Annotated in this window: 26 protein-coding genes and 3 pseudogenes; 17 read left to right on the forward strand and 12 right to left on the reverse strand. The window is 45.7% G+C overall.

Translation table 11 applies throughout. From position 1 onward, the window contains the following. Positions 1-51: 51 nt before the first annotated feature. Complete coding sequence (locus IM753_RS05715) at positions 52-1,323, reverse strand: NRAMP family divalent metal transporter (RefSeq protein ID WP_065256983.1); 1,272 nt, start codon at positions 1,321-1,323, stop codon at positions 52-54. A gap of 324 nt (positions 1,324-1,647) precedes the next feature. Here IM753_RS05715 and accB point away from each other — a divergent pair, with 324 nt between their 5' ends. From accB to IM753_RS05740, 5 genes and pseudogenes are all read left to right on the forward strand, one after another. Then, complete coding sequence (gene accB / locus IM753_RS05720) at positions 1,648-2,100, forward strand: acetyl-CoA carboxylase biotin carboxyl carrier protein (protein WP_062499750.1); 453 nt, start codon at positions 1,648-1,650, stop codon at positions 2,098-2,100. Positions 2,101-2,116: 16 nt separating this feature from the next. Next, a pseudogene (locus IM753_RS05725) lies at positions 2,117-2,939 on the forward strand (biotin carboxylase N-terminal domain-containing protein); the annotation flags it as partial. Continuing rightward, entirely contained in the window at positions 2,878-3,648 is a 771-nt protein-coding gene (locus IM753_RS05730; protein WP_227713083.1) for a hypothetical protein, read from the forward strand. The pseudogene IM753_RS05725 and the gene IM753_RS05730, both read left to right, overlap by 62 nt. Positions 3,649-3,900: 252 nt before the next feature. Beyond that, the gene (locus IM753_RS05735; RefSeq protein WP_194108865.1) at positions 3,901-5,133 is read left to right on the forward strand and encodes a virulence factor TspB C-terminal domain-related protein; all 1,233 of its coding nucleotides are present in this window, start codon (positions 3,901-3,903) and stop codon (positions 5,131-5,133) included. Further along, on the forward strand, positions 5,126-5,419 hold the full coding sequence (locus IM753_RS05740) for a DUF2523 family protein (protein ID WP_065256986.1): 294 nt from the start codon (positions 5,126-5,128) through the stop codon (positions 5,417-5,419). Before IM753_RS05735 ends, IM753_RS05740 begins: the two co-directional genes overlap by 8 nt. 142 nt (positions 5,420-5,561) lie before the next feature. Here the strand turns inward: IM753_RS05740 and IM753_RS05745 are convergent. Beyond that, positions 5,562-6,851 (reverse strand): annotated as a pseudogene (locus IM753_RS05745) (FAD-binding oxidoreductase); the annotation flags it as partial. Next, positions 6,820-6,954 carry a hypothetical protein gene (locus IM753_RS13295; protein WP_255518646.1) on the reverse strand — a complete coding sequence of 45 codons (135 nt, stop codon included), beginning with the start codon at positions 6,952-6,954 and terminating at the stop codon, positions 6,820-6,822. The pseudogene IM753_RS05745 and the gene IM753_RS13295, both read right to left, overlap by 32 nt. Between IM753_RS13295 and IM753_RS05750 the strand changes: the two genes are divergently transcribed. The 3 genes and pseudogenes from IM753_RS05750 to IM753_RS05765 all read left to right on the forward strand — a co-directional run bounded on the left by IM753_RS05750 (position 6,953) and on the right by IM753_RS05765 (position 13,106). Further along, positions 6,953-8,575, forward strand: a complete 1,623-nt coding sequence (locus IM753_RS05750; protein ID WP_194108867.1) for a transferrin-binding protein-like solute binding protein — start codon at positions 6,953-6,955, stop codon at positions 8,573-8,575. The genes IM753_RS13295 and IM753_RS05750 overlap by 2 nt on opposite strands. 177 nt (positions 8,576-8,752) lie before the next feature. After that, positions 8,753-11,508, forward strand: a pseudogene (locus IM753_RS12970) (lactoferrin/transferrin family TonB-dependent receptor). Between the two features lie 104 nt (positions 11,509-11,612). Further along, the gene (locus IM753_RS05765; protein WP_172823664.1) at positions 11,613-13,106 is read left to right on the forward strand and encodes a surface lipoprotein assembly modifier; all 1,494 of its coding nucleotides are present in this window, start codon (positions 11,613-11,615) and stop codon (positions 13,104-13,106) included. Positions 13,107-13,254: 148 nt separating this feature from the next. Here IM753_RS05765 and IM753_RS05770 read toward each other — a convergent pair whose 3' ends face one another. The 4 genes from IM753_RS05770 to hutH all read right to left on the reverse strand — a co-directional run bounded on the left by IM753_RS05770 (position 13,255) and on the right by hutH (position 18,451). After that, positions 13,255-14,058, reverse strand: coding sequence for a transferrin-binding protein-like solute binding protein (locus IM753_RS05770; protein ID WP_194108868.1), 804 nt, complete (start codon positions 14,056-14,058; stop codon positions 13,255-13,257). Between the two features lie 231 nt (positions 14,059-14,289). Continuing rightward, a complete protein-coding gene (hutI, locus tag IM753_RS05775; protein ID WP_194108869.1) occupies positions 14,290-15,522 on the reverse strand; it encodes an imidazolonepropionase in 1,233 nt (410 codons plus the stop codon). Positions 15,523-15,585: 63 nt separating this feature from the next. Further along, the gene (gene hutG / locus IM753_RS05780) at positions 15,586-16,593 is read right to left on the reverse strand and encodes a formimidoylglutamase (RefSeq protein WP_194108870.1); all 1,008 of its coding nucleotides are present in this window, start codon (positions 16,591-16,593) and stop codon (positions 15,586-15,588) included. Between the two features lie 298 nt (positions 16,594-16,891). Continuing rightward, complete coding sequence (gene hutH, locus IM753_RS05785) at positions 16,892-18,451, reverse strand: histidine ammonia-lyase (protein WP_194108871.1); 1,560 nt, start codon at positions 18,449-18,451, stop codon at positions 16,892-16,894. A 203-nt stretch (positions 18,452-18,654) separates the two neighbouring features. Between hutH and IM753_RS05790 the strand changes: the two genes are divergently transcribed. The 6 genes from IM753_RS05790 (at position 18,655) to IM753_RS05815 (ending at position 30,140) form a co-directional block, all read left to right on the forward strand. Continuing rightward, positions 18,655-18,960, forward strand: coding sequence for a hypothetical protein (locus IM753_RS05790; protein ID WP_065256995.1), 306 nt, complete (start codon positions 18,655-18,657; stop codon positions 18,958-18,960). Positions 18,961-19,024: 64 nt separating this feature from the next. Beyond that, positions 19,025-20,137: an AAA family ATPase gene (locus IM753_RS05795; RefSeq protein WP_065256996.1), complete on the forward strand. Its 1,113-nt coding sequence runs from the start codon at positions 19,025-19,027 to the stop codon at positions 20,135-20,137. A gap of 88 nt (positions 20,138-20,225) precedes the next feature. Next, entirely contained in the window at positions 20,226-22,751 is a 2,526-nt protein-coding gene (locus IM753_RS05800; protein ID WP_194108872.1) for a DUF5682 family protein, read from the forward strand. A 12-nt stretch (positions 22,752-22,763) separates the two neighbouring features. Beyond that, positions 22,764-23,957 (forward strand): VWA domain-containing protein, encoded by a 1,194-nt coding sequence (locus IM753_RS05805; RefSeq protein WP_194108873.1) that lies wholly within the window; start codon positions 22,764-22,766, stop codon positions 23,955-23,957. A 21-nt stretch (positions 23,958-23,978) separates the two neighbouring features. Next, a complete protein-coding gene (locus IM753_RS05810; protein WP_065256998.1) occupies positions 23,979-26,138 on the forward strand; it encodes an SWIM zinc finger family protein in 2,160 nt (719 codons plus the stop codon). 234 nt (positions 26,139-26,372) lie between these two features. Next, a complete protein-coding gene (locus IM753_RS05815; protein ID WP_065257000.1) occupies positions 26,373-30,140 on the forward strand; it encodes a DUF4132 domain-containing protein in 3,768 nt (1,255 codons plus the stop codon). 66 nt (positions 30,141-30,206) lie between these two features. Here the strand turns inward: IM753_RS05815 and IM753_RS05820 are convergent, their stop codons facing one another. After that, positions 30,207-31,511 carry a YjiH family protein gene (locus IM753_RS05820; protein WP_065257001.1) on the reverse strand — a complete coding sequence of 435 codons (1,305 nt, stop codon included), beginning with the start codon at positions 31,509-31,511 and terminating at the stop codon, positions 30,207-30,209. A gap of 98 nt (positions 31,512-31,609) precedes the next feature. Further along, the gene (gene hutU / locus IM753_RS05825) at positions 31,610-33,322 is read right to left on the reverse strand and encodes a urocanate hydratase (RefSeq protein ID WP_194108874.1); all 1,713 of its coding nucleotides are present in this window, start codon (positions 33,320-33,322) and stop codon (positions 31,610-31,612) included. A 191-nt stretch (positions 33,323-33,513) separates the two neighbouring features. Between hutU and IM753_RS05830 the strand changes: the two genes are divergently transcribed. Next, a complete protein-coding gene (locus IM753_RS05830; RefSeq protein WP_065257003.1) occupies positions 33,514-34,218 on the forward strand; it encodes a GntR family transcriptional regulator in 705 nt (234 codons plus the stop codon). Positions 34,219-34,360: 142 nt separating this feature from the next. Here IM753_RS05830 and IM753_RS05835 read toward each other — a convergent pair whose 3' ends face one another. The 3 genes from IM753_RS05835 to betB form a co-directional block, all read right to left on the reverse strand. Beyond that, on the reverse strand, positions 34,361-39,169 hold the full coding sequence (locus IM753_RS05835; RefSeq protein ID WP_194108875.1) for an NAD-glutamate dehydrogenase: 4,809 nt from the start codon (positions 39,167-39,169) through the stop codon (positions 34,361-34,363). Between the two features lie 258 nt (positions 39,170-39,427). Then, on the reverse strand, positions 39,428-41,140 hold the full coding sequence (gene betA / locus IM753_RS05840; RefSeq protein WP_065257005.1) for a choline dehydrogenase: 1,713 nt from the start codon (positions 41,138-41,140) through the stop codon (positions 39,428-39,430). Positions 41,141-41,325: 185 nt separating this feature from the next. Continuing rightward, the gene (gene betB, locus IM753_RS05845; RefSeq protein WP_194108876.1) at positions 41,326-42,843 is read right to left on the reverse strand and encodes a betaine-aldehyde dehydrogenase; all 1,518 of its coding nucleotides are present in this window, start codon (positions 42,841-42,843) and stop codon (positions 41,326-41,328) included. A 464-nt stretch (positions 42,844-43,307) separates the two neighbouring features. Between betB and betT the strand changes: the two genes are divergently transcribed. Next, positions 43,308-45,335, forward strand: a complete 2,028-nt coding sequence (betT, locus tag IM753_RS05850; protein ID WP_065257007.1) for a choline BCCT transporter BetT — start codon at positions 43,308-43,310, stop codon at positions 45,333-45,335. Positions 45,336-45,462: 127 nt separating this feature from the next. Then, on the forward strand, positions 45,463-46,221 hold the full coding sequence (locus IM753_RS05855) for a MipA/OmpV family protein (protein ID WP_065257008.1): 759 nt from the start codon (positions 45,463-45,465) through the stop codon (positions 46,219-46,221). The last annotated feature ends 32 nt before the right edge of the window (positions 46,222-46,253 follow it).

Consider the following 46,253-nt stretch of genomic DNA (forward strand, 5'->3'; position numbering starts at 1 on the left):
CACCCAAAAATAAAGGGCGATTGATGTCGCCCTTTTTGATGTGTTTTTGTTTTAACCAATAATCCCAAAAAACTGCAATAAAAACAATCCTGCAAATCCCGCCAAAAAGGCAATGCCAAGCAGGGCGTAGATGTTCATCTTTGGGGTAAGTAGGTTTTCAGATTTTGCCAAAGAGTAGTTCAGATAAGCAAAAATCGGAGCGGAGACAAATGAGCTAATCATCGCAAATTTGAGCAGACTTGCCATTTGTCCTGCAAACACGTTAATCAAGATGAATCCACCGATAACCATGGCAGTCGTCCAGCGTATGACGTATTTTTCGGTAAGCTCGGTTGTGCCTGTTTTGATGAGCGACAGACTCTCGGCATTGGTACGCCCATAGCCGTCTGCACTCGTGATGACCGTGCCAAACATACACAAAAAAGCGATGAATGCCACGAGAATTTTTGACCAGTTGCCAATGGTCTCTGTGTACATATGTACAAGCTGACCGATGTAAGCTCCGCCTTTGGTGGCAATCTCTTCGCCTGTGCCGTACTGTACAAACACGCCAAGCGTCAAGAAAAACAACGCCAAAATCGCCGATGTAAAGTAGCCCACGTTAAAATCCACCACGCCTTGAAAATGGCTTGTGTGGTCGGTGCGAATTTTTTTGGATGTCCAGACGGATGTGATGACCGAGAATTCAAGCGGAGCAGGCATCCAGCCCATCAGAGCGATGATAAAGCCCAAAGACGCCAAATTCCAAGGCGACATCGGCACAAAATCAGAGGTGACTTCTTTGGGCGACATACCTGCGATAATAACCGCTGCAATGGTGGCAACCGTCAATGCTAGGATAATCCACTTTGAGATGTTATCCAAAACCTTATAATGCCCTGCAATGAGTAGCCCCCATGAGACCGTCATCACGATGATGGATAGAACAAGTGGATTTAGCTCAAAGGGCAAAATAAAGCCCAAAATGGTCGCACAGAGCAGGGCGACTGCCCCTGTGGTTATCACACCTGACACAACAGATAAGCCAAAAAATGCCCAAAGATAGGCTTTGGATTTTTTGGCATAACCTACCACAAGGCTGTCGCCTGTTTTGTAGGCGTATTCTGTACCAAAGCGGTAAAAGGGGTATTTAAAAAAGTTGGCAAGCACAATCATAATGGCAAGTTGCCAACCGTATAATGCCCCAGCTTGGGTGGACGATACAAGGTGCGAACCACCAATGGCGGCGGACGCCATAAGAATGCCTGGTCCGAAGGCCCTCCAAGTGAGTTTTTGTGTTTGTGTGTTGGTCTGTGGCGATATGCTTTGTTCGGCTGTTGTCATGTTTATTCTCAAATAAAAAAACTATCAATCAACAAAGATATAAAATATAGATAAATAAGATAACATAGTTTATACAGAATAAAAAGTGAAATATTTTTGAGATAGGTTGAATAAAATGGTGTTGTTTAGGCACTCTTCCCGATAGGTCAGGGGTGAAAAGTTTGCCCATCTACCATCAGTCAAAAACTTGCCCCATTTAGCGAGATATTTATAAAAATCAAATACTTGTATTTATAACACATGCATGACCTATCAAAATGTCTAGACAAATTTGCAAAACTTTTTTATAATCACAGTCCCACCCACACATTTTTAGGGACAATAATGAACATCGATTTTGACAACTTAGCCCGCCTTATCAAGCTGACCGAGACCGCCCAAATTCACTCGCTAGAAATCCAAGACGGCACACAAACCATCAAACTTACCAAATACCCATCTGATACGCCACCTGCTCCTGTTGGACACATCGCTCCTGTGCCAACAGCCGACACAGCCCCCACCAGAGCCACTCAAACACCCGACAATCCAAGTGCCAAACACACCATCACATCGCCCATGCTGGGGACATTTTATCGCAAATCCGCCCCCGATAGCCCAAATTTTGTGGAAGTGGGCGACACCATCAAGGCAGGCGACACCTTGTGTATTGTAGAAGCGATGAAAATCATGCACGAAGTCAAGGCGGACACCGATGGCGTGGTGGCTGAGATTTTGGTAGAAGAAGGTGACATGGTGGAATATGATGCACCATTGTTTGTCATCGATAACAAATAGACAACAAGGACAGTCCATGAACCCAACTCCCTTCAAAAAAATTCTCATCGCCAACCGTGGCGAGATTGCCCTAAGAATTATCCGTGCTTGCCGTGAGCTTGGCATTACATCGGTGCTTGTGCATTCTACTGCCGACAAGGACAGCTTGCCTGCCCGTCTTGCTGATGAGACGGTGTGTATTGGCAGTCATCTGCCCAAAGATAGCTATCTAAACCAGCGTGCCATCGTATCGGCAGCCGAGCTTTTGGGGGTGGACGCCATTCATCCTGGTTATGGGTTTTTGAGCGAAAATGCCGATTTTGCCGAATTTGTCAGCGAGCAGGGGTTTGTGTTTATTGGCCCTACCGCCCAAAATATCCGCATGATGGGCGATAAAGTCGCCGCCAAAAACACCATGATAGCCTCAGGCGTACCGTGCGTGCCAGGCTCTGATGGGGCGTTGCCTGATGATGACGAACAAATCATCAAAATCGCCCAAGATGTGGGACTACCTGTCATCATCAAAGCCGCTGGCGGTGGCGGTGGTCGTGGCATGAGAGTCGTTGAGAGTATGGACGAGCTATTGTCTGCGGTCGCCATGACCAAAAAAGAAGCAATGAGTGCCTTTGGTAATCCTGTGGTTTATATGGAGCGATACCTAAAAAACCCACGCCACATTGAAATTCAAGTCATCTCAGACACGCACGGCAACGCCATTCATCTGGGCGAGCGAGACTGCTCCATGCAACGCCGTCATCAGAAAGTCATCGAAGAAGCCCCTGCTCCCTTATATCAGCGATGACGAGCGTGCCAAAATCGGACAAGCGTGTGTCAAGGCGTGCCTTGATATGGGCTATCGTGCCCACCATCATCACCATCCAATCTGCCATCTGGGAATACATCAGAAAAGACAAAGACGGCCAAGACCTAAAAGTCACGCAAGACCGCCTAAAAATCAACTTTACAACCGAAAAAACAGAAAACCTAGAAACAGTGGATGTCATTTACAACATGAATGATGAACCTGTCAAAGAGGGGGCTGTGCTTTCAAACTTTGTGCCTATTTTGAACCTGATGGACAGCAACGGCAACCAAGGTTTTTCCTCAAAACGTGGGGTTGTGCCTAACAAAATTTGGAATGCTGAAAAAAAATCATGGGAAACAGTCAATGAGGAATATGACCATGATGAAAACATGATTAATAAACGCATCGGCGTGATTTTTTTCCAAAACTGGTATGTGAACGCAGAGAACGAACTCAAATCGAACACAAAAATCTATACAGTATATAGCGAAAAAGGTCGTCAAACAGGGGGCGACATCGCCATTGATAAGACCTATGAGCCTGATGACAACAAACACTTAAAAGAGCTGTGCCAAGAGGCTTTACAGGTTTCCTTGTCTCGTAAAGAAAAGGCTTTGGCCAAGCAAAAAGCCCAGTTCAAAGAACTGGAAAAGGCTAAAAAACCCCTGCCTAATGTACAATTAGGGTCGTACGACAACGCCAAAGAAGTGGATGAGGTAACGCCTAAGGCGGAAAAGTACGCCAAACCTGCATCTCATGATTGAAGTGGATTTAAGTGATGCGGACATTGAGCGAGAACTCAGTGGGGACAGCGACAGCTAATTAGGGTTCTCGCCTGCCAAAATCTACCAAAAAATAAGCCCATGAAACATCATGGGCTTATTTTTATTGGGCTATTTATCATCGTCATCCGTGGATGCGTTCGGTGCGTTGTTTTTGGTTAAAGGATTAGAGATGTCGGGCGTGCCTTTGTTATCAAAATAACGAGGGCAATCTTTACCTGTATCACAAGACCATTGAATATAAGGTTTGGGGTTGCTGTTAAAGTTGGTAAAGTCGGCAGGGCTTTAACGCCTGCTGGTGCTTTGGCTTGGTGTATTTCAAACAAAAAGAAATGCGATGATATCATTGATGATACTGTTGAAATTGTCTGCGATGTCTCAGGGGTTTGTACTGCTGAACGCAAAGACGACGATTACAATAACGACTCAAATTTATCAGACGAAAAATGTCTAATGTATTCAACTGATGGCGATTATTACTATGACTCATCTAAAGTGTTAAATGATGCCAAAGAACGAGTTCAAAAATCATCTGGCAAAACATTGATAATGTCACAGCGTGATATTATTGAACTCCAAAATAAATCTAAGTCTTTATTTAATTCTTCAAACTCTGGTGCTGGCTCTGACTACGTCAGATTATATTATAAGCAGGGTGATGAATATAAACAGCATACTGTATCAATCAAAGTTTCTTATAAGACGTTATCAAATGATAATTGCAATCCTGGCTCCGACAATGTCAATTCTGAAAAAAACCACAAACAGTTATCAAAAGATGAGCTAACAGCACTCGCTAAAAAAATCGCTGAAAAAATGGACGATGACGATATCAAAAACTACTACAACACAAAGTATGACGATATCATCATCAATAACAATCACTACTACGGCGATGAAATTAACAGAGAAACAAACATTGACAAGTATTGTGAGTCTAACGCTTGCAATGAAATATCAAAAGAAATTGAGCAAGACATCAAAGATAAAAAATATGACATTGACGACGTTAATGAAAAAAATTGCACTATGGAAGAAAACACAGGCAAATACATAGCTTGTAACATGACAATCAATAACGAAGAAGAAAACACCCAGACACCGCCCAAAGACGATACAGACACACCCAAAAAAGAAGATGATGACCCTTTAAGCTGTGATAGTTCCAAATTTCATAAAAAAATTTGTGAATGGATGGACTGGACACAAGATGACTTAGAAGTACCAGATGAAGACAAACCAAAGATTAAAGATTTATCAGATGATTTACAAATAGATAAAAATCGTGTTAATTTCGGTCGTGCTTGTCCCGTGGGCGATAATCTAGCTTTATCACTGCATGGGATTAGCATATCGCACCAAATTAGCTATCAGGGGCTTTGTGATGCGTTTACTACCATGCGTCCGTTCATCATTGGCATTGGTGGCATTATTTCTGTGATGATTATTGGGGGTCGCCGTGTCTAGTCTAGCCAATCTTATTTATAATGTCGGTGATAAACTCCTACAAGTTGGCATAAAAAAAGCCCTTGCCGGTGCCGGTCTTGGTCTTGCTACTTATGCCGGCGTATCAGAGATGTTAGATAAGATGATATCAGAAGCCAATGCCATGCTTGCAAGCGGTGACGGCAAAATTTTATCACTTATCGGCTTAACTGGCATTGATGTCGCTTTAAGCATGATTTTATCTGCGTGCGTGATTCGTGCAACGATTTCTACTTCATCAGTCTTTGTTACAAAACTTGACAAATAACCATTGGGACTACTTCGCATAATATATATTATGTTAAATAGTAAATATCGCACCACATTCAGTCAGCCCCATTTAAACACAGACATCCCCTGTCTGTCCCCTGTCTGTGTTTGGATTTTCCATAATAATTCATCATAATCCATCATTCCCAAATCTTATCAGGATTCATGATGTTTTTGGGGTCGATGGCAGATTTGATGGCTTTCATGACTGCCAAAGCACCACCATGCTCTTTTGCCATGTATTTACGTTTGCCTTGCCCCACGCCATGCTCGCCTGTACAGGTGCCATCCATATCAATGGCACGCTCGGCAAGACGTGATAGGATTTCTTTGGCGTGTATCACTTCACGCTCATCATCCATGTCCACCAATAACAGCACATGAAAATTGCCATCGCCCACATGACCCACCACAGGCCCTAACATGCCACGCATCTCTATGTCCTTGACCGTCTCAGTTACACACTCAGCAAGGCGTGAAATCGGCACGCACGCATCGGTAGATAGCCCGCTGGCAGTCGGGCGTAAAGCACGGCTGGCATGATAGGCGTTGTGGCGTGCCGTCCAAAGCTGTTTACGCTTACTCTCATCCGTATCCCACGCAAAATCCTGACCGTCAAAGTCAGCAATAATATCCCCGAACAGCTGTGCCTGTTCTGCCACGCCTGCATTAGTGCCGTGAAATTCCACCAGTAGCGTGGCGGTCTCTTTGAGCGACAGCCCAGAATAAGCGTTGCACGCCTTGATTTGTGTGGCGTCCAGCAGTTCGATACGAGCAATCGGCAAGCACATCTGTATCGTCGCCATCACCGCCTGACACGCCCTATCCACATCGGGAAAATGACAAATGCCACTGCCGATACACTCAGGCAAACCAAACAGCTTCACCGTAATCTCAGTCACTATCCCAAGCGTGCCTTCGGAGCCGATGATGAGCCGTGTCAAATCATAGCCTGCCGATGATTTTTTGGCACGACTGGCGGTGCGGATAATCTCACCATCAGGCATGACTACTTCAAGCGACAGCACCACATCTTTCATCGTGCCATAACGCACGGCATTGGTGCCACTGGCACGAGTCGCCACCATTCCACCAAGCGTGGCATTCGCCCCAGGGTCGATGGGGAAAAACAGCCCCGTGTCTTTTAGGTGTTGATTAAGAGCTTCTCGGGTCACGCCTGCCTGCACAGTGGCGGTCAAATCTTCACTATTGACCTGCAAAATCGCATCCATCTGACTCATGTCAATGCACAGCCCGCCATGCGGAGCATTTAACTGCCCTTCTAGTGACGAACCTATCCCAAAGGCGATAACAGGCATGCCGTGAGCATGGCAAATTTTGACTGCATCGGCAACGTCTTCTTTGGATGTGGCGGTCAGCACCGCATCGGCAGGTTCGTTATCTAACCATGTCATGGTAAGGCGATGTCGCACTGACTGCCATCGAACCGATAAAGCCGCCCAGTACCAACACCCCTATCCATGAAGATGTCCCCACGCCACCTAGAACCGCAGAAGAGCTTGATGCACTCATGGAGCCATCACTGGGCTTTCATATGGCAACCGTCAGACGTAACTTGCACGCAGACAGCACAGAAGAACATGTACCCCTGTCTGCTGACATGATTAAGCCCATTAATGACAGGCTTAGCAGAGTGGTTGACAGACACAAAAAAGACTTGAACAACCTAAACGGTGCGTCCAGTCTTTATTCGGATAATTACGAAGACTCACACAGTCCCGTGCCAACATCCGCAGGTGCATGGTATGGCAGTCGTGACCGAGACTACATGAAATTTGTCAAATCAGGCTGGGTGGCTGATTTGCAGCCCAGACCGAACTTTGCCACAAATACCATCCATAATGGCATGAACGGCTTTGTGTTTTATCAAGGCACCAATCCCGCCACCGCCCTACCCACCCAAACCATCACCTACAAAGGCACTTGGGATTTTATGACGGATGCCAAAAAAGGACGTAGCTCTGATGAGTTTCACAGCGAATACAAGAAAAATGCAGGGGCGGATTATAGTGCGTTTTCTTTTCATGAATCCACCAAAGATGATGCCAAATGGCGTGATGAAGGCAGAACAGGCGATGTAAGTCACACCAGCGTCTTTACCGTGGACTTTGCCAACAAAACCCTGACAGGCGAACTCTCTCGCCACAAAAGCAAGTCTGAGAAAGTCAAACGCTATGACATCAAAGCTGACATCAAAGACAATCGCTTTCGGGGCAGTGCCACAGCAAGCAACCCTAACGACCCATTTTTTAAATCCAACTCTAAAAGCTTAGAAGGCGGTTTTTTTGGGGAGCATGCCGAAGAACTTGCAGGCAAATTCTTAGCCGATGACAATTCTTTGTTTGCCGTGTTTGGGGCAAGACAACATAAAGACGGCAAATGGGATGACATCGACCCTACCGAAAAAGCCTTTGATGCGGTCAAGTTTGGCATTGATGAGCTTGACAAAAGCAGTCTTGATACCTTTGGCGATGCCACAAAATTGGTGATTAACGGCAGAAGTTTCTCACTACTGCCTGCTACAGGCACTGCTGACTTTATCCAAACCAACAAATACGACGTCAATGGCAAGAATTTGGTCATCAGTGCTTGCTGTGGCAACCTAAACCACGTCAAATTTGGCACTTACTTTTATGATGACAATGGCTCAAAATCAGACGCTTATCTATTCTTGACGGGCGAGCGGACGGCATTGTCAGAGATGCCAAAGGCAGGCGAGCTAGAATATCACGGCACATGGCAGGCTTATATCTTGACCAAAGATTCTTTGACGGGTGCGATTGATGCTGGCAAGGGTCAAAACGCCAGTCGGGCAGAATTTGGCGTTAATTTTGACAACAAAACGCTCAAAGGCACGCTATACGCTGGGGGTAGTGTCGCCCCTAGCATCATCATTGACAACGGGGTCATCAGTGGCAATGGCTTTACCGCCGATTTTAGAACTGGCGAGAAAGGTCTAAGCCTAGATAAAAGCTCAATGAGTGGTGCTGTGGCTCATCTGTCAGGTAAGGTTGATGGTGGTTTTTATGGTAAAAATGCCACAGAGCTTGGCGGGTCGTTTTATAGTGAACGTACCAGTAAAAAAGACGGGGTTGCTGGCGTTTTTGGTGCCAAACAACAGGTTAAAAAGTAACCGTTAGCATTTTTAAAATATATGATGAAATCTTGGCATGTCAGGCATTGGTGTGCCAAGATTTGGTTTTGATTTATTTAAAAATTATTAGGAAATATCATGTTATCATCTTATGTTATCTCACGTCCGACCACGCTACATTTGACGGTGCTGTCTGTCTTTTTGGGAATGGGCAACATGGCTTATGCCAACACCACAGAAAACCCAAGCACGCCCCACTCCGATGATGAGCCACACGTCGTCTTAGAGTCAGAAACCATTAAAATCGTACGCAAATTAGGACGTAAAAGCACCGAAGTGACAGGGCTGGGCAAAATCGTCAAATCTACAGATGACATCAACAAAGAACAAATCATGGGCATTCGTGACTTGACACGCTATGACCCTGGTATTGCCGTGGTTGAGCAAGGACGTGGGGCAAGTAGTGGCTACTCCATCCGTGGCGTGGATAAGAACCGTGTGGGTTTGCAAGTTGATGGGATTGTGCAGGTGCAATCCTACATCAACGATCTAAGCAACAAAGCCAATGGCGGTGCCATCAATGAGATAGAATATGAAAACGTCCGCTCCATTGAGCTCTCCAAAGGCTCAGCGTCATCTGAGTTCGGCTCTGGGGCATTGGGTGGGGCGGTGAGTTTTCGCACCAAAGACGTGGGCGACATCATCAAAGATGGCAAAGATTGGGGTGTCTCTACCAAGAGTGCATACAGCAGCAAAAACAACCAATTTGCCAATACCGTTGGACTGGCAGGACGTGCTGGCGGTTTTGAAGCACTTATCCAGTACACGCACCGCACAGGCGAAGAAACCAAGGTACACAAGGACGTGGCAGACCTGCCCCAAAGCCTTACCCGTGTGGGGGCTTTTACCGATTTGTACGAACTGCGGGGGTCGCCGTGGAACAACACAGGCAACACTGAGATTGTGAATAATCACAACTGGTTTATCCTACAAAATGAATGCCCGACACGAGACTGCACCCCAAAAATGCTCGCCAAACACACGCTGGACAACCCCTATACCATGCGTACCGACCCGCCCTACACGCCTGCCGAACAAGAAGCCTACGACAAGATGAAGCACATCACCGAAACCGTGAGTGCCAGCGACTACACAGGGGCGAATCGTATCATGGCAAACCCCATGGATTATAAATCCAAATCCTACCTTGCCAAAGTCGGCTATCGTTTTGATGATACGCATTATGTTGGCGGCGTATTTGAGAACACCAAGCAAGAGTCCGACATCCAAGACATGAGCCAAGAAGCCTACATCACGCCTGCGTTTCTTAAAAAATACATGAGTGGCACGCCTGCCATCCGTGGGGTGTATTATGGTGACAATCTACTATCAGGCTTGGTTGTGCCGATAGCCCCACATAACCTAAGTCTGGGCTATACCCGTGGTTTTTATTTTGATGAACATCACGACAAAAACCGCCATGGCATCAACTATCACTACACACCAAAGGCTCATGCGTGGATTGATGACTTGCGTCTTAGCTATGACCGTCAGAGCATCAAACTTGACACGCTAAGACGAGAGACCAGTTGTGCTGTTTATCCGACATTTGATGAAAATTGCCGAGCAGACATCACCAAGCCACTGTCAGGCTATCTGTCTGAGCGTAACACCTATAAAGAACAGCAGACGTGTTACAACTGTCCGCCCAAAAGAGCTTTAAATTTGCCAATACCGAGCATAGGGTTAATGTCTTGATGGGCATGGATAAGTTTGATTCTGCTCTAAGACGTGGCGATTGGTACTCCGAACAAGCCCAAACTAAGGTGACTAATCTGGGCGGTAAGGGCAAACAGGATGACCCTTATGTTTATCAGTTTGAGCCCACAACCATCCACACCGAGCATTTTTGTAAAGATGGGTTTAGCACCCAAGACTGTACCGACCGCAACATTACAGGGTACAACCATTTCTTTGCCATACGAGACCACATCCAACTGGGCGACAAAGTGGACTTGGGACTGGGCGTGCGTTATGACAGACACAAATTTGACTCCGATGATGATTTTGCTGCCACAGGCAAATACAGCAACTGGTCGTGGAACACGGGTCTGACCTTTCATGCCACAGACAACATCGCCCTATCCTATCGTCGCTCCAATGGGTTTAGGGTGCCAGCATTTTATGAGTTGTACGGCACTCGTGGAGCTTATGATGGCAGTAACGCTGTTAGTGTGGCAAGACAATACATCTCACAGCTTGACCCTGAAACATCATCCAATCAAGAATTTGGCATTGGTCTGACGGGCAATTTTGGATATCTTGAAGTAAGTCATTTTGATAACAAATATCGCAATCTCATCACTGTCGGCGAGAAAATCGGCAATGGCAGTGAACGCAATGACGGCTATCATAACCTACAAGACATCAGACTCTCAGGCATTAACGTGCTTGGCAAAATCGACTGGTATGGCGTTTGGGACAAACTGCCCGATGGTCTGTACACCACGTTGGCTTATAACAAAATCACTCCCAAAGAGCTAAGTATCAAAGAAGGCTACACCAAAGTGCGTACACCCATACTGGACACGCTCCAACCTGCTCGCTATGTGGCAGGGCTTGGCTATGATTCCCCTGATGATAAATGGGGCATCAATCTCATGGCAACTTACTCAAAAGCCAAAAATGCGGATGAATTACAAGGGGTAAGCACCTTTGGTATTGACCGAGCCATCGTGGCAACCCAAGGGGCAACAAAACGTTGGTACACCTATGATTTATCAGGTCATTATCATGTCAATGACAGCATGACTTTGCGGGCAGGCGTGTATAATCTGTTTAATCGCAAATACAGTACATGGGAGTCTGTCCGCCAATCTTCTATCAATGCTGTCAATCCAACCACAGGCAACACCGCCCGTTATGCCGCCCCAGGGCGTAACTTTAACGTAGCGTTAGAATTTAAATTCTAAATTCTAGCTTGTAGATATGCTTAATTTTTGTTAAAGTGTGCGATTAGTCGCACACTTGCCGTTTATGGGCATTTAATAAACCTTTGTGGACTTTCATGTATTTTATGCAAAAATTTCATCTCCCATCACGTTTAGCTCTCCTGCCTTTTATTGGCTTTTTTGGCATGGGCTTTGGCGTGAACATCGCCCACGCTGACGCTCTGACCAAACAAGACGACAGACGTATCCAAGACAGTCATCTACAAAGACAGGTAGAACAGCAGAATCTGCCCCCATTCTTGCCATCCATGGATGTCCCCATCATAGAATCTTCTGATGACAGCACCGTCTCGCTAAGTGCCGATGAGCTAAAAGAACATCCCCAGCTTATCGTGCGAGCCTTGATGGGCAGTCTCATCCAAAACCAAGCGGACAACGTGGCGTTTTTATTGCCCTATTATCAAGACCTGCCTAAGCATCAACGTGAGCCGATGATAGAGTATTGGGCAACAGGACTGGTTGCCGAACAAGTAGGCAAAAACAGCCAAGCCATCCATGCGTATGAACAAGCCCTAACTTATAATGAGCATGCTAGCCTGATTCGTCTGCGACTTGCCATGGTGCTGTTTTATGATAAACGCTTTGTCAATGCCGAGCAAAATTTTCATCAGCTTTTAGGCGAACCTGACATGCCCGATGAGCTAGCCACACTCATCAATGCACACCTACAAGCCATCCACGCCCAAGAGAAAATCCCCATCCAAGGCGGGGGTAACTTTTTGAATGATAAAAACATCAACAACGCCCCTGCCAGTCGTGATTTGGGTAGGGGCTGGGTGGCACCCGAGCCAGAGTCCGCCCAAGGCATTGGTCTTTATCTCAATGCCCACAAAAAATGGCTAAGACCCGATGGCTTTTATCATGAAGCCCGACTGGATAATAACGGCAAATATTATTGGGACAATAAACCCTACAACGAACTCACCAGTCGCTTATCCTTAGGCATGGGACATGCCAACGCCCATCATGACATCACGCTTTTGCCATTTAGTGAACATACGTTTTATGCAGGTGGAAGTAAAGACTCGGATGACTTAAAGCATTTTTCACAAAATAAGGGGCTGGCAGTCGAGTGGCAATATCGGTTTAACCCCCAATGGCAGAGCAGTATTTATGGCGAAGTTGCCAAACAGACCTACCACACACGCCCCCATCTAAACGGTATCGCTCGCAGTCTAAGTGCCAGTGCCATCTACTCGCCAAATGCCAAGCGGTATTGGCTGGTTGGTGTGGACGCTCATCGCACAGACGCTCGTGATGCCGATGATTCGTTCATCAGACGGGGTGTGCGGGCAGGCGTAGGACAGGAGTTTGACAATGGTTTTGGTGCTCGTCTTAATGTCGGCATGGCACATAAAGACTACCGTGGGGCAGGTTTTTTTGGTGAGATTCAGCACAACAAAGAATACACGCTTAGCACGTCTGTGTGGAACAACCATTGGCAAATGTTTGGTATCATGCCACGCTTGACATGGAGTTATCAAAAAGTGGACAGCAATCTACCCTTATACAAATACGATAAAAATCGTGTGTTTATCGAAGCAACAAAACGGTTTTAAGATTTTTTAAAGTGCATTTGAGATATTTTAAAAATAAGTCTAACTTTAAAACCAAAGTCATCCACACCAAAAAAATCCCTAACAAAACGGCAGGGATTTTTATCATGATTTAGCTCTTAAAATGAATTGCAAATGAGCATTGTGGCTTTTACTGCTTTTTCGCCCCATACGCCCCTTTGACTGCACCATCATCACTGGCAAAGACACCGCTAAGCTCTCTGGCGTTTTTGCCATAAAAAGCTCCTTCGGTGCGGATGTTGATTTTATCGTTTTGCTGAGTGCCCGAGAAGGTGTTGCCTTTGATGGTTGCTGATAGTTTTATCAATTCATTTGGCAAATCCACGCCTGCCACTGTACCCGTCAGAGTTTTTTGGTCAAAATTAACAGAGAACTTAGAGCCCGCACCGACCCTGATGCCATTGTCATGCACATAAAGTGATGAGCCATCATAGCTGACCACCCCTTTGGGCAGATCATCAACGCCAGTCTTAGTGCCTTGATGGAACAGATGCGTGGCTTTTGTTTCTTTGTCAAAGACATAGCCGTATTTGGCATTGCCCAGATGAGTGCCACTGACCATCAAGGTGTGGTTCTCATCGCTGGTATTTTGGATAAAGTTTTCGCTCGTCCCTGTGCTGGGTGCTAAGTTGTAACGCTTGCCATCTATAACCAACGTATTAATGTCGGCAAAGGTTAGCTGACTTAGCACAGGCTTGTTATCTTTGAAAGTGTAGCCTTGGGAGATGTTAGTGTCATCAACAGTATTGCTTGGGTTGCTTGGTGTGTCATCACCTGATTTTTTATCATTGCTATTGGTTGGCGGTGTGACAGGCTTGGGTGTGACTGATGGTGTGGTGTGGTTAGCGTGGTTACTGTGACCACCGCCACTACTACATGCACTGATGGTTAGGGTAGAAAGTAAAGCAAGTGTTAATAATGTCGTTTTTTTCATAAAATTACCGTTAAGGTTATGAGTGCAAAATACAAAAAGTCAAGAAAATAATCAAGACCTAGATGTCGGCACAATAAGGGCAGGTACGCCCAAATGATTCTTATAAAATATAAAATAATGCACTCTTGTTAAAAATACCCCACCCGATTGGGCGGGGCGGCATTATAACACATCTGTTCTTATAATTCAAAAAATTAATACCAATATTTTAAAAAAACAATGATTTTAAATTCATGTTTTTGGAACCTGCCGACCTGCCACCCAAAACCCTTGCAATCGGTTTTGCCCGATAAGATAAGACAAATCGGCAGGTCGGTCAATCTGCCACAACGCCACATCAGCATCCATACCTACCGCAATTTGCCCTTTGGTGTCTTGTAGCCCCAAGGCTTGGGATGCGTGAATGGTTGTTCCTGCCAGAGCTTCTTCGGGCGTTAAGCCAAACAGCGTACACGCCATGTTCATGGCAAGCAGTAGGCTTGTTGATGGCGATGTGCCAGGGTTGCAGTCGGTAGATACTGCCATCTTTACGCCATGTTGTCGCATGGCATCGATGGGGGGCAGTTTGGTTTCTTTTAGGACATAAAAGGCAGTCGGCAACAGCACGCCCACCGTACCATGTTTTGCCATCTTGACAATACTGTCGGTGGACAGATATTCAATGTGGTCAGCAGACAAGCCATCAAACTCTGCCACCAGTCCCGCTCCGCCCATATCGCTCATCTGCTCGGCATGAAGTTTGACAGGCAATCCTAGCGATTTGGCAACTTCAAAGAGCCTGCCCACTTGATGAGTGTCAAAGGCGATGGATTCACAAAACGCATCCACCGCATCCACCAAATTCTCATCATGCAACACTTTTAGCCACTCGCACGCCTGCTTGACATACTCGTCTGCTTGCCCTTGATATTCTGGCGGTAGGGCGTGTAGGGCAAGGTAGGTTTTTTTGACGGTAATGCCAAAGTCATCGCCCAATTTTTTGGCAACTTTGAGCATTTTGCGTTCGTTATCCAAGTCAAGCCCATAGCCCGACTTAATCTCAATCGTCCCCACGCCTTGACTTACAAGACTTCTAAAACGTGGCAAACTAAGCTCATACAAATCATCAAAATCCGCTTGTCTCGTGGCTTTCACAGTGGACAAAATCCCGCCACCTTGTTTGGCGATGTCTTTGTAATCCACGCCATTTAGACGCATCTCAAATTCATTACTGCGATTACCGCCATAGACCACATGGGTGTGGCAGTCCATCAAAGCAGGGGTTAGCCAGCCTTGTTTGGCATCAATTATCTTGTCAGCAGTTGCCGTGCCAATCTCGTCCATTGTGCCGACAAAGGCAATTTTGCCATCTTTGATGCCAACCGCACCGCCATGTATCGCCCCATATGGGGCGTCTTTGGTAAAGCCAAATGTATCGCTCATGGTGGCGATGTTGGCGTTGGTGATTAGGGTGTCAAATTGCATGGTTTTTTCCTTAGATATTGGGTTGATATTTATCAATAAGCTTTAAGTTTAATGTAATCCCAATCACACGCCATCAAGCAATGCCCGCTCCACACACACCGCAAGCAGTCGTGCCACGGTTTTTGCCCCACGGCTGTCAATGTCGTAAGTTGGGTTAAATTCAGCAAAATCCAAGACGTTGACTTTGCCTGTTTGAATGAGTTTTTCAAGCAAAAATTCCACCAAATCAAGCTCAATGCCCTTGGCATTTACCGCACTGACCGCAGGCATGACACCACTTGGCAGACAGTCCAAATCCACCGTAACATACAGCACATCAACACCCCGAGCAAAGCCATCAAGCCTTGCCCAAATCTCATCATAAGTCAAGCGATGGCAGTCGTCATCACTAACAACACCAACGCCCAAGGCACGGGCTTTGTCAAATAGACTTGCTGTATTACCAAAACGGCTAATGCCCACACAAAAATAATAAAACTCATCGCCCATCATATCAGCAATTTGCAAAAATGGCGTACCTGATGTGGCGTACTCGTCCGTTCGCAAGTCAAAATGGGCATCAAAATTGATAATACCAATCTTGGGTAAGTCCTTACTATTTGATTTTAGATACTCATACAACCCCAAAAAACTGCCATAAGCAATCTCATGCCCACCGCCAAGTCCCACCGCTAGGGCGTTGTTTTGTAGGGCGTGAGTGATGTGCGTGGCATAATGTTTTTGGGCGGATTCCAAACTGTCCTTAACGATGGTATCATTGTCATGACACACCACATCGCCACAGTCGCCCACCAAGTCGGACAAATTGGCGTATTTGTCCTGCACGTCTTTTGTGATGGGCAATTTGGCAAAAAACTCCCTAATGACAGGCGGAGCGGACTTTGCCCCCACTCTGCCCAAGTTTCGCCTTACCCCTTGATGGCAAGCAAAACCCACCAAGGCGATAGGCTGTCGGTCAAAGGCTTGCACGGCATTGTGCCAATACATCGCCCTATCGCTCTCAAAAGGGTCGGTGCGTCCTGTATAATGGGCAGGGTCAAAGGGGATATGGGTGGTGTGGATGTCGGTCATGGCTTTTAATTGGCTTAAAATGGTTAATTGGCTTAAAATGGATGGATAAAAATTAGGATATATCCAGCGAACTTGATATACTTGCTTAACTTCAAAATGTAGATTGGTGCAAAATGGGGTTAATTTGCTATATTTACCACAGCAAGATTTGTAAGGTGTGCCTTTTTATAAGGGCGAATTGCAATTCGCCCCTACGGGACAATCACGGATTTTGTATCATTTTTTAAAGCTCTTTGGGTGGATAGTTTACCTCTACAAAAATTGGCTAGATGCCTATGGAGCAAACACACCCCAACCATTACACATTGCTAAACCAGTTTTGGCGTAGCTCGTCCCAACCGTCAAGCAATTCGCCCGACAAGACAAGCTGTTTGGCACTTTCAATATCAGGGGCAAAGTAGCGGTCTTTGTCATAATGAGCAATGCTCGCATGCACTTTGGCATGAACGTCCGTTAGCACCTTATCGCTCTTGTAGCCCAAGTCCTCGCTGTGAATGTCCACGCCTTGGGCAGCAGCAAGCAGTTCAATGCCAACCACGACAGCGGTATTGTGTGCCATCTCAAACAATCTTCGCCCTGCATAGGTCGCCATTGAGACGTGGTCTTCTTGGTTGGCAGACGTTGGAATGCTGTCCACCGATGCAGGGTGGGCGTGTGATTTGTTTTCGCTAACCAAAGCGGCGGCGGTAACATGAGCAATCATAAAGCCAGAATTCACGCCTGCATTACGCACCAAAAACGCAGGCAGTCCTGACAAACTACTGTCAATAAGCAGAGCAATACGGCGTTCGCTCATTGAGCCAATCTCGCTGATGGCAAGTGCCAAGGTGTCGGCAGCAAAGGCGACAGGCTCGGCATGAAAATTACCGCCCGAGATGGCAACAGGCTCATCATCGCCAAAGATAAGCGGATTGTCGGTTACGGCATTGGCTTCGATGAGCAGTGTCTTACCTGCTTGATTGATAAGGTCAAGGCACGCTCCCATCACTTGGGGCTGACAGCGTAAGCAGTAGGGGTCTTGTACACGCAAATCCGCCTCGCCACGGTTTTTGCCCCTAAATCCGCTATGTTCAAGCAATGCCTTATAGGTCTTGCCAAGCTCAATCTGCCCATGATGTCCACGCACCTCGTGAATGCGTGGGTCAAAGGGCGAATCATTTCCACGAGCTGCCTCTACCGACAACGCCCCCGTTACGGTCGCACTTGCCAATAGGTCGCACGCCATAAAATAGCCACGAATGGCAAGGGCGGTGGACGTTTGGGTGCCGTTGATAAGTGCCAAACCCTCTTTGGCAGCAAGCGTGATGGGCGACAGTCCTGCCTTGGCAAGGGCATCTTTGGCGGACACACGCTCACCATGAACCAACACATCGCCCTCGCCCAAAATCGCAAGTGTCATGTGCGACAACGGGGCAAGGTCGCCTGATGCTCCCACCGAACCTTTGGCGGGAATGATGGGCGTGATGTCATGATTGATAAGGTTGATAAGTGCGTCCACCACTTCACGGCGAACACCCGACACCCCTTGCGATAGGCTTGACACTTTCATGGCAATGATAAGGCGAACCACGTCCGCAGGTAACGCCTCGCCTGTGCCAACCGAATGGCTTAGGATAAGATTTCTTTGCAAAAGTTCAAGCTCATCGTCGGGGATACGAGTCTTGGCAAGCAGTCCAAAGCCTGTATTGATGCCATAGGCAGGCTTATCACGAGCGATAATCGCTTGCACGGCTTGGTGCGACTTTTCGATGGCATCATAAGCCGATGAGTCAAGGCTGATGGTAACGGGGCTGTTGTAAATGGTACGCAACTGCCCAAAGGTGAGATGGCGTGGGGTTAGGGTAATGGTGGGTTTCATGAACTGTCCTTATTTAAATAAAATGAATAAACAAAAGATAAATTTGTCTATACAAATATAACAAGAAATTCCATCAAGTGCAAGCCCCAAAACAAAAAATTATCCCACAAAGTGTCTGCATTTATCGCTAGTCAAAAAATTTAAATTATGATATAAATACTTACAAAAATTAGGTAATTATAGTGAAAAAAAAGGGGCTTATCATGATTTATCTGTTTTCGTTTTTGATTTATGCCGTGGTTTTTGGGGCGGGGTTTTATTTGGTTAGAAAAAACCCTACCAAAGTCGAGCGATTAGTTGGGCGGATTTGCTTTATTGGGCTTATCCTGCAACTGTTTGTCAATTATCTGTTTTGGGGCAGTATGGCAAGTGCTTTCAACCCTTTGGCAGTCATGATAAGCCCTGAGCGGAGTGCGGTAAACTTGATGTTTTTGGCACTCATTAGCATTTTTTGTTATGCCAGTTTGCTTGTGGTTTTGTTTAAAGCGAACGATTTTTATAACGAATAAGTCATTTGCAATCGTCCCTTAAAATAAGTACAATGGCAATCATTTGCTTTTTTAAGGGACGCTCATGCCACGCAAAAAAACCACCGCCACCGACACACTCACCATTCTTCGCCAAAGTGCCGAACAAAAATACGCCCACGAACTTGACCGCCTAAAAGAATCCGACAAAGCCCCAAAACCCCAAGGCTGGCAACTGTCCGCCCATGCGGTACGCAAGTTTATTTTGGGCGATGATGAGCTTGGCATTAGCCAAAAATTCTATGGCGATGATGCCCTTGTGGACAGAAGTTTGGTAACGCTCATGGGCAAGCAAGGACTTATGCTCGTAGGCGAACCTGGCACTGCCAAATCCATGCTCTCTGAGCTTTTGAGTGCTGGCATCTCAGGCAACTCCAATCACACCGTACAAGGCACAGCAGGCACGACCGAAGACCACATCAAATATTCGTGGAATTATGCCCTGCTGCTGTCGCAAGGACCAAGCGAGAGTTCGCTTATCCCATCGCCCATCTATCACGCCATGAAACACGGCAAAATCGCCCGCTTTGAAGAGATTACCCGTTGCCCTGCCGAGATTCAAGACGTGATGATTTCTCTGTTGTCCGAAAAACGCATGATGATACCAGAAATGGGGCAAGATTATGCCCTAGAAGCCCAGATTGGCTTTAATGTCATCGCCACTGCCAACCTAAGAGACAGGGGCGTGCATGATATGTCGTCCGCCCTAAAAAGACGTTTTAATTTTGAAACTGTCAAAGCCATCAAAGACCGCCAATTTGAAATAGAACTTATCAACACCCAATTAAAACAAGAACTAAAAGACTTATATAAAGAAGTCAAAATTCATCAAAACGTCATTGAAATTTTGGTAACGGTATTTAATGAATTACGCACAGGACAAAGCCATGAGGGGGCAAGCCTAAAAACCCCCAATGCCGTAATGAGTAGTGCCGAAGCGGTAAATATCGCCCATAGTGCGTGTTTGCAGGCGATTTATTTGGGCAATGGCGAATTAAGTGCCAATCATATCGCCGAGCAATTGGCAGGCGTGGTATTTAAGGACAATAAAGACGATGCCAAAAAATTATCCTATTACTTAGACACGGTTGTCAAGGAGCGTGGCAAAAAAGACAAAGATTGGCAAGCGTTTTATCAAGGCAGTAAAGGATTTGAATAATTTATCCATTTAAATCTGTTTATTTAATTTATTAGGGCAATTATTTGCCCTAACCTTTATTTTTTATCCGCCAATCATTTGTCACGCCATGAAAAATACCCACTCTGCTTTATTACCAAAAACCACCCCAAAAAGACTGGTTCACGCCTTTGATTCGCTTGATTTTTTGGCAAACCAGAATATCCATTTTGCTCCCATTCGTCATCACAGCCCCATGTGCAGTTTTGCATTGATGGCATATATCAAAGCCCTTGCTCCCACGCATATTTTAATTGAAGCTCCTTATACTTTTGATGTACTAATTGATGATTTAACCACCCATCACACCAAACCTCCTGTTGCCATATTCGCCCAAGCGGTCGCCAAACAAAAAACAACAAACAAAAATAATCAAGAAGATGATGAACATACCGCCCCTACCATTCACTCTGCCTTTTTTCCTTTTTGTGAATATTCGCCCGAATGGATAGCCTTACAAGAAGGCAAAAAAATAAATAGCCAATGTCAATTTATTGATTTGGACTGGGCAAGCCAAAGTGAATTTGACAGCCAAGCCGACAAACAAACCCATCAAAAAAGCCTAATGCAAGAGCGGTATTTGGCACACAGCACCTATATCAAAACCCTTGCCAAAAAATTGCATTGCAAAGACCACGATGATTTATGGGAGCATTTATTTGAATTAAGACAGCCCAATACCCTATCGCCCAAAGATTTTTTTAATGATGTATTTACATGGTGTGCTCTTGCCAGATTGGATTATGAAGAAGAAGTGCTATATCAAGAAGGCTCACTTCACCGTGAATACTGCATGATTCAAAAGATATTGCCCCATATCAAAAATGATAACAAACTTTTGATTATTACAGGCGGATTTCATACCCTAAGTCTTATTGAAAACTTGCATAAGCATTTTAATAATACGCCCATTACCCCCTATGCCATAAATAGCACTTATGAAGAAAATTCATGGCTTATTCGTTATAGTTTTGATAGATTAAATGCCCTAAATGGCTATGCTTCTGGTATGCCATCGCCTGCCTATTATCAGTATTATTGGCAGTATTTATTATCCCATGCGGACGATAATAAAAACCAAGATACTTCTGATAATAACGATTTGGCGATACAGTATTTTTATGATTATGTGTCTTTATTATGCCACCATCTAAATGACAAACAAGCCTTGGAAATCAATCCCTTTATCGCCACAAAACATACGTTGGAGATTGCCACGGGATTATCCCTACTAAGGGGGCATTATTATCCAAGCCGTTATGATTTGATTGATGGCATAACAACTGCTCTTATCAAAGGCGACTTAGATGACGGTCAGGCGTATTTATGGCAAGTGGTTTTTGATTATCTAAGTGGCAATCAATTAGGACAAGTCGCCAAAACCCAAAAAAGCCCTGCTTTATTACAAAACACCCATGCAACCGCCCAAGCATTTCGTTTTAAACTAGACGATACACTAACCAAAACTCGCAAATTAGACACATATAGAAAACCCCTACATAGAAAGATTAGCCAGTTTTTGCATTTGTTGTTATTTTTGGAGGTTGGATTTGGGCAATTTGTCTCGGGGGCGGATTTTATTCGTGGGGTCAATTTGGATTTATTGTTTGAAGAATGGCAATATGCGTGGACACCCAGCGTTGAAGCACGATTGATTGAATTATCTGAAATGGGCAATGATTTATCCCAATTAGCAATCAATAAACTGCTCATTCAAAAACAAGCCTTACAAAAAGACGGGCAGTTACCATCAGCTCATCATACCGCCGAACTATTCGCCCAAGCGTGCAAAATGGGCTTGCATAAAGCCATCAATGAATTAACACACGAATTAACAACGCACCTAAATAACGACAGTAATTTGTCATCGCTCATTGGAGCAACTGGGCAGTTATTTTATTTATATCAAGCAAGACAACTGATTGACATAAATGGCGATGAATTAAAGGCAAATATCTTATTGGGCATTCGCCAAAGCTGTTATTATCTGCATACGCTGTATGATACCACGCCTGAGCATATGGATGATAATCTTGGTCGTATGATTGCCCTAAATAAACTTATCAAAAATACCGCCATTTATTTTGATATGCCTGATGATTATTTGCAACTGTTTTATCATAAATTATCACACGATGAATTTATGAAACTTGAACTGCATTCATTGGCAGGGGCATTACAAACGCTGGCGTATTTGGATAATAAAATTGATGACACGCAATTACAAAATGCCATTAACAAAGCCTTTGCCATTGGCACATTGCCTGCTGATTCTGTGGCGTATTTACAAGGGATGTTTCAAGTCGCTCCTGAATACTTTATCGGCTCGCCTGTGGCTATTGGGGCGTTGTATGAGCTTATCAAAAGCTGGGATAATGAGCTGTTTTTGAGCATATTGCCCGATTTGCGTTTTATATTTAGCACATTAACCCCACGCCAAAGCAAAGAGATTGCCAATATCATTGCCAAAAAGACTTTAATTGACGACAGTGATGAGCTTATTGCCGTGGATTTATCCATTAACCAAAATGATATGCTCTATGGCATTTCTCTTAATGAAAAAATGCGTTGCTTATTAAAAAATGACTTTTTATAATTAGGAAAAATAATGACAGACACCCCACACACCATATCAGACGACACCATCAACACAAGCGATTGTGATACTGCCGATTATGATAATGCCAGACGTTGGCGATTGATTCTTGGGCGATATGCCGATGACGCTTTGAATAATGCCAATTTATCCGCCGGTGAATTAAAATTGGAGCGGTGCTTGGATTATCTGTATCGCCACGAATATCAAAGACGAGGCATAAAACAAGGCAATCGCCAAAATGGTATTGGAGGCGGTTTGGAATCATCGCAACTGTCCGCCATCAATTGGCTCAACCAAAGTCGCAAGCTCTTTCCAAAATCAACCTTTGAGCGTATGCAAAATCACGCCCTAGAACGCTATCAGATGACGGATATTCTAAAAAAAGCAGAAAACATCAAAGCACTAGAACCCAATCCTGCCACTGCCAAAGCCTTATTATCACTTCGGGGTCATCTTAATCAAGAAACCAAAGAAGCCATTAAAGAGCTAATTGGCAAAGTCGTGCAAGAGATTATGCAAAAAATACGCCCAAACTTTATTCAAGAGTTATCAGGCAGACGTAACCGTTTTTCTTATTCGCTTATCAAACACTCCCAAAATTTTGATTATAAAAAAACCATTCGTCATAATCTAAAAAACTACAATCCCGATAGTGGACAGCTCATTATAGAACGCACTTTTTTTAATAGCCGTGTACAAAAACACCTTGAATGGGAAGTGATATTATGCGTTGACCAAAGTGGCTCGATGTCTGATTCTATCATGTATGCGTCTGTTTGTGCCAGCATATTGGCAAGTCTGCCATCTGTGGCAACGCATTTGGTGGTATTTGATACCCAAGTTGTGGATTTGTCGCATATGGCACACGACCCTGTGGAGGTGCTATTAACCATTCAATTGGGCGGGGGTACGCTTATTGGACAAGCCATTGATTATTGTGCCAAAAAAATAACCAACCCACGCCGAAGTATTTTGATTGTGATTAGTGATTTTGAAGAAGGTGGTTCATTGGCTCATCTTTATAAATCCATCTCAAAACTCAATGAACAAGGCACAAAATTATTAGGGCTTGCCGCTTTGGATAATAATGCCAATCCCTGCTATGACCCTTATGTGGCAAATGAATTATCAAGTCGTGGTATGAATATTGGGGCAATGACACCTGAGCATTTGGCAACATGGCTTGGCGATGTGATGAATTGATTGTTAGAATAAGGAAACCCCATGAGCATTTATTTAAGTTATGATGATGACACCTTAGCCACATTTGCCAATATGGGGCTTGTCAGACGTGCCAAAAAAACCATTGATGATGTGGTATGTGTTGATATAGATACCATGACTTTTGAGACAGAAAGTTTTGTGGTGCAACTGTCCAATGACGGCATTCAAAAAGCCACTTGCACCTGTCCAAGTCATGAGTGTTGTAAGCATATTTTGGCAAGTATTTTATTTTTTCAAAAAAATTACGCCAATCTTGATACCAAAGACAATAACAAAGATAACGACAAAGACAACAATAACACCAAAAAAGATAATACTGACAATAATACCAAAAATAGCAAACCTAAGCAAAAAACCACCGATAAAAAAACCCCAACAGAGTCATTATCCGCCTTACAAGACTTATTAACGCTTGACCCTATTTTATTACAAAAATCCGTCAAAAAATCTGAGCGAATACTAGCCCATACGCTTTATGATGATTTAATAAAAGACAATGTCGTATCCGTTATAGAGACAAATAACAAACTTACCATCACATTAACCCATCTTGATACGTCCGTTTATTATTTTAATGGATTGTCATTGTCAGGTATGGTATCACAATTACCCGACAAACAAAAAACCGCCTATCATCTGGCAATCATTGCAAGTTTGTTTACCATGAATAACGCCCCTTGGCAATGGACAGATGATGTCAATATCGTGATACAAGCCAGTTTTGAATTAAGCGATGATGAATTGGCATTTATCAAAGAATTAAAACAGCTTTGTATCAATTTTTTGAAACAAGGCATATCACACATAGCCAAAGAATCTGTGCTGTCTTTGCATTTATTTAACCTACAAGCACGCACTCATCAAATGCCACGCCTTGCTGGTATCATTCGCCGAGTATATGGAGCGATGATGGATTTATTAACTGATGACATTCATATCAAAGAAAGCATGATATTCGATGAACTTGCTTTTTTATATCATTATCTACAAAGTTTTATTAACAGCCATCACGCCAAAAATCAAGAACAGATTGACAAACTTCGTGGCAAAGTCATCAAAGACTATGACGAGATTGGCATTAACAAACTTATTCCTTTGGGCGGTACATGGTGGCAAAACAAAACAGGGGCTAGGGGGGTGGATTTTTGTTTTTGGGATTGCGACAACAATGAATTAAAAAGCGTTACCAATGGACGTGCCAATGCCCTAGATACCACTTTTACCAGTCATTCTGCCTATCAAACGGGCATTTGGGGAGCGTCCATTGACTATCTAAGTCGGCATATCATCAGCCTAACTCATGCCAAAATAGCCGATAATGGCACACTTAGTCCAAGTGAGCTGACCCGTTATCGTGAACTTGGCGAATTAAAATCCTTATCCGTTCAAGCCTTTTTGGATAATGCCAAAGGTATAGATGATTGGCAAGAGATAATTGGGCTAATTCGTCCTGATTCACGGCTTTTTTTGACTTATCCCAATTATCTGTTATTGCACCCCAGCGATGTTAGCGAGATAGAACTTGATGAGATTAACCAGCAGTTTTTTTGTCAAATCAGCGATAAAAACAACCGCCAATTAACCCTAACGTTGCCTGTATCGCCTTTGTTTGAAAAAAGACTAAAAAACTTTGGCTTTTGGGCAAAGTTTCATCAGATTGTGTCGATATTAACCAAAGTACAAATACAAGACAATGAAGCAAGTTTTTTGCCTGTGGCATTAATCATCAGCGAGCCGTCTGGTATTTATGTGTTTAATTTGGATTTTGATTATGTGCCTTATGCCAAACAAAAACAAAAATACCTAGATAATTTATCAGGCAGAATTGCCAATCTATTAGCACAAAAACAAAAATCTCGTCATACGCCCATTAACAGCGACAATTTGACAATCGCTGTTAATCAGACCTTATCCATCATCAATTTTTATGCCAATACAGGTCGCCATATTAGTCAAGATGACAAAGACACCTTAACATCGCTTGGGGTGTATTTTTACAATATGGGCATAGATATTATCCATCACGCCATAAAAGATATGTGCCAGCATGATGGCAATAAGGACAAATTATTAAGACTTCGGTATTTGATTGGACTGTTGCAATTACAACGTTTGGCATTACCGATTGTTGATGGCGAGAGTGATTACGAGAGCGATTAAAGATATTGTTAATGAGTCATATCTATGGATAAATTTGTAAAGAAAAATTACAATTTGTCCTTTGTAAAAAATATTGATTTTTGAGAGAATGTAATTCGCCCCCTACACGCCCTTATTATAAAAATTGCTTTTTTAACCAATGTCCATTTGTACCACAACCAATCCCAAAAAACACCTATACATTTCCCTTTATTTGTTATATGATAATCCCTATCATTTTTGTAAGGACATACCATGACCACACTTAGACATCATCTACCAGCCCATGAATTACAGGATAAGACCTATACCCTACTGACCCAATACGCTCGCCCCATCTCTCATATTGACGAGACACACGAGAATGAGTTGCTTGGTTATATTTTGACAGGAGAAAAGCCTGAACTGTTATTGACATTGCACGGATACAATAACGACAAAGGCACACAACTTTATGGCAATATGGCAAAGTATGGCTATCACTCTTCTCATAACAGTTTTAAAAAAGATGTAAAAAAAGACGTGCGAGTGGGTGTAACTGCTCGTGGTATACTCTACAACCATCTGTTTGAGCGACTGACAGGCGAGCAGATTATCCGCTACGCCAAAAGCATGGTTGCCATCACCTGCGAGCAAACCAATCCTAAGTTTCATGATGATGTGCCACTGTGGTTTAGTTATCTTATCTCAGATGCGTTTCGCACCACAAATTCGTCTGGCTCACTAGCAAGCCGTAAATCGTGGACACTTGCCAATCTCATCAACTTACTCATCTTGGACGGGCATGAGCATGAGCAGGCGGTTAGGATAATTTTGGGGGCGTTTTTTGAGCGTAAGGGCGATTATAGCTACTGGTACGATGATGATATGCTTCACGTCTGCCAACTGCCTGATTTTGATGAGTTTATCGCTGACAATGCCAGTATTGCTACCGCATTTATTCCCACATTGTCAGTGCGTGGGCAGACGGTGTTTTTGGCTTATCTCAAACCTGCCAAAGCCACAGCGCCCCTTGCCATGCTCATCACCGCCCTTGCCCTGTCTGGCTCTAAGAGTATCAAAGAGCTTGCCACGCCTTTGCTTGCCACGTTGCCCGATGACCTACTGGGCGAACATCTGTCGCATTATCTTATCAATGGCGACAGCAAACAGCGAGCCAACTCTGCCGACTATTTGGCACGAATGGGCGAGACGGCTCGCCCCATCTTGGAGCAAGCCCTAACAAATGAAAAAACCAAATCCGTACAATCCGCCATCACGTCCGCCTTGTCTCGCCTTGATACGGTGCAATCCGTGGATGATGATGACATTCCGCTTGAAACCATGGTAGAGCCTGTGATTGGCACATTACCCGACCAGATAGCCACGCTCATCGCCACAAACTTCGACATCGTTAAAAAACTATACGAACAGTTTGCCGAAGAAGAAATCGCCTACAACGAAGCCCACAAAGGCGATAAGAATTTTTATAAAAGCACATGGCGACAAGACGACTTAAAAAGATTTAACAAAACCAACAAAGACAATTTTGTCAAAAAAGCTGCCGCCTACCTACAAGGCACAGGCTCAGACAAGGGCTTTAATCGCCAGTATTTGTCTGAGATATTAAACACAGATAAATCCTTTATGGCTTATCCTGAGTATGGGTTATATCATGCCATTTTGATTAGCATACACCCACATTATTCTTGGATAAATTGGTATGAGGTTTTTAATACCCACTCAAAGCCTGAGTATTGGCAGGACGTGGAGCTAAGACAGCTTGCTTATCTCTTGGGTAAAGCAGGCATAGAAGACCCCAAACGTGTGATTGCTGATGGCTATCTTAGTCATTCGCTGTCTGAATACATCAACGAGCCTGCCAAGGTCTATCCGTTTTTTGTTGAAAATATCGAGTATGTGCAAGAAGCCTTTGGACTGCTACCAAGCCAAGCCGATAGCCATTACTACGCCTTTACGCCACAGCAGGCGATAACTCTGCTCAAACAATTCCCACGCCTGCCCAAGATGTTCATCGCTCCCTTGTTGGAGCTGGCTTTGGGCGAGCAAAAAACCTTACGTCATGATGCCCAAGACCTGCTGGCAAGCCATTTGCCCAACACCGTTTCGCTTGCCATAGAAGCGTTGGAGAGTGGCAAGCAAGACATTCGTATCACTGCCATTCGCTGGCTGACTCGCTTGGACGACAAATCTGCCATCAAGCCTTTGTACGATTTACTCAAAAAAGAGAAAAAAGAGGTCGTCATCGCTGAGATTTTGACCGCTCTTGAAGCCTTGGGCGAGGACATCAGCAAATACCTTGACCCAAAAGCTCTCTTAAAAGACGCTCAAAAAGGACTGACCGCCAAGCTGTCATCGTCTTTGGCGTGGTTTGATTTTGATACCTTGCCCACGGTTTATTGGCAAAATGGCAAAGAAGTCCATGCCGACATCATCAAATGGTGGGTTGTCCTTGCCGAAAAACTAAAAGACCCCAAGCCTAATGCCTTGTTTGTCCGCTATTTGGAACTGCTTGATGACAAAAGCCAAAAAGCGTTGTCGCTCCATCTGCTCCAAGCCTTTATTGCCGAGGACACCAAGCACCCAAGCCTAGACGAGGCGACCGCCCTTGCCGACAAAGAAGGAGAGAGCCGTCTTAAAAATTATCAGTATTGGTACAAGCAACATCCTGAATATTATACCAGTTACGCCAATGCAACGTTGGAGAGTGTCAAAGCCGAGATAATCCGTGAACACATGGCGATATATCTGGGCAGTGCCATCAAGTCCAAAGGCATATTGGCCCTAAGTGCCAAAACCCAAGGGGCAACGGCGGTAAAAATCGCCCAAGACTTCATGAAAAACCACTACACTCGCCGTAGCCAAGTGGAGGCGATGCTAAGTAGCTTTGCTACAAGTGATGACCCGCTTGTCATTCAGCTACTGCTTGGCATATCCAGACGCTATAAGATGGCGAGCATTCAAGAGCTTGCCAAACGCTTGGTAAATGAGATTGCCGAACGCAACGGCTGGACGGCAGACGAGCTAGCTGACCGCACGATACCGACTGCAGGGTTTGACGATGATGGGATTTTGCGTATTGACTATGGCAGTCGCAATCTTATGGCGTATATTGACGACAAAGACAAATTCGTCCTAAAAAATGAGGACGGCAAAGTCATCAAAGCCCTGCCCACCGCCAAAGCCGACGATGACAAAACTGCCATCAAAGAAGCCAAAGCCCTGTTTAGCACCGCCAAAAAAGAGTATAAGCAAGTGCTAGACCTACAAAGCGTTCGCTTATATGAGGCGATGTGTGCCGAGCGTTCGTGGACAAGTGGCGACTGGCAAGAATATCTGGCAACCCACCCCTTAATGAAAAGGCTCATTGCACGGCTGGTATGGCTTGAAGTGGATAATGATGGCAACGTCATTCAGTCGTTTCGCCCTGCCGAGGATGGGGCATTACTCAACCTAGATGATGATGAAATCACGCTACAAGAGAACAGCCACATCAAAGTCGCTCACCGTGTCTTGCTTGATGACGAGACAGCGATGGCATGGCGTGAGCATTTTGAGGATTATAAAGTGGCGTTCTTGTTTGAACAGATGACGCGCGCCCTGCCTGACTTGTTATCGGCTCCCGACCACCCAGAACAAGCCTGCACCGATGCCGAGATTAACACCTACAAAGGCTATCTGACAGATACCTATACCTTGCGTGGGGTGGTTACCAAGATGGGCTATGTGCGAGCGAGCATTGAGGACGGTGGGTCGTTTGATAGCTATTATAAGCCATTTGATAGCGTGGGTTTGTCGGCGGTTATCTCATTTAGTGGCAGTTATGTACCTGAGGAGAACCTGCCTGCGGTGGTGTATGGGCTGTATTTTGAGGATACTACCGTCCGCTCATGGAACAAACCTAGTAAGTCCCTAAGCGAAGTACCGCCTGTACTATTGGCGGAGTGCTTTGCCGATTATCACGCCCTAGCCCAAAAAACCCAAGGCTATGACAAAGAGTGGGAGAAAAAGACACCGTGGTAAGGGTGGGCTAGGCGATAAATAGGCTATCTGATAGCCTATTTTTATTAACACCATCGCCAAAACGTGCTAGCCAAGCCAGCCCATCATCATGGCAAATTGCCCAAACCACCCTGCCAGCACAATCGACAACGCCACACGAATCAGCCATACAAGCACCATTTTGCCAATGCTAAGCGGAATTTTGGTGGCAAGCACACAAGGTATCATTGCCGAAAAGAAGATAATGCCCGACACCGACACCACCGCTGTTACATAACGAGTCAAAATATCAGTGTTGGCAAGCAGTAAGGCAGGCAAGAACATCTCTGCCAGCCCTGACGAGATGCCTTTTGCTGATGTCATCGGCTCAGGCAGTCCACCAATGAGCGTAAAGGGATACAGCACCACACCCAAAATATCAAAAACAGGTGTGTACTTTTCTAATAACAGTCCAATCAAACCAATGGCGATGATGGATGACACGATGGCAGATGCCATATTGATACCATCTTTAAAATTTTGCCAAAGCAATGTGGGCAGGCTTGGGGCATTTTTGGCAGTGTGAATGCCTGTATCAATGGCGACTTTTAGGCGTGGGGCGGTTAATTTGTCATCATCGGCAATGCGTTTTTCATCGTTAAATCGGCTAATGGGCGGAATGCGTGCCGTGATTGCCGTTACCAAAAATGTGATAAAAAGACACGACCAAAAATACACACCCCAAAACGGCATAAGCTCCAATGTCTTGGCGACAATCACCATAAAGGCGGTGGATACGGTCGAAAATCCTGTGGCGATGATAACCGCTTCTTTGGCAGAATACGCCCCTTGCTGATAGACCCTATCAGTAATCAAAAGCCCCACCGAATAACTACCCACAAAAGACGCCACCGCATCAATGGCGGATTTGCCCGATGTTTTAAATATCGGTTTCATGACAGGTTGCATGAGTACGCCAACCATTTCAAGCAAACCAAATCCCAACAAAAACGACAGCATGACCGCCCCAATCGGCACAATCATACCCACAGGCAAGGCAAGTTTGTCAAACAAAAAAGGCAACATATCTTTTGCCATCAGACTGGCAGGGGCGGTATTGGTAACATAAAGGCACGCCAGCACAAACCCTACCACCTTTAAGACGGTTAAGATTTTATTGGTTAGATTGGCGTTAAATGATTTATCCCTAATAGGCTTGATAATGCCATATATCATCAAGCCAAATAATAAGACAATGGCAAAACTTCTTTGCTCTTTGACTAAATAACTTGCCATGTGGTCAAAAGCGATGGTGTTTTTGCCACCGATGTCAATCGGCACAAAAAACAAAAATATCCCAAGCAAGCTAAAACCGATAAGTTTGGCAAGTGCCATGCGATTTTGTGTTGTCATACATTATCCTTAATTCATCTTACAACCTAAAAACAAAACAAGCCATCGACTATTGCCAATGACTTGTTTTTTAATTATAGCTTTTAAATCACCAAAAGCTATTTAACCATCGGCAAATTTAGCCCATAATTTTTGGCGGTTTCGATGGCAAGTTCATAGCCTGCATCAGCGTGTCTCATAACCCCACTGCCACAGTCATTGACAAGCACATTGGCAAGGCGTTCACCAGCTTCGTCTGTGCCATCCGCCACAATCACCATGCCCGAGTGCTGACTGTAGCCCATGCCAACACCGCCACCGTGGTGCAAACTTACCCACGTTGCCCCGCCTGCGACATTGAGCATACCATTTAACAACGCCCAGTCGGACACCGCATCGGTGCCGTCTTTCATGGATTCGGTTTCACGGTTGGGACTTGCCACAGAGCCTGTGTCTAGGTGGTCTCGCCCGATGACGATGGGAGCTTTTAGTTCGCCATTTTTGACCATTTCATTAAAGGCAAGCCCTGCCTTATCACGCTCGCCCAAGCCAAGCCAGCAGATACGAGCAGGTAAGCCCTGAAAGTGAATGCGGTCTTTTGCCATATCAAGCCAGTTGTGAACGTGGGTGTTATCGGGGAACAGCTCTTTGATTTTTTGGTCGGTTTTGTAGATGTCTTCTGGGTCGCCAGACAGTGCCACCCAGCGAAAAGGCCCTTTACCTTGACAAAATAAGGGGCGAATATAGGCAGGAACAAAGCCGGGGAAATCAAAGGCGTTTTTTACCCCTTCATCAAAGGCAACTTGGCGAATGTTGTTGCCATAGTCGGTAGCAGGCACGCCCATCGCTTGCAAATCAAGCATGGCTTGCACATGAACAGCACAGGACTTGGCAGCATCTTTGGTGAGCTTGTCGTGCTGGCTTGGGTCTTGTTGGGCGGATTTCCACTCATCCACCGTCCAGCCCATCGGCAAATAGCCGTTAATCAAGTCATGAGCGGACGTTTGGTCGGTAACAAAATCAGGCTTGATGTCGCCATTTTTGGCACGCTCAACAATCTGTGGCAAAATCTCAGCAGCATTGCCCAAAAGTGCAATCGACACCGCCTCACCCTTGGCGGTATGTTCTTTGATAAGCTCATAAGCGTGGTCTAAATCACGAGCCTGCTTATCCACATAGCCTGTCCGCAGACGAAAATCAATGCTTGACTGCTGGCACTCGATGTTGAGACTCACCGCCCCTGCAAAAGTGGCAGCCAGTGGCTGGGCTCCACCCATACCGCCAAGTCCTGCGGTCAAAATCCAGCGACCCCTCCAGTTGTCGGTGGATTTGTCCTTGTCATTGCCAAAGTGCTGACGACCCGCTTCGGCAAAGGTTTCATAAGTCCCCTGCACGATGCCTTGCGTGCCAATATAAATCCAGCTCCCTGCGGTCATCTGTCCGTACATGAACAAATCTTTGCGGTCAAGCTCATTAAAATGCTCCCACGTTGCCCATTTTGGCACAAGGTTTGAGTTGGCAATCAGCACTCGGGGGGCGTTTTTGTGGGTGTTGAACACGCCAACGGGTTTGCCTGATTGGATTAGCAAGGTTTGATTGACTTCAAGCTCTTTTAGGCTTGCCAAAATTTGGTCATAGCACTCCCAGTTGCGAGCAGCACGCCCAATACCGCCATAGACCACAAGGCTTTGGGGGTTTTCGGCTACATCGGGGTGTAGGTTATTTTGAATCATGCGGTAAGGGGCTTCGGTCAGCCAGCTTTTGCAGGTAAGCTCTGTACCTGTAGGGGCTTTGATGACACGGCTTGTGTCGGTGCGAGTAAAGTTGCTCATATGCGTTCCTTATTTTTTTGGGGTGTCTTGTGAATGACTGAGTCAAATTCAAATTTGTCTATACAAATTTAAGACTAATTTATCAAAAATTTTGGGGGAATGCAAGGGGTTTTTAGGTGTTTTTTGCCAAAAATCATCGTCTTTAATTTTGGTTTAAAATACGCTATACTATCTATTTTTCCTATCAAACCATGCCAAAAACACCCGCCTACCAACGCATCAAATCCGCCATCTTAGCCAAAATCCACGCAGGACAATGGGCGGTTGGCTCTGCCATTCCTACTGAGATGGCGTTGTCTCGTGAATTTGGCGTGGCTCGCATGACTGTCAATCGTGCCCTAAAAGAGCTGACAGATGAGCAGGTATTAGAACGCCGTCAAGGGTCGGGGACGTTTGTTGCTCAGCAACAATTCAACCAGACCTTTATCACCGTTCGCAACATCGCCCACGACATAGAAAGCACAGGCAAACGCTACCACGCCAAAGTCGTAAGCCAGCTTGCCTTGCCCCATAGCGACCTACCGCCATCGGCTCGGGCGGTATTTCACGACACTCAGCGTCTATATAAGGTGGAAATTGTGCATTTTGGCGATGATAAGCCTTTGCAATTTGAACGGCGTTTTGTGGATTTGGCAATTATCCCTGCCTTTGAACATCAAGATTTTAACAAAATCAACACAAGCGACTACCTTATCAGCCAAGTACCGCTTGTGCGTGGACACTATTTTATTGAAGCCAAGCCCTGCCCGTCTGATGTGGCGACTTGTTTGGGTTGTCCGCCAAACTCGCCCGCCCTGCGTTTGTCTCGCTACACTTATTCAGGCGATAAGGTTGTTACCTTTGTGCAGATGTGGCACGATGGGGCGACTTTTCGGTTTGATGGGGAATTGGGATAAGGCTGGGTTTGTCATAGATTTGTCGCATGGTGTGATACATGCTTTTTAAAAATAAGTTTTATGAACAAAACCCCAATCTAACCTTAGATTGGGGTTTTTGATGGCTTAAATTTTTAAAAATATTTATAAATTTAAAGCTGTTTTAAACCATTTTTAAACCATTAACTTCGCTCAGCAGTACCGACAGCTCCGCCAGTCCCACTTTGTCCGATAAGCCATCTATCTGCTCTGACAGTACCGCCAGTCGCTCACGGTGCTTATCCTGCCATGCTGACAGACCACCCACCGCCAGTACATCGGTGATGAGTGCCATGAGCGTGCGGTTAAACTCACCGGTGAGTGCATAAGACGCTTTTCTATCCCAATAACTCTCAGCAGGCAAGTCCGCCACCGCTGATGTTAGCTTGTCCATGTGTAGCTGTGAGAATACGCCAAAATATGCCTGTGCCACGTCAGTCACTGCCACGCCTTTTTGGTCGGCAAGTGCCACGACATCTAGGGCATGCACATAGATGGGCAGGCGGGCAAAGGCATGGGCATCATCATCGCTAAGCCCTTTGGCAGTCAAATCAGCGACATCTTTGGCGATATACGCCCCAAAATGCTCATCAATGACATCATAAGAGAACAAGTCCGCCACCAAGTTTTTAAAGGTTAGTGCCGTCTGTGCCACACTCTCGTCTGTCAGCTGACGGTTTAGGAACCATGTCATGCCTTGTTTTAGCACATCTTGGATGGTAAGTTCAAGCTCGATTTGGGTGTTGCCAGCGACGGCATTGTCAAGGCCTGACAATCTGTCCCACACCGCTTGCACATCAAAGACATCACGCACGATGGCATAGCTTCGGGTAATGTCCGCCACGCTATGACCTGTCTCATCACTCATGGCAAACACATTTTCTATGCCCAGACGGTTCACCAGTCCGTTAGTCAGATAAGTACAGATAATCTCACGGTGCAGGCGGTGGCGGGTCATCTCATCAAAGAACTGCTCGCCCAAGGTATTTGGGAAATACTTTTTAAGCTCATGCAAGAAGTAGGCATCTTCGGTCAGACCACTGCCAAGCAATTCATCATACACCCACATTTTACCATAAGACAACAGTACCGCCAGCTCAGGGTTGGTTAGTCCACGCCCATCTTTTGCCTTGCGTTTGGTTAGCGTGTCATCGCTTGGCAGATATTCGATGGCACGGTCAAGGCGACCTGCTTTTTCTAAGAAATTCATAAAGCGAATATGCTCGCCTGCACGCTCAGGGGCTTGATAAGCTGACAGCTCAATGGTCTGTGGCTGTAAGTAGTTTTGGCGTAGCACCAGATTTGCCACCGTATCGGTCATGCTCGCCAGCAAGTCATTACGCTGTTTGATGGTCATATCCCCACGTTCGGTGACTGAGCCCAACAGGATTTTGATGTTGACTTCATGGTCTGAGCAGTTCACACCGCCTGAGTTGTCAATGGCATCGGTGTAGATACGTCCACCATTTAGGGCGTACTCGATACGTCCACGCTGAGTACAGCCTAAGTTACCGCCTTCACCCACGACTTTGGCACGCACTTCACGCCCATCCACACGAATGGCATCGTTGGCACGGTCACCCACATCGCTGTGGTCTTCATCAGATGACTTGATGTAAGTGCCAATACCACCATTCCAAATCAAGTCCACAGGGGCTTTTAAAAGCTTATTTAGTAGCTCATTGGGCGTAAGGCTATCTTCAGCGATGTCAAAACGCTCTTTCATCTGTGGGGTGATGGCGATGGCTTTGTCGGTGCGGTTAAATACCCCACCACCTTCGCTGATAAGCTCTGCCTTATAATCCGTCCATGCCGAACGTGGCAAATTGAACAGACGCTCACGCTCTTCAAAACTTGCTTTGGCATCAGGATTTGGGTCAATAAAGATGTGCAAGTGATTGAAGGCTGCCACAAGGCGGATATTTTTGGATAATAACATACCATTACCAAACACGTCTCCGCTCATGTCGCCAATGCCCACCACGGTAAATTCATTACGGGCTTGAATGTCCTTGCCCATCAAGCGAAAATGACGTTTGACACTCTCCCACGCCCCACGAGCGGTAATGCCCATGCCTTTGTGGTCATAGCCTGCCGAGCCACCTGAAGCAAAGGCATCTTGTAACCAAAAATTGTATTCGGCGGACAGGGCGTTGGCGATGTCTGAGAAAGTCGCTGTGCCTTTGTCGGCTGCCACCACCAAATACGGGTCATCTTCGTCATGGCGGACAGTATTGGCAGGCGGAACAACGTTGCCATCAACCAAATTGTCCGTCAAGTCCAACAAGCCACGGATGTAGGTCTGATAGCACGCCACGCCTTCGGCTTGCCACGCCTCACGGCTTGTCTGCTTGGATTTGTCTTTGCAGACAAAACCGCCTTTTGAGCCCACAGGCACGATGACTGAGTTTTTGACCATTTGGGCTTTGACAAGTCCCAACACTTCGGTGCGGTAATCTTCCATGCGGTCAGACCATCTAAGTCCACCACGAGCCACCTTGCCACCACGCAAATGCACCCCTTCAACCCTTGGCGAGTACACATAAATCTCAAACATGGGCTTGGACTTGGGCAAATTGGGAATATCGCTTGCTTTGAATTTAAAAGACAAACGGTCTTTTCTTGCTCCATCTTTATCGGTTTGATAAAAGTTGGTGCGTAGCATGGCGTTTAACAAATCCAAGAACCAACGCACAATGCGGTCTTCATCAAGGCTGGTTACCAAGCTAAGCTCACTGTCAATCTGTGCTAAAATCGGTGCGGTGTCCGTCTGCTCAGTAGGCGACATCTTGGCATGGAACAGCTTGACAAGCAAACTGGCAATGGCAGGATTGCCCACCAACGTACTGTGAATGTAATCGGTTGAAAATGGGGCTCGGGCTTGGACGATATAGCGAGACAAGGCACGCAGTACCACCACATCATAGGTGTCAATGTCTGTGGTCAAAATCAGCTGATTTAGGCGGTCGGACTCAACCCGTCCTTGCCAAATCTCATCTAAGGCATGCTCTACCTGCATTTTGACTGCGGTCAAATCCACCGTCAATCCTGCTTTTAGGGTGAGTTTATACTCTTGTAGCCACAAATCATCGCTGACATCAGGGGTATCTTGCCCACCAAAGTCATAAGTGGACGCTGAGATGACTGCCACCCCAAAATGCTCCAATATCGGTAAGACGTGCGATAACGTCAAAATCTCGCCCCTGCCGTAGAGTTTTAGGGTCAGACTGTCCACACGCTCGCCCGCCGACTGATACAAATGCCAAATCTTAGGTTTATCATCATCAAGCGACAGCAGTTTGGTGGTATCCGCCACTGCCGTATGCACATCAAACCGCTCACGATACGTCAAAGGAATGCTCGCCCCCAATGTCGCCAGTATTTCTCTGGCACGACTCTCGCCTGTCTGGGCGGTTAGGGCTTTGGCGTATTCATCCGTCCAGTCATGCATGAGTGCCGACAGTTCACGCTCCAACTTGGCTAGGTCATAATCCTTGACTTTGCCCGTCTCGGTGCGTACATGGATATGCACACGGGCATGATGAAGCTCGTTAAATTCGGTTGTAAAGCTTGATGACACACCGCCAAAGGCTTGGGTTAGGATGTCTTGGATTTTTTGGCGTAAGTCGCTGTTAAACTTAGACAACGGCACATAGACCAGACACGATACAAATCTTTGATAATGGTCGGTACGCACGAGCAGGCGTAGGCGGTTTTTGTCCTGCAAGCTGGCAATGCTCGCCACCATCGGGTAGAGCTCATCGGTACTGGCTTGGAATAGGTCATCACGGGGCAAGGTATTGACGATGTGAGCAAGTTTGAGATAAGCATGGCTGTTTTTGGGCAGGCGTGACATGGCAAGGATTTTGCCCGCTTTTTCGTTGAGTAGCGGAATGTTCGCCACGCTGGTCTGATATGCCCGTGATGTCAGCAGTCCGACAAAGCGATATTCGCCAATCAGCTCGCCTTGGTCGTTGTATTTTTGAATGCCCAAAAAGTCCAGATAAGCAGGGCGATGAATAGGCGACAGACGTGCTGATTTAGACAGCAGTAGCACACGTGGCTCGGCTATCAGATGTTTTAGGTGCGTGGGCAGACCATGAAAGCTCTTGGATAACTCATCGGTCTCTTTGCCTTGTAGCACGCCCAGTCCGCTACCGCCCACCGAGTACAGCTCAGGTGTGCCATTGTCATTTTCAAAACGGTATTCACGATACCCCATAAAGATAAAGTTATCACGCCCCACCCATTCCAAAAAGCCCGTCACCGCTTCTTTGGTATAATGCTCTGTGGGAATGGGCAGGCTTTTTAGCTCTTCTTTAATCTCGTCCAGCTTATCCGCCATCGCCCCAAAGTCGCCAACGATGACATCAATGGTGTGGATTTTCTTTAATAACATCTCTTTGATGTCCGCCAACTTGTCATCGCTTTGGCGGTCAATTTCAATATGCACCAACGCAAAACAGCTGTTCGCCCGACCACTGCTCTCATCGACGGCTTGAATGTCGCTGATGTGTCCGTCTGTGCGTTCCACCTTGATGATGTTATTATAAATGCGATGAACGCCAATGCCCTGACGCTCCAAGCTCATCAGGAGCGTGTCGGTCAAAAAGGGACGGTCAATGGCGACCAAAGCAATGATGGTACGCTCGCTATTAAACAGGTGTGACTCGCCCAAAGGATTGATGACGCTGATATTGGGGCTTGTGCCGTTATGTGTTTTTAGTAAGCTAAAATGGTGTAATGCCATGCCCGACAACGTCTCATCGGAGAATCTGTCCGCCATCTCTGTGGGCAAGTGCTGATAATAGATGGGGATAAACTTCGCCAATATCTCTTGATGGTTGGCGTGGTTGTCATGATGATGGCTTATGGCGTGACGGGCGATGTTGCTGACACGTTTTGGGCTGATGGTTAGATGGTTGCTTGTCATGTTTTTTCCTATTGGTTTTTAACCGTAAATGTTTAAAAATAAACGTGTATAAACTAAACCAAAGCGGGCAAAATAGCAAATGGAAAATCTTTGTATTATTATTAGTTTTTATGATAAATATAAAATTTTTTAGATATATTTCTGATAAGTGTTTTGGTATTGGATTTGAGATGTACTGACATCCGTCTTTGTAGTTTAGATTTTACAATGAAAAATACAAAAATAAAAAGGACGGATAAATCCGCCCTTTACAAACCCTTAAAGCATCATACTCGGGTCAAACGCTCGCACAGGCTCTTGTCTTAGCACGTTGGGGTCGGCTTTATAATAACCTGCCGTTGATTTTGGTAGTTTTTGCCCACGCATGACATCGGCGATTTTTTCTGCCATCATAATGGTGGTGGCGTTTAGGTTGCCGGTGATGATAAGGGGCATGATAGACGCATCAACCACACGCAAGCCTTCTAAGCCATGCACACGTCCCTGCCCGTCCACAACCGCCATATCGTCCATGCCCATTTTACAGCTACAAGACGGATGATAGGCGGTCTCGGCATGATTACGCACAAATTCATCAAGCTCGGCATCGGTCTGGGCATGACGGCTTGGGCTAATCTCACGCCCACGGTAGGCATCCAAAGCAGGCTGGTGCATAATCTCACGGGTGATACGAATGCCGTCTCTAAACTCTTGCCAGTCTTGCTCGTGCGACATATAGTTGAACAAAATGCTTGGGTGGTCATGGGGATTTAGCGATTTTAGGCGGATACGTCCACGAGACGGCGAACGCATGGAGCCAACGTGTGCTTGAAAACCATGCTCTTCTACGGCATTTGAGCCGTTGTAGTTAATGGCAACTGGCAAAAAGTGATACTGGATATTTGGCCATTCAAATTCAGGACGAGTACGGATAAAGCCCCCTGCCTCAAACTGGTTGCTTGCCCCAATGCCCGTTCCCAAAAACAGCCACTCAGCCCCAATGGCAGGTTGGTTGTACCATTTTAGGGCAGGATACAGCGATACGGGTTTTTTGCATTCGTATTGTAGGTACATCTCCAAATGGTCTTGTAAGTTCTCGCCCACCCCTGGTAAGTCATGGACAAGAGGGATTTTAAATTCATCAAGCAAATTTTTTGCCCCAACGCCCGAACGCTGTAAAATCTGTGGAGACGCAATCGCCCCTGCCGAGAGTATCACTTCTCGCTTGGCGTGGACGGTTGTGGGGTTTGTGTCATTACCTTGTAGATACTGTACGCCAATGGCACGCTTGCCTGAAAATAGGATTTTGTCGGTTACAGCGTGGGTTTTTATGGTAAGATTGGGGCGTGATTTTGCCATGTCCAGATAGCCCCGAGCCGTGCTAGAACGGCGACCTTTTGGCGTAACCGTTCTGTCCATAGGTCCAAAGCCTTCTTGCTGATAGCCGTTCAAATCATCGGTGCGTGGATAGCCTGCTTGCACGCCTGCTTCTACCATGGCATTAAACAGCACGCTACTGCCAATGGTTGAGCCACGCTGTGAAGTCGTTACGCTCACAGGGCCTGTGCCACCGTGATAGTCGTTTTCGCCCACATCACGGGTTTCTGATTTTTTATAATAAGGCAAGCAGTCGGCATAGCTCCAATCTTCTAGTCCGTCCATTTTTGCCCAATTGTCCAAATCCATGGCATTGCCACGAATGTAGCACATACCATTGATAAGCGATGAACCGCCAAGCCCCTTACCACGTCCGCACTCCATACGGCGGTTGTTCATATAAGGCTCAGGGTCGGTCAAATACGCCCAGTTGTAGCGTTTGCCTTGCAAGGGGTACGCCAGTGCTGCGGGCATTTGCGTGCGAAAATCCAAGCGATAATCAGGACCACCTGCTTCCAAAAGTAGCACGCTCACATCACTGTCTTCTGTCAGACGTGTGGCAAGCACATTGCCTGCCGAACCTGCACCGATGATGATATAGTCATATTCTGTCATGAGTTTTCCTTAATAAGTTAATAAAAATAAGTTAATAAATTTTGATAATCTGCCCCAATCTCAACTTAAAATGCCAACCTATTGGTTTTCCAATGATTATTTTTTTGGATTGTGGGGACGAATTGCAATTCGCCCTTGATAAATCAATCACTTACACAAAGCTGAGAATGGAGTATGATATGGTGTTATTTAAAAATAGATTCAAATTTACCCATTTCTATTTGAATGGATTTGACTTGGGTATAATGCTCTAGCGTCATTATGCCGTTTTCACGCCCCACGCCTGATTGTTTGTAGCCCCCCACAGGCATTTTGGCGTCCGACTCGCCCCATGTATTGACCCAGCAAATGCCTGCCTGCAAGGCGTGAGTAATGCGATGAGCTTTATTTAAATCAGACGTAACCACGCCCCCTGCCAAGCCAAAAATTGTGTCATTGGCACGCTCTATCGCTTCATCTTCATCATCATAAGTCAAAATACTCATGACAGGGCCAAAAATCTCATCAGTAACAATACTCATCTCATCGGTACAATCGGTAAAGACGGTCGGTAGCACAAACGCCCCCTTGGACAGCGACTCGCCACGCTCGGCAAAATCGTCCGCCACCGCACGCCGTCCACCAAACAGCACCGTTGCCCCTGCTTTTTTGCCCTGCTCCATATAATCAAGCACTCGCTCCATGTGGGCAAAGCTCACCAAAGGACCCATGTTGGTTGTCTCATCAGTCGGGTCGCCCAAGCGAACCTTGGGCAGGCGTGCCAAAATGGCTTGTTCAAAGGCGTGTTTTTTGGCAGTTGGCACAAAAACTCGTGTGCCATTGGTACACACTTGCCCTGTGCTATAAAAGTTTGCCATCATCGCCACATCGGCTGCCAGCTCAATATCAGCATCATCACAAATAATCAAGGGCGACTTACCGCCAAGCTCCATGGTTACGTCTTTTAGTGATGACGCTCCTGCAAGGCTCATCACTTTTTTGCCCGTTGCCACCGAGCCTGTAAATGAGATTTTGGCAATGTCAGGGTGTTCGGTCAGATACGCCCCCACATCGCCACCGCCTTGCACGACATTAAACACCCCGTCAGGCACACCAGCTTGGGTATAAATCTCGGCAAGTTTTAGGGCGGTCAAAGGCGTAACTTCACTCGGCTTAAAAATCATGGCATTACCAGACGCCAAAGCAGGAGCGGATTTCCATAGGGCGATTTGAATGGGATAATTCCACGCCCCAATCCCTGCCACCACGCCAAGCGGTTCTCTTTGGGTATAAAAAAAGCTCCCTTCTTTGCCAGTACGAAGTGGCACCTGCACCCCTTCAACGGCTGTGGCAAGCCCTGCATAATACTCCAACACGTCCGCCCCTGTAACAATATCCACATAAGCGGTTTCGCTGATTGCCTTGCCTGTGTCCGCCGTCTCCAAGCGTGCCAGCTCATCATTTTGTTCACGCAAAATCGCCACCGCTTTTAGCAGTATCCGAGAACGCTCCACCGCCGTCATGCTTGCCCAGATTTTTTGTCCTGCTTTGGCACTTTGCACCGCTTTATCCACGTCCGCTTTTGAAGCACTTTGTAGCTTGGCAAGCGTGTCTGCCGTGGCAGGGTTGACCGTCTCAAAAAACTCCCCACTGCTGGCGGATACATATTTTCCACCGATATATAACGATGTTTGTTCTACGTTTGGTAGTGATGACAATGGCATAACAAGACTCCTGTATTTTTAAAAATATATCATCAAAACTTATAAATTTTATTCAAAGGTTGATGAAACCAAAAAGATAGGTTATGATAACAAAAAATCATCTATAACGCAAATAATTGATTTTTAATGAATTTCTTGTTTAATTTGTGTTAAATGATTGTGTATTGCAAATTGATTTTTGTAAACTTTTTGTAAATTTATTAGGTTTTTTGAAAATATTTAGAGCGTGTTAAACCTTGATAACATTTTCATAAAATAAGATGAAATTTACACTTCAATCAATTTTTGCATGAAAAAATGGCTAAACCTTGTTTTTCTGCACCAAAAACCTGCCTGATAGAATAACTATCAGCCTACGTTTTTTCCTTGAAAAACGTGCAATCTTTCTCATTTTTCATTGAAAATACCAAAGGTAGGCACGCCCTATCAATTTTATATCATTAACAAACTTGGAAGGTAACGCTATGGAAGATACCAAATCCAAAGACGGTCGCCTAAACCGAACGGTATTTGCCTGTTCGGCGGTGATTATTGTCTTTTTTAGCTTATATACCATGCTGTTTAATGACAGTGCATCCGCCATTTTGGACGGTGTGTTGGCATGGGTAAGTACCACTTTTGGTTGGTACTACTTTTTTGCCGCATCGGTGTATATCATTTTTGTACTGTTCATCGCCTGCTCTCGCTATGGCAACATCAAGCTAGGCCCCAAGCACTCCCAACCTGAATACAGTCTTTTGACGTGGTCATCCATGCTGTTTGCTGCAGGGATTGGCATTGACATCATGTTCTTTTCGGTGGCAGAGCCTATCATGCAGTACATGAATCCGCCTGTTGGGGACGATCAGACCACACAGGCGGCTCGTGAAGCCTTGATGTGGACGATTTTTCACTATGGGCTGACGGGCTGGTGTATGTATGCGTTGGTGGGCATTGCCCTTGGCTATTTTGCCTACCGCTACAATCTGCCCCTAACCATTCGCTCGGCATTGTACCCCATGATCGGCAAAAAGATTGACGGACCAGCAGGTCATGCTGTGGACGTGGCGGCGATTTTGGGGACGATTTTTGGTATTGCCACCACTTGCGGTATTGGGGTGGTGCAACTAAACTACGGACTGCACGTTATTTTTGATTTGCCCGAAAACTTACTTTGGCAAATCGGACTTATCGCCCTAGCGGTCGCCATTACCATTGTGTCGGCAACCACAGGGGCATCTAAGGGTATCAAAATCCTATCGGAGCTTAACATTTATTTTGCCTTGGGGCTTATCTTGTTTGTGCTGTTTTTGGGCAATACCGAATTTTTGCTAAACGCCATTGTCATGAACGTAGGCGACTATCTTAGCCGTTTTCCGACTTTGACTTTGGATACTTTTGCCTACAACCAAACGCCCGAACAAAAACAATGGATTCAAGACTGGACGCTGTTCTTTTGGGCGTGGTGGATTGCGTGGTCGCCTTTTGTGGGGCTGTTTTTGGCTCAAATCTCAAAAGGTCGCACCATTCGTGAATTTGTCATTGGCACCTTGTCCATTCCCTTTATGTTTACGCTCGCTTGGTTGTCGGTCATGGGTAACAGTGCCTTAAATGAAGTGCTAGGGGGCAACCTTGCCTTTGCCGAAAAAATCATCGCACGCCCTGAGATTGGCTTTTATGAGCTATTATCCACTTATCCGTGGTTCTCGGTAACGGCAATCATCGCTTTTGTCTCGGGACTTTTGTTTTATGTAACATCGGCAGATTCTGGGGCGATTGTGCTGAGTAATTTTAGCTTTAAAAGCCAAAAAAACACCGACACACCCCCCATTTGGATACGCCTGTTTTGGGCGGTGGCAATCGGTATGCTAACCGCTGCCATGCTGATGACAGACGGCATCACCGCCCTACAAAAAGCAACCATTGTCATGGGCTTGCCATTTAGCTTTGTCATGTTTTTTGTCATGGTGGGGCTGTTTAAGTCGTTACGCCTTGAAGATTTTAGAGAAGAGATTACCAAAATCAACGCCGTGCCTGTGGCAGGTGGCGTGGACGTGAGCGACTGGCAAACTCGCCTGCACCGCATTACCGCCTACCCTGATACCCAAGACACAAAAGCGATGATGACCAATGTCTGCTTGCCTGCCCTAACTGACGTGGCAGACGCTCTACGCCAAAAGGGGCTGTCGGTGCGTGTGGAATCGGTCGCCTTGGACGATGAGCCAAGCCTTGTACAACATATGCTGACGGTGGATTATAAGGATGAGTACAACTTCGTCTATGGCATTGTCCCTGTCAAATACCCCGTGCCAGAGCGTCCAACAGTTGATGACGGGCAAGAGTTTTATTATCGCTTGGAGACGTATTTGTTTGAAGGCTTGCAAGGCAATGATTTGTCAGGCTTTAACAGCGAACAAGTCATCAATGACGTACTTGACAAATACGAGCGTCATCGGGCGTTTTTGCACTTAAATCGTGAAACCCCTGGCAATCGCCCTGTGTTTCCTGAATGATTTGTCAAAAAATAAAAGCGTGTCAAAAGGCACGCTTTTTTATTAAAATCCCCCTAAACTGTCATTCCCAAACTGCCATTTTTGCATTATAATAGCCCTATTTAAATTTTACCCGTGAACAGTTATCATGAAAAAATCCTTACTTAGCCTAACCCTACTTTGCCTTAGCTTGTCCGCCCATGCCCAATCAGACACATCAGCCCTTGACGGCTTGACCATTGGTGCCTTAGCCAGTTTTGGTTCGCACGCCTATGCCACCGATGATAAAGTGGGGGCAGTGCCACTCGTGCTATACGATAACGACTATTTTTATGCCGAAGGCTCGGAGCTGGGTTTTTATGCTCACAAAGACAGCGAAAACTGGTTTCGTGTGGGGGCGGGCTATGAATCTCGCCACTTTGAGCCAGATGACGCAACCATTACCGCCCTAAAAGGCTTAAACAGCCGTAAATCCAGTGCCAATATTGTGCTAAGTTATATGCGTATCACGCCGGTGGGCGGTTTTGAGATTAAGGCAGGCACGGACATGATGGACAGAAGTGGCGGTCAAACCGTCTCGCTGGCTCATCGCAGTTTGTTTAAATTCGCCGATGACAAACTCACCGTGTATCCCAAATTTGGCGTAAACTGGTACAGCGATGATTATAACCAATACTACTTTGGCGTATCCGAACAAGAAAGCACCAAAACAGGCATAGACACCTACACCGCCAAATCCAGCTACTCGCCCTTTGTCTCGGTCTCTGGCAAATACCAATTTACCGACCACATCGGTGCCTTTGCCAACACCAAAGCCGAATGGCTCTCATCAACCCAAAAAGACAGCCCCCTAACTGATGATAAAGTGGACATTGGAGCAAATGTGGGTTTGACTTATACCTTTTAATGGTTAAATTTATATAAGTGCTTGATTTATCA

Source organism: Moraxella sp. K127 (assembly GCF_015223095.1).
Taxonomy (GTDB): Bacteria; Pseudomonadota; Gammaproteobacteria; order Pseudomonadales; family Moraxellaceae; genus Moraxella.

Excerpts from the sequence above, each read along its gene's own strand:
- IM753_RS05715 (WP_065256983.1), bottom strand. The coding sequence starts at position 1,323 with ATGACAACAGCCGAACAAAGCATATCGCCACAGACCAACACACAAACA.
- accB (WP_062499750.1), top strand. The coding sequence starts at position 1,648 with ATGAACATCGATTTTGACAACTTAGCCCGCCTTATCAAGCTGACCGAG.
- IM753_RS05730 (WP_227713083.1), top strand. The coding sequence starts at position 2,878 with ATGACGAGCGTGCCAAAATCGGACAAGCGTGTGTCAAGGCGTGCCTTG.
- IM753_RS05750 (WP_194108867.1), top strand. The coding sequence starts at position 6,953 with ATGGAGCCATCACTGGGCTTTCATATGGCAACCGTCAGACGTAACTTG.
- IM753_RS13295 (WP_255518646.1), bottom strand. The coding sequence starts at position 6,954 with ATGAGTGCATCAAGCTCTTCTGCGGTTCTAGGTGGCGTGGGGACATCT.
- IM753_RS05765 (WP_172823664.1), top strand. The coding sequence starts at position 11,613 with ATGCAAAAATTTCATCTCCCATCACGTTTAGCTCTCCTGCCTTTTATT.
- IM753_RS05770 (WP_194108868.1), bottom strand. The coding sequence starts at position 14,058 with ATGAAAAAAACGACATTATTAACACTTGCTTTACTTTCTACCCTAACC.
- hutI (WP_194108869.1), bottom strand. The coding sequence starts at position 15,522 with ATGCAATTTGACACCCTAATCACCAACGCCAACATCGCCACCATGAGC.
- hutG (WP_194108870.1), bottom strand. The coding sequence starts at position 16,593 with ATGACCGACATCCACACCACCCATATCCCCTTTGACCCTGCCCATTAT.
- hutH (WP_194108871.1), bottom strand. The coding sequence starts at position 18,451 with ATGAAACCCACCATTACCCTAACCCCACGCCATCTCACCTTTGGGCAG.
- IM753_RS05790 (WP_065256995.1), top strand. The coding sequence starts at position 18,655 with ATGATTTATCTGTTTTCGTTTTTGATTTATGCCGTGGTTTTTGGGGCG.
- IM753_RS05795 (WP_065256996.1), top strand. The coding sequence starts at position 19,025 with ATGCCACGCAAAAAAACCACCGCCACCGACACACTCACCATTCTTCGC.
- IM753_RS05800 (WP_194108872.1), top strand. The coding sequence starts at position 20,226 with ATGAAAAATACCCACTCTGCTTTATTACCAAAAACCACCCCAAAAAGA.
- IM753_RS05805 (WP_194108873.1), top strand. The coding sequence starts at position 22,764 with ATGACAGACACCCCACACACCATATCAGACGACACCATCAACACAAGC.
- IM753_RS05810 (WP_065256998.1), top strand. The coding sequence starts at position 23,979 with ATGAGCATTTATTTAAGTTATGATGATGACACCTTAGCCACATTTGCC.
- IM753_RS05815 (WP_065257000.1), top strand. The coding sequence starts at position 26,373 with ATGACCACACTTAGACATCATCTACCAGCCCATGAATTACAGGATAAG.
- IM753_RS05820 (WP_065257001.1), bottom strand. The coding sequence starts at position 31,511 with ATGACAACACAAAATCGCATGGCACTTGCCAAACTTATCGGTTTTAGC.
- hutU (WP_194108874.1), bottom strand. The coding sequence starts at position 33,322 with ATGAGCAACTTTACTCGCACCGACACAAGCCGTGTCATCAAAGCCCCT.
- IM753_RS05830 (WP_065257003.1), top strand. The coding sequence starts at position 33,514 with ATGCCAAAAACACCCGCCTACCAACGCATCAAATCCGCCATCTTAGCC.
- IM753_RS05835 (WP_194108875.1), bottom strand. The coding sequence starts at position 39,169 with ATGACAAGCAACCATCTAACCATCAGCCCAAAACGTGTCAGCAACATC.
- betA (WP_065257005.1), bottom strand. The coding sequence starts at position 41,140 with ATGACAGAATATGACTATATCATCATCGGTGCAGGTTCGGCAGGCAAT.
- betB (WP_194108876.1), bottom strand. The coding sequence starts at position 42,843 with ATGCCATTGTCATCACTACCAAACGTAGAACAAACATCGTTATATATC.
- betT (WP_065257007.1), top strand. The coding sequence starts at position 43,308 with ATGGAAGATACCAAATCCAAAGACGGTCGCCTAAACCGAACGGTATTT.
- IM753_RS05855 (WP_065257008.1), top strand. The coding sequence starts at position 45,463 with ATGAAAAAATCCTTACTTAGCCTAACCCTACTTTGCCTTAGCTTGTCC.